The 57,671-nt window shown below is 37.3% G+C and carries 55 protein-coding genes (2 of these 55 running past the window's edge); 46 read left to right on the top strand and 9 right to left on the bottom strand.

Going from position 1 to position 57,671, the window contains the following annotated elements:
- The 10 genes from H3R25_RS05420 to H3R25_RS05375 all read left to right on the top strand — a co-directional run.
- Nucleotides 1-353: the 3' portion of a MerR family transcriptional regulator gene (locus tag H3R25_RS05420; RefSeq protein WP_198194514.1), read on the top strand. Its footprint begins 85 nt before the window's first position; the window shows 353 of its 438 coding nt (coding positions 86-438); its start codon lies off the left edge, out of view; its stop codon occupies nucleotides 351-353.
- Nucleotides 343-762: a cupin domain-containing protein gene (locus H3R25_RS05415; protein WP_198194513.1), complete on the top strand. Its 420-nt coding sequence runs from the start codon at nucleotides 343-345 to the stop codon at nucleotides 760-762. The genes H3R25_RS05420 and H3R25_RS05415 overlap by 11 nt, the downstream gene beginning before the upstream one ends.
- Entirely contained in the window at nucleotides 756-1,076 is a 321-nt protein-coding gene (locus H3R25_RS05410; protein ID WP_198183411.1) for a carboxymuconolactone decarboxylase family protein, read from the top strand. The genes H3R25_RS05415 and H3R25_RS05410 overlap by 7 nt, the downstream gene beginning before the upstream one ends.
- A 111-nt stretch (nucleotides 1,077-1,187) precedes the next feature.
- Nucleotides 1,188-2,156, top strand: coding sequence for an asparaginase (locus H3R25_RS05405; protein WP_187158313.1), 969 nt, complete (start codon nucleotides 1,188-1,190; stop codon nucleotides 2,154-2,156).
- 252 nt (nucleotides 2,157-2,408) lie between these two features.
- On the top strand, nucleotides 2,409-4,253 hold the full coding sequence (locus H3R25_RS05400) for an FAD-binding protein (RefSeq protein WP_232349831.1): 1,845 nt from the start codon (nucleotides 2,409-2,411) through the stop codon (nucleotides 4,251-4,253).
- A gap of 84 nt (nucleotides 4,254-4,337) precedes the next feature.
- Nucleotides 4,338-5,261, top strand: a complete 924-nt coding sequence (locus H3R25_RS05395) for a LysR family transcriptional regulator (RefSeq protein WP_232354565.1) — start codon at nucleotides 4,338-4,340, stop codon at nucleotides 5,259-5,261.
- Between the two features lie 205 nt (nucleotides 5,262-5,466).
- Nucleotides 5,467-6,951, top strand: a complete 1,485-nt coding sequence (locus H3R25_RS05390) for an FAD-dependent oxidoreductase (RefSeq protein ID WP_198194511.1) — start codon at nucleotides 5,467-5,469, stop codon at nucleotides 6,949-6,951.
- Between the two features lie 27 nt (nucleotides 6,952-6,978).
- Entirely contained in the window at nucleotides 6,979-8,196 is a 1,218-nt protein-coding gene (locus H3R25_RS05385; RefSeq protein WP_198194510.1) for a nitrate/nitrite transporter, read from the top strand.
- 39 nt (nucleotides 8,197-8,235) lie between these two features.
- Entirely contained in the window at nucleotides 8,236-10,101 is a 1,866-nt protein-coding gene (locus tag H3R25_RS05380; RefSeq protein WP_198194509.1) for an FAD-dependent oxidoreductase, read from the top strand.
- A 25-nt stretch (nucleotides 10,102-10,126) separates the two neighbouring features.
- Nucleotides 10,127-11,572, top strand: coding sequence for an FAD-dependent oxidoreductase (locus H3R25_RS05375; protein ID WP_198194508.1), 1,446 nt, complete (start codon nucleotides 10,127-10,129; stop codon nucleotides 11,570-11,572).
- A gap of 83 nt (nucleotides 11,573-11,655) precedes the next feature.
- On the opposite strand, the gene add is transcribed toward H3R25_RS05375, so the two are convergent.
- Both add and H3R25_RS05365 read right to left on the bottom strand, forming a co-directional pair.
- Nucleotides 11,656-12,678 carry an adenosine deaminase gene (gene add, locus H3R25_RS05370; protein ID WP_198194507.1) on the bottom strand — a complete coding sequence of 341 codons (1,023 nt, stop codon included), beginning with the start codon at nucleotides 12,676-12,678 and terminating at the stop codon, nucleotides 11,656-11,658.
- Nucleotides 12,679-12,871: 193 nt separating this feature from the next.
- A complete protein-coding gene (locus tag H3R25_RS05365) occupies nucleotides 12,872-14,227 on the bottom strand; it encodes a threonine/serine exporter ThrE family protein (protein WP_232354564.1) in 1,356 nt (451 codons plus the stop codon).
- A 168-nt stretch (nucleotides 14,228-14,395) separates the two neighbouring features.
- On the opposite strand from H3R25_RS05365, the gene H3R25_RS05360 reads away from it, so the two are divergent.
- The 17 genes from H3R25_RS05360 to H3R25_RS05280 all read left to right on the top strand — a co-directional run bounded on the left by H3R25_RS05360 (nucleotide 14,396) and on the right by H3R25_RS05280 (nucleotide 32,917).
- Nucleotides 14,396-14,848 (top strand): MarR family winged helix-turn-helix transcriptional regulator, encoded by a 453-nt coding sequence (locus H3R25_RS05360; RefSeq protein ID WP_122036093.1) that lies wholly within the window; start codon nucleotides 14,396-14,398, stop codon nucleotides 14,846-14,848.
- A 57-nt stretch (nucleotides 14,849-14,905) separates the two neighbouring features.
- Nucleotides 14,906-16,312 (top strand): MDR family MFS transporter, encoded by a 1,407-nt coding sequence (locus tag H3R25_RS05355; RefSeq protein ID WP_198194505.1) that lies wholly within the window; start codon nucleotides 14,906-14,908, stop codon nucleotides 16,310-16,312.
- A gap of 166 nt (nucleotides 16,313-16,478) precedes the next feature.
- Nucleotides 16,479-17,234: a DeoR/GlpR family DNA-binding transcription regulator gene (locus H3R25_RS05350; protein WP_198194504.1), complete on the top strand. Its 756-nt coding sequence runs from the start codon at nucleotides 16,479-16,481 to the stop codon at nucleotides 17,232-17,234.
- Complete coding sequence (pfkB, locus tag H3R25_RS05345; RefSeq protein WP_198183309.1) at nucleotides 17,234-18,148, top strand: 1-phosphofructokinase; 915 nt, start codon at nucleotides 17,234-17,236, stop codon at nucleotides 18,146-18,148. Before H3R25_RS05350 ends, pfkB begins: the two co-directional genes overlap by 1 nt.
- Before the next feature lie 16 nt (nucleotides 18,149-18,164).
- Nucleotides 18,165-20,135, top strand: a complete 1,971-nt coding sequence (locus H3R25_RS05340) for a fructose-specific PTS transporter subunit EIIC (protein ID WP_198194503.1) — start codon at nucleotides 18,165-18,167, stop codon at nucleotides 20,133-20,135.
- A gap of 272 nt (nucleotides 20,136-20,407) precedes the next feature.
- Nucleotides 20,408-22,108 (top strand): LytS/YhcK type 5TM receptor domain-containing protein, encoded by a 1,701-nt coding sequence (locus H3R25_RS05335; RefSeq protein WP_232354574.1) that lies wholly within the window; start codon nucleotides 20,408-20,410, stop codon nucleotides 22,106-22,108.
- Between the two features lie 15 nt (nucleotides 22,109-22,123).
- The gene (locus H3R25_RS05330) at nucleotides 22,124-22,861 is read left to right on the top strand and encodes a LytTR family transcriptional regulator DNA-binding domain-containing protein (protein ID WP_198187875.1); all 738 of its coding nucleotides are present in this window, start codon (nucleotides 22,124-22,126) and stop codon (nucleotides 22,859-22,861) included.
- Nucleotides 22,862-23,017: 156 nt separating this feature from the next.
- Nucleotides 23,018-23,467 (top strand): CidA/LrgA family protein, encoded by a 450-nt coding sequence (locus tag H3R25_RS05325; RefSeq protein WP_198188308.1) that lies wholly within the window; start codon nucleotides 23,018-23,020, stop codon nucleotides 23,465-23,467.
- On the top strand, nucleotides 23,464-24,189 hold the full coding sequence (locus H3R25_RS05320) for an LrgB family protein (protein ID WP_198187873.1): 726 nt from the start codon (nucleotides 23,464-23,466) through the stop codon (nucleotides 24,187-24,189). Before H3R25_RS05325 ends, H3R25_RS05320 begins: the two co-directional genes overlap by 4 nt.
- A 228-nt stretch (nucleotides 24,190-24,417) precedes the next feature.
- On the top strand, nucleotides 24,418-25,308 hold the full coding sequence (locus tag H3R25_RS05315) for a metal ABC transporter solute-binding protein, Zn/Mn family (protein WP_198194501.1): 891 nt from the start codon (nucleotides 24,418-24,420) through the stop codon (nucleotides 25,306-25,308).
- Between the two features lie 13 nt (nucleotides 25,309-25,321).
- Complete coding sequence (locus H3R25_RS05310) at nucleotides 25,322-26,470, top strand: SLAP domain-containing protein (protein WP_370567439.1); 1,149 nt, start codon at nucleotides 25,322-25,324, stop codon at nucleotides 26,468-26,470.
- 56 nt (nucleotides 26,471-26,526) lie between these two features.
- A complete protein-coding gene (locus H3R25_RS05305; protein WP_074425953.1) occupies nucleotides 26,527-27,147 on the top strand; it encodes a metal ABC transporter ATP-binding protein in 621 nt (206 codons plus the stop codon).
- The gene (locus H3R25_RS05300) at nucleotides 27,147-27,944 is read left to right on the top strand and encodes a metal ABC transporter permease (RefSeq protein ID WP_198194500.1); all 798 of its coding nucleotides are present in this window, start codon (nucleotides 27,147-27,149) and stop codon (nucleotides 27,942-27,944) included. The genes H3R25_RS05305 and H3R25_RS05300 overlap by 1 nt, the downstream gene beginning before the upstream one ends.
- Nucleotides 27,945-28,116: 172 nt before the next feature.
- Nucleotides 28,117-29,346 (top strand): lactate oxidase, encoded by a 1,230-nt coding sequence (locus H3R25_RS05295; RefSeq protein WP_187158328.1) that lies wholly within the window; start codon nucleotides 28,117-28,119, stop codon nucleotides 29,344-29,346.
- 175 nt (nucleotides 29,347-29,521) lie between these two features.
- Nucleotides 29,522-31,018 (top strand): ABC transporter substrate-binding protein/permease, encoded by a 1,497-nt coding sequence (locus H3R25_RS05290; RefSeq protein ID WP_122036071.1) that lies wholly within the window; start codon nucleotides 29,522-29,524, stop codon nucleotides 31,016-31,018.
- Entirely contained in the window at nucleotides 31,011-31,760 is a 750-nt protein-coding gene (locus tag H3R25_RS05285; protein ID WP_232354562.1) for an amino acid ABC transporter ATP-binding protein, read from the top strand. Before H3R25_RS05290 ends, H3R25_RS05285 begins: the two co-directional genes overlap by 8 nt.
- A gap of 14 nt (nucleotides 31,761-31,774) precedes the next feature.
- On the top strand, nucleotides 31,775-32,917 hold the full coding sequence (locus tag H3R25_RS05280; protein WP_198194499.1) for an ArgE/DapE family deacylase: 1,143 nt from the start codon (nucleotides 31,775-31,777) through the stop codon (nucleotides 32,915-32,917).
- A 42-nt stretch (nucleotides 32,918-32,959) separates the two neighbouring features.
- On the opposite strand, the gene pepF is transcribed toward H3R25_RS05280, so the two are convergent.
- Nucleotides 32,960-34,765 carry an oligoendopeptidase F gene (gene pepF, locus H3R25_RS05275; protein ID WP_198194498.1) on the bottom strand — a complete coding sequence of 602 codons (1,806 nt, stop codon included), beginning with the start codon at nucleotides 34,763-34,765 and terminating at the stop codon, nucleotides 32,960-32,962.
- A 144-nt stretch (nucleotides 34,766-34,909) separates the two neighbouring features.
- Between pepF and H3R25_RS05270 the strand changes: the two genes are divergently transcribed.
- The 11 genes from H3R25_RS05270 (at nucleotide 34,910) to H3R25_RS05220 (ending at nucleotide 44,395) form a co-directional block, all read left to right on the top strand.
- The gene (locus tag H3R25_RS05270) at nucleotides 34,910-36,118 is read left to right on the top strand and encodes an LCP family protein (protein ID WP_187158332.1); all 1,209 of its coding nucleotides are present in this window, start codon (nucleotides 34,910-34,912) and stop codon (nucleotides 36,116-36,118) included.
- A gap of 45 nt (nucleotides 36,119-36,163) precedes the next feature.
- On the top strand, nucleotides 36,164-36,523 hold the full coding sequence (locus tag H3R25_RS05265) for a hypothetical protein (protein WP_122036061.1): 360 nt from the start codon (nucleotides 36,164-36,166) through the stop codon (nucleotides 36,521-36,523).
- 419 nt (nucleotides 36,524-36,942) lie between these two features.
- Nucleotides 36,943-38,490 (top strand): ABC-F family ATP-binding cassette domain-containing protein, encoded by a 1,548-nt coding sequence (locus tag H3R25_RS05260; protein WP_198194497.1) that lies wholly within the window; start codon nucleotides 36,943-36,945, stop codon nucleotides 38,488-38,490.
- An 11-nt stretch (nucleotides 38,491-38,501) separates the two neighbouring features.
- Nucleotides 38,502-39,278: a threonine/serine exporter family protein gene (locus H3R25_RS05255; protein ID WP_198194496.1), complete on the top strand. Its 777-nt coding sequence runs from the start codon at nucleotides 38,502-38,504 to the stop codon at nucleotides 39,276-39,278.
- Nucleotides 39,279-39,280: 2 nt separating this feature from the next.
- Nucleotides 39,281-39,757: a threonine/serine exporter family protein gene (locus tag H3R25_RS05250; protein WP_198183295.1), complete on the top strand. Its 477-nt coding sequence runs from the start codon at nucleotides 39,281-39,283 to the stop codon at nucleotides 39,755-39,757.
- Nucleotides 39,758-40,119: 362 nt separating this feature from the next.
- On the top strand, nucleotides 40,120-40,818 hold the full coding sequence (locus H3R25_RS05245) for a GntR family transcriptional regulator (protein ID WP_198187851.1): 699 nt from the start codon (nucleotides 40,120-40,122) through the stop codon (nucleotides 40,816-40,818).
- Between the two features lie 19 nt (nucleotides 40,819-40,837).
- Entirely contained in the window at nucleotides 40,838-41,275 is a 438-nt protein-coding gene (locus tag H3R25_RS05240) for a PTS sugar transporter subunit IIA (RefSeq protein ID WP_122036054.1), read from the top strand.
- 17 nt (nucleotides 41,276-41,292) lie between these two features.
- On the top strand, nucleotides 41,293-41,763 hold the full coding sequence (locus H3R25_RS05235) for a PTS sugar transporter subunit IIB (protein WP_198194495.1): 471 nt from the start codon (nucleotides 41,293-41,295) through the stop codon (nucleotides 41,761-41,763).
- A gap of 22 nt (nucleotides 41,764-41,785) precedes the next feature.
- Complete coding sequence (locus H3R25_RS05230) at nucleotides 41,786-42,553, top strand: PTS sugar transporter subunit IIC (RefSeq protein ID WP_122036051.1); 768 nt, start codon at nucleotides 41,786-41,788, stop codon at nucleotides 42,551-42,553.
- The gene (locus H3R25_RS05225) at nucleotides 42,543-43,367 is read left to right on the top strand and encodes a PTS system mannose/fructose/sorbose family transporter subunit IID (protein ID WP_122036049.1); all 825 of its coding nucleotides are present in this window, start codon (nucleotides 42,543-42,545) and stop codon (nucleotides 43,365-43,367) included. Before H3R25_RS05230 ends, H3R25_RS05225 begins: the two co-directional genes overlap by 11 nt.
- A gap of 17 nt (nucleotides 43,368-43,384) precedes the next feature.
- Complete coding sequence (locus H3R25_RS05220; protein WP_122036047.1) at nucleotides 43,385-44,395, top strand: SIS domain-containing protein; 1,011 nt, start codon at nucleotides 43,385-43,387, stop codon at nucleotides 44,393-44,395.
- A 217-nt stretch (nucleotides 44,396-44,612) separates the two neighbouring features.
- On the opposite strand, the gene H3R25_RS05215 is transcribed toward H3R25_RS05220, so the two are convergent.
- A complete protein-coding gene (locus H3R25_RS05215; protein ID WP_232354561.1) occupies nucleotides 44,613-45,323 on the bottom strand; it encodes a C39 family peptidase in 711 nt (236 codons plus the stop codon).
- Between the two features lie 164 nt (nucleotides 45,324-45,487).
- Nucleotides 45,488-47,149 (bottom strand): multicopper oxidase family protein, encoded by a 1,662-nt coding sequence (locus H3R25_RS05210; RefSeq protein WP_109715866.1) that lies wholly within the window; start codon nucleotides 47,147-47,149, stop codon nucleotides 45,488-45,490.
- 362 nt (nucleotides 47,150-47,511) lie between these two features.
- Here H3R25_RS05210 and H3R25_RS05205 point away from each other — a divergent pair, with 362 nt between their 5' ends.
- Nucleotides 47,512-48,054 (top strand): hypothetical protein, encoded by a 543-nt coding sequence (locus tag H3R25_RS05205; RefSeq protein ID WP_198194494.1) that lies wholly within the window; start codon nucleotides 47,512-47,514, stop codon nucleotides 48,052-48,054.
- A 94-nt stretch (nucleotides 48,055-48,148) separates the two neighbouring features.
- The gene (locus tag H3R25_RS05200) at nucleotides 48,149-48,769 is read left to right on the top strand and encodes an LVIS_2131 family protein (protein WP_074425865.1); all 621 of its coding nucleotides are present in this window, start codon (nucleotides 48,149-48,151) and stop codon (nucleotides 48,767-48,769) included.
- A 140-nt stretch (nucleotides 48,770-48,909) separates the two neighbouring features.
- On the opposite strand, the gene H3R25_RS05195 is transcribed toward H3R25_RS05200, so the two are convergent.
- From H3R25_RS05195 to H3R25_RS05185, 3 genes are all read right to left on the bottom strand, one after another.
- Nucleotides 48,910-49,587, bottom strand: coding sequence for a Fic family protein (locus H3R25_RS05195; RefSeq protein ID WP_198194493.1), 678 nt, complete (start codon nucleotides 49,585-49,587; stop codon nucleotides 48,910-48,912).
- Nucleotides 49,584-50,003 (bottom strand): helix-turn-helix domain-containing protein, encoded by a 420-nt coding sequence (locus H3R25_RS05190; RefSeq protein ID WP_198194492.1) that lies wholly within the window; start codon nucleotides 50,001-50,003, stop codon nucleotides 49,584-49,586. The genes H3R25_RS05195 and H3R25_RS05190 overlap by 4 nt, the downstream gene beginning before the upstream one ends.
- A 150-nt stretch (nucleotides 50,004-50,153) precedes the next feature.
- Nucleotides 50,154-51,689, bottom strand: a complete 1,536-nt coding sequence (locus tag H3R25_RS05185; RefSeq protein ID WP_198187830.1) for an O-antigen ligase family protein — start codon at nucleotides 51,687-51,689, stop codon at nucleotides 50,154-50,156.
- A gap of 435 nt (nucleotides 51,690-52,124) precedes the next feature.
- On the opposite strand from H3R25_RS05185, the gene H3R25_RS05180 reads away from it, so the two are divergent.
- The 3 genes from H3R25_RS05180 (at nucleotide 52,125) to H3R25_RS05170 (ending at nucleotide 55,326) form a co-directional block, all read left to right on the top strand.
- Nucleotides 52,125-52,439, top strand: a complete 315-nt coding sequence (locus H3R25_RS05180; RefSeq protein WP_198194491.1) for a YxeA family protein — start codon at nucleotides 52,125-52,127, stop codon at nucleotides 52,437-52,439.
- Nucleotides 52,440-52,646: 207 nt separating this feature from the next.
- On the top strand, nucleotides 52,647-54,653 hold the full coding sequence (locus H3R25_RS05175; protein ID WP_198194490.1) for a hypothetical protein: 2,007 nt from the start codon (nucleotides 52,647-52,649) through the stop codon (nucleotides 54,651-54,653).
- A gap of 10 nt (nucleotides 54,654-54,663) precedes the next feature.
- The gene (locus H3R25_RS05170) at nucleotides 54,664-55,326 is read left to right on the top strand and encodes a putative bacteriocin export ABC transporter (RefSeq protein ID WP_198194489.1); all 663 of its coding nucleotides are present in this window, start codon (nucleotides 54,664-54,666) and stop codon (nucleotides 55,324-55,326) included.
- 114 nt (nucleotides 55,327-55,440) lie between these two features.
- Here H3R25_RS05170 and H3R25_RS05165 read toward each other — a convergent pair whose 3' ends face one another.
- Nucleotides 55,441-55,770 carry a DUF2187 domain-containing protein gene (locus tag H3R25_RS05165; protein WP_198194488.1) on the bottom strand — a complete coding sequence of 110 codons (330 nt, stop codon included), beginning with the start codon at nucleotides 55,768-55,770 and terminating at the stop codon, nucleotides 55,441-55,443.
- A 94-nt stretch (nucleotides 55,771-55,864) separates the two neighbouring features.
- On the opposite strand from H3R25_RS05165, the gene H3R25_RS05160 reads away from it, so the two are divergent.
- The 3 genes from H3R25_RS05160 to H3R25_RS05150 form a co-directional block, all read left to right on the top strand.
- Nucleotides 55,865-56,413 (top strand): guanylate kinase, encoded by a 549-nt coding sequence (locus H3R25_RS05160; RefSeq protein WP_187158344.1) that lies wholly within the window; start codon nucleotides 55,865-55,867, stop codon nucleotides 56,411-56,413.
- A 138-nt stretch (nucleotides 56,414-56,551) separates the two neighbouring features.
- Complete coding sequence (locus H3R25_RS05155; protein ID WP_198194487.1) at nucleotides 56,552-57,043, top strand: C40 family peptidase; 492 nt, start codon at nucleotides 56,552-56,554, stop codon at nucleotides 57,041-57,043.
- Between the two features lie 210 nt (nucleotides 57,044-57,253).
- On the top strand, nucleotides 57,254-57,671 hold the 5' portion of the coding sequence (locus tag H3R25_RS05150) for a C40 family peptidase (protein ID WP_122036018.1). It continues 320 nt past the right edge of the window; 418 of the gene's 738 nt are visible here — the first part of the coding sequence; its start codon is at nucleotides 57,254-57,256; its stop codon lies beyond the right edge, outside the window.

Raw genomic sequence — 57,671 nt, 5'->3', positions numbered from 1 at the left:
AAGAATTACTTGTTCCCAAAAGAGATAAAGCTGGGCAACGTTACTATACAGATGATGACCTCAGCTGGCTTGAGTTTGTTTTACATCTAAAAGGTACTGGAATGACAATTCCGCAATTAAAAGAGTACATCCTGCTGCGTGCCCAAGGGGATGCAACTATTCCACAGCGACTAGCTTTATTAAAAGAAGTTCAAACTAGTGCTGAGGAAAAATTGCTAGAGCTGAAGAGCAATATGAAAGTGCTTGGGCAAAAAATCGACTGGTACCAGGCAAAGCAAGATCATCGCATTGCCGATAATGAAACTTTTGCAGCTTATCTAAAACAGATTGGAGAGACCAAGAATGACAAATAATGAAGAAAGCGTCAAAAAAGGTTTGTTTTCTTTAGGCGAAAAGAATGAAGCATATCAAAAATATTTCATTGGTCAAAGTTACTTAGAGAATTTAGTTGCAGATCCTGCATTAAATGTTGGTGTTTCAAATGTTAGTTTTGAGCCGGGATGCCGTAACAATTGGCATAAGCACAACAATGGTTTCCAGATTTTAATTGCAACTGCGGGTGAGGGCTGGTATCAAGAAGAGAATAAGCCAGCACAGAAATTACATCCTGGGGATGTAGTGGTAGTTCACGATGGGGTCAAGCATTGGCACGGTGCTACTAAAGATAGTTGGTTTGCGCACCTTGCAATTACAGCGGGAACGCCAGAGTGGCTAGAACCCGTGACAGATGAATATTATCAAGGATTGGAGAACCAATTATGAAAAAGCAAACAGCAGGCCATGATAATTTAGGCAAATTTGCTCCTAAATTTGCAGAATTAAATGATGATGTTTTATTTGGTGAAGTTTGGTCTCGTGAAAAGCAGTTGCCAGCACGTGATCGCAGCCTGATTACTTGTGCTGCTTTGATGGCAAAAGGGGCATATCCACAATTAAAATCGCACATGGCTATTGCAAAAACTAATGGCGTGACTAAAGAAGAAATGGTGGAATTAATTACTCATCTAGCCTTTTATTGTGGCTGGCCCAATGCATGGACTGCCTTTGATTTGGCCAAAGAAGTCTACGGCGAATAATTAGAAAAAAGAGTCTCTAATTAGGGCGTAAAAATTCCGTTTTAATCATTTCAATCCTGGCCGTATAAATGTTAGAATTGGCTTAACCGCTTATAGCTAGGAGAGACGAATATGACAAAGAAAATTCTGATTTTGCATACTGGTGGGACTATTTCAATGTCTGAAGATGCAGATGGTAATATTAAACCGAATGACCAAAATCCACTTACTGCCATTCAGCTAGAGAATAAAGGCGAAGTTGAATTAGTAACGGAAGAAATTTTTAATGTACCGTCACCGCATATGACTCCCCAAAGAATGCTTGAACTTTCTTTACGAATTCGTCGTGCCGAAGCAGAAGGCTTTTTTGGTGCAGTTGTTACCCATGGTACCGATACGCTTGAAGAAACAGCAATCTTTTTAGACTTAACCATTTCAAGTAAAATGCCAGTTGTGGTAACTGGTGCAATGCGCTCGTCCAATGAAGTGGGCAGCGACGGTTTATATAACTTTAGAACTGCAATTACAGTTGCAAGTTCACCTGAATCAGTGGGTAAAGGTGTAGTAGTGGTAATGAACGATGAGATTCATTCAGCTCGCTATGTGACCAAAACCCACACCACCAATGTTGCAACCTTCCGGACACCAACTTTTGGTCCAATTGGAATTGTTTCTGAAGGGCATGTTAATTACGTTCAAACAATTAAGCCACAAGCGCATGAACCAATTGATCATGTTGTCTCAAATGTTTATTTGGTTAAAGCGTACGCTGGAATGGGCACTGAGCTACTTCACGCATTAAACAAGCCGGAAACTAACGGCATTGTGATTGAAGCTTTGGGTGCCGGAAACATGCCACCAGAGACTTTGCCTGAACTGCAATCTTTAATTGACCACAATATCCCGCTAGTTTTAGTATCACGCTGCTTTAATGGTATTGCTGAACCAGTTTACGACTACGAGGGCGGCGGCGTTAATCTTGCTAAAATGGGCATCATTTTCTGTCGTGGATTAACCGGACCAAAAGCTAGAATCAAACTGCTAGTTGGTCTTAGCGCCGGACTTAAGGGTGAGGAATTAAAGAAATATCTCAATAACTAACATTGAGTTTCGCTTAGATGAATATAAAAATATCTTGGTAAAAAGAAGGAAGGTAACTTCCTTCTTTTTTGCATAGTTATAAATTGAAAAATATAAATACAATTTATGACAAAATTTCTGATTTAAGCTCATTAAAAAGAGTCTATGTGATTTACGGAACAAATGACAAAAGTGCTTTTTGTTTAAATAATTAGGACAATTTTTAAAATTAATCATTCCAAAAGTAATATTAGTGATAAAATTAACTTATTAATGAAAGTGATTACAAAAAAGAAGAAGGATAGAATCATGATTTATCAAAAAGATACTAAATGGGATGCTAATTACGATGTTGTTGTACTAGGCTTTGGTGGTGCTGGTGCAACTGCTGCTCGTTTTGCAGCTGATAGTGGCTCAAAAGTACTGCTTGTTGATGCAGCACCAGAAGGTCATGAAGGAGGCAACACACGTTATTCAGCCCAATTAATCGGAACTGGTAATGATTTTGATGAGTTAAAGAAGTACTACAAGAACTTGACTGCACCAATGTCACTTGATGAAGAGATGATTGATACTTACGTTAAAGGGATGGTTAACACACCAAACTACGTCACAAAATATTTAGGTGTAAAGCCATGCAGTGCAAAGCAATACGCACCTGAACGTTTGCATCATGCCTACGAAGAATTTCCTGAATTTGAAGGATCAGAATCCTATGATTTCACAACTGTTCGCGAATCTTGGTTTGACGCAGCTTTATGGAAAATCCTAAGAGCAAAAGTAGTTGAACGTAAGGACAATATTGATGTTATGTACAGCACACCTGCTAAGGAATTGATTCAAGACCCTGAGACTCGTAAGATTGAAGGGGTTTTAATTGAACGCGAAGGTAAACTGCTTAAGGTTCAAGCTAAAAATGGTGTGGTAATGACAACCGGTGGTTTTGAAAATAACCAAACCATGGTTGAAGATTATCTTGGCGCCAAGAGATTAGCACCTTTGGGTACTCTTTATAACAAAGGTGACGGTATTAAGATGGCTGAACAAGTTGGTGCAGACTTCTGGCACATGCACAACTTTGAATCACTTGGCTTACTTCACGGAATGGCTTTTGCAGTACCAAAGGGTGAACGTGGTCGTTTGATGCTTGGTGCACAAAATATTGCTGTTGCTCATGGTAGTTCATTTGTTATTGGTGATGATGGTACAAGATACTTCGATGAAGCTGAAGAAAACCGTCATGGTCACATTAAGAATCACGGTCAATGGAAAGTGCCAATTAATCAGGAACACCCATACTTAATTTTTGATGAAGCTAAAAAGGCAGAATTGGATGCAGACCCAATTATTGGTAGTTATCCAGTATACAAGGAAAATGTAGTTAAGGCCGACTCTGTAGAAGAACTAGCAGATAAGATTAAGGTAGATCCTGCTATTTTGAAAGATTCATTGGAACGCTTCAACAAAGCTGCTCAAACTGGTGATGATCCTGAGTTCCGTCGTGATCCAAAGACTATGCGTGTGTTTGCTGATGGCCCAATTTATGCTATTCAAATGGAGCAGACAATGCTTAACACCCAAGGTGGTGCAAGAAGAAATGCTCAAGCTGAAATTTTGGATACTAAGGGTCAACCAATTCCACATCTATATTCAGCTGGTGAATTTGGTGGTATTTGTGCAAACCAATATCAAGGTGGTAACAACATTGCTGAGTGCTTGATTTGGGGTAAGATTGCTGGTGAAAATGCTGCTAAGGCTAAAGACGATGTTACTGTTGATGCAGCAACTGGTGCTTCTAGTCATGATGTTCACTTAACTTCTGACCTTAACCATGAAACTTTTGAAACCGGTAAAGATCAATATATTGGTAGAACAAACGGTGGTATGGGCGGCGAAATCGTCGTTCGTGTTACTGCGGACAAAGACAAGAACTTGAAGAAGATTGAAGTTCTAAAGCAAGCAGAATCCGAAGACTACGGCTTAAAGGCAGTCAAGACATTACCTGAAGAAATGGTTAAGCAAAATAAAGTTGATGTTGATGCAGTTTCTGGTGCTTCAAGCACAAGTCGCGGACTAAAAGATGCGGTTAATGACGCATTAAGTAAAATCGATAAATAATTCAAAAATGAAAAGGCCATTTGTTAGGATGGTCTTTTTCTGTACAATTACTTTAATACCAATCCAATAACTTATATTAATTGAATGGACAGGAAAATGAACTTTACTCAATTGCGCTGTTTTATTAAAGCAGTGGATAATTCAAGCTTTACAATTGCTGCAGAGCGACTCAATTTTTCTCAATCTGCGGTCTCAAAAAATATCAAGGATCTTGAGGACACAATTGGTGTGACATTAATTAATCGTGCACACCACCGTATTTCACTGACCAATGCCGGTAAGTACTTTTACCGTGTTGCACGCAATGTTGTTGATGACATGGATTATACGGTAGCGTATTTGCAAAATAAGAAAAATGATCCAGAAACGTTGCTACGAATTGGGGTTTGCGACACACCCTTAGAGCAAAAAATTTTACCAATTTTTTTGCGCAAGCTTCGTGAATCGGGCAGCAATATTAATGTCCAATTTGTCTTTGTTCTTAATAATTCGATTGGCGAATTATTAAACCATCACGTTGATATTTGTGCGATTGCGCGCGACGACGTTGATATTGTTGATGACGTTTTATTTGAGCCACTGATTACGGGAAAAGTGGTTATTGCATGCCCGCAAGATTCTGAACTTGCCCAAAAGAAGTTAGTTACAATGGCTGATTTAAAAGACAAAAATATTTTTCTGCTAGATCCTAACAGCTCATTGAATGTTCAAATGAACTTTCAAACTACCCTAATTAATAGTTTGGGAATGGAGCATATTAAATTTGTCCAAGACTTTCTCGCAATGGATATCTATGTGCGTGGGGGCTGGGGTTATGGTATTTTGCCTAATTTTATTGCTGATTCACAGTCTGAGGGCATTACTTATGTTCCGATTGATTATCACGATATTTCTCCTTATGGAATTGCGTATATGGACTCTTTTTCGAATAAATCAGTTTTGGAAGAAGTATTAAAGACACTGGAGAATGCAGTTAAAGAGTATTCACAAGTAAATATAAATAAGTAACTCACAAATATATAAATTTTAAATAGCACTTGTATTTAATCTTAAAACGTTGAAATATAAGTGCTTTTTTGATGACAACTAAATTCTAAAATAGTTGAGCATTCCATTTAGTAATCTTCAATTCTAAAGATGGTGCAGAGATTCACTTGATTAGCAGTATGATGAAAGCGGTTAGAAGAATTGCTTTAAAAGTGAGGGATAAAAAATGGACAATACTTATGACGTTATTATTGCAGGAGCAAGCAATGCCGGGGGAATGGCAGCATGTGCAGCAGCCGAAAAGGGTGCTAAAGTCCTGTTAATTGATAAACAAGGGAGTTCCCAATTTCTCTACCGCTCATTCTTTGCAGCACTAGATAGTAATGCACAAAGAAGAGCCGGCATTAAAGTTGATAAAGCTAAACTGATGAACTTCTTAACCTTGTTTTTCCAAGATAATGTTGATGAACGTTTGTTATGGACTTGGGCTAATCACACGGATGAAACAGCTAACTGGCTGGAAGATAACATTTTAAAGCCTAATGGTGGAATCTTAAGACCGCAATCTGACGCTCATTATGAAACGATTGTTAACACCGCGTTTAACACCGAATTGGCAATCGCAACCCCTGATAATGGTTGGGCTCATTATGGTGATTGGATGATTGATAAGATTAAAGAGCTCGGAGTAACGCTTAAATATAATACTAAGCTTGAAGAATTAGTAACGGATGGTAGTGGTGCTGTTACCGGCGTCATTACAAGTGATCGTTCTAGTGGTGAAAAAACTGAATACCATGCCAATAAAGGAGTCATTATCTGTACAGGTGGTTATGGTGGAAACGTCGAATTAATGAAAAAGTGGGATCCACTTGGCTACAAGAAAAATGTTTATTCAGATGGACCTCGTGATGATGGTTCAGGTATTCTTGCTGGTCTTAAAGTGGGAGCTGCTCGTGATGAAGAACCAGCTGAAATTATTTTTGATCGTGGTGCTGTACCAGTTGGCACTAATGCAGAAGAACACTATCAAATCGACTTTAAAGATCCAGGATACTTCTGGATGGGCGCCTATCCGTTACTGAAAGTAAACCTTAATGGTGAACGTTTTGGCAACGAAAGTGTTCCTTATCAATTTGATGTTAATGCAATGGCTAAGCAGCCTGGTTACTTGGAAGCACAAATTTGGTCAGAAGACACAATGGATCATTTGGCTCAATTTGATACCCAGGGCTGTTCACGTTTGGGTTGGCCTGGTATTTACAATACTGAGGAAAACAAAGAAGAAATTAAGCGCAGAATTGATGATGGCATGATTCAGAAAGCCGACACAATTGAGGAATTAGCTGAAAAACTGGAATTACCAAAAGAAAACTTGGTTGCAACTGTTAAACGCTATAACGAAATGTGTGAGCAAGGCGAAGATACAGACTTTGGTAAAGAAAAGTTCAGATTATTCCCAGTTGATAAGGCACCATATTACGGTGTCATTATGGGCGGTCGCCTTCTCGCAACACTTGATGGATTACGCATCAATACCAAGATGGAAGTTATCGATAAAAAAGGCAAACCAATTCCACATCTTTATGCAGCTGGTAATGCAAGTGGTGGTTTCTTCTGGGGTAGTTATCCTGACCGGGTTCCTGGCCTTACTTGCAGTCACGCTCAGACTTTCGGCAGACTAGCTGGTCAAAATGCAGCTGAAAATTAGTTTTTATCAAAAAGGAGTTAAAGTATCATGGAAGAAAAACAATTACCGAAGCTTTCGAGTTATCGGTGGGTAATTTTGGCAATTGCTGCTTTGCTTGATGCAACAAGCAGTTACATTCAATTTCAAATTTCTGCTTTAGCCGTTCAAATTATGCCAGCTTTGCATATTTCACCAGCACAACTGCAGAGTTTAGTAATGGCACCAATGTTAATTGCGGTTTTCTTGAGTATTCCTGCAGGATCACTTGCAGATAAATTTGGTGCAAAAAAGATTGTTTCGATTGGATTAGTTATTTCAGTAATAGGCGCATATGGCCGTTTAATTGCGACCAACTTCGTTACATTAATGATTATGTTGCTATTATTTGGTGTTTACATGGCACTGTTAAACGCGAACACTTTAAAGATTTTCGGTACTTGGTTCAAACAAGATACTAATACTGCTATGGGTGTTTTCTTTGCCTCAGCCAGTGTTGGTATCATGCTTTCCCAAGCTACCAGCTCAATGTTCCCAAGCGTTCAAATAGCATATACTTTTTCATCTACTGTTTTATTAGTTTTAGCAGTTTGTTGGATGATTTTTGTAAAAGATACTCCAGAAGGAGAAGAAATTCCTCAACCACAAGTGGAAGATGGAAAGGCTGAGTCTTCACTCGAATTCTTTAAAGCTGCTGCTCACAGTAAGAAAACTTGGTATGTTGCTTTGGCTGTTGGCTTCGGAATGGGTTCTAGTGAGGCCTTTTCAAGCATTATGCCACAGGCTTTTGCCGCTAGAGGTATGAGTCCTGCTCAAGCTGGTGCAGTTGCGGCTGTAGCTACAATCGGTAGCTTATGTGGTTCATTATTTGGACCTGCAATTATTAATAAAGCTAAAAAGGCAAAACCATTAATGATTCTTATTACAATCTTAGGAGGTTTATTAATGGCAGTTACTTGGTACATTCCTTTAGGAATGCCACTAACAATTGCTTTGATACTCGGTGGTGTGTTTGGTGCCATGACCGGACCTATCATGCAAGCAATGCCTATCACATTCCCTGAAATTGGACCTAAAAATGCTGGTAGTGCCGGCGGTTTAGTAGGTACTGTTTCATTACTTCTTTCATATGGAGTTCCGGTTATTATTTCAGCAATTGCCGGTGCAAATTATGCGTTAACTTTTATTATTCAAGGTGTTGTTTTCATGATTCAAGTAATCGTGCTAGCAATTTTACCGGATCCAAATGCTGCTCGTGAGCACGAATAGATTACATTAAAGGTTATGGCTTAGAAAGGAATAATTCTTATGACAAAGGAAATTACAAAGATACCTGGTAAATATACAGGTTCGGGTCAAGGCAAAGAGAGCGAAATTAACCTTGAGGTTGAAGTTGGCTCTGACAAAATAGTTAATGTAAAACCATTAGATAAATATGCACCTGATAGCTTGGCAGATAATGCCTTTAAGAAAATGGCGCAAAAAATTGTTGACCATCAATCAGTTGATGTTGACGTTGTTTCAGGCGCTTCTGAAACTTCACGTGGAATTATCGAAGGTGTAAAAGAAGCTTTAGGCAAAGCACAAGTTGATTTTGCTGCTTTAAAAGAGAATAGCTCGCATTCTAACGCATCTGGTAAAAAAACAGTGGATGTTGATGTAGCAGTTGTTGGAGCAGGCGGTGCTGGTGTTGCTGCAGCTCTTGCTGCACGTCAACATGGTGCAAGTGTGGCTTTAATTGAAAAGACGATTTCACCTCTTGGTGCAAGTACTTTTGCTGGTGGTATGTTTGCTGGTGATAGTCAACAACAGAAAGAAAAGAATGCGGTTGTGTCTAAGAAGTGGCTCTATGACGAATACATGGACGCTTCTCAAGGTTATATGAACTCAATTTTAGTTCGTCGCATTATTGATGAATCTGGTAAGACAGTTGATTGGTTAAACGAAAATGGCGCAATCATGAAGTTAGTAGATGCCGGAACGGGCGGTAGCTATGACCATATCGGCATGCCTGCTACATTGCATGGTTACCAAGAGGGCGGTACAAAAGCTGTCACTAAATTAATCGAAAAGTTTAAGTCTTTAGGCGGCCAAATGTACTTTGGTTTTGCCGGTCAGAGACTATTGCAAGACGAGAATGGCAATGTTACTGGTGTTGTCGCACAAGGCGATGATCAAGTTTTACATGTTAATGCTAAGAAGGTAATCATTGCTACTGGTGGCTTTGGTGGTAATACAAAAATGCGTAAGGAGTACTTGGGCGATGTAAGTACACAAGGCCAGGTTTTACAAAATACTGGTGATGGCTTAAACATGGCATGGGATGCCGGAACTGCCCACCATATTAATGGTTCTACGCATTACTTCTGGCAAACTTTTAGTGATGAAGATATTGGTGAAATGGCTAAAATTGTTGGTCCTAATTGGATGCCAATCAATGCTTTAGCTGATTTCCCTAACTTACGTGTTAACAATCGTGGCCAACGTTATGCCAGTGAAACTCATGCACTCGACTTTGCAGTTCACGGAGCTGAATTGTCAGAGCAACCACAACAAACCGAATTCGTTGTTTTGGATCAAGCAATGCTTGATAAGATCAAAGAAGGCGGAACAGTAGCAATCGAAGATCACTATGGCAAATGGAAAGATCACCGTGAATTCTATATGGAATTCAATTTCCCTACTGACACTGACGAAGCAATCAAGCGTGAGCATGAAAAAGTTGATTTTACGACACTTTTGGATAAATTGTCTTCAACCAATGTGGTCTTTATTGGAAAGACTATTAAAGAATTGGCCAAAAGAATGGGAGTTAACGAAAAAAACTTGCAAGATGCAGTAGATCAGTATAATAACGCTAAAAAGAAGGGCGAGGATGATCTGTTCTTCTCTGATACTAAGCGCATGATTCCAGTAGAACAAGGTCCATTTTATGCCGTTAAATTTATTGCCCGTAACTTAGGTACACTCGGTGGTGCAACAATTGACGAAAAAATGCATGCACTTGCTCCAGATGGTGAACCCGTACCGAACTTGTATGTTGCTGGTGCTGATGCGTCTGGAATGTATGGTAAAGCTTACGTAGATTTCGAAGGCGGCACCTTGGGATTTGCTTACATTTCTGGCCGACTGGCAGGAATTGATGCTGCTGAGACAGCAAAAGCTGGTAAGTAATTATTAGCCAAAAAGGAGAATAGTGATGGCTGAAGAAAAATATGATGTAATAATTGCTGGTGCTGGACTGGCAGGCTTTGCAGCAGCTGCTGAAGCGGGTGAACAAGGCTTAAAAACGCTGTTAGTTGAAAAAGGCAAGACAACCGGTGGTACTGGTAACTATGTTGAAGGTGTTTTTGCTGCCGATTCGGCTTTGCAACAAAAGGACAACTCTGTACTTGATAAAGAAGAACTTTTAAAAGAAGAGTTAACCTATTCGCACTACAAGGCTGACGGCAAAATGTGGCAAAAGTACATTGATCAAGCTGGTACTAATGTTTCCTGGCTTGAAGACCATGGTGCCAAAATTGCGATGGTTGCCGGACTTGGTGATGGCGCTAAAACATGGCATTTGTTTGAGGGCAAAGGTCATGATGCAATTCATAATGGTTTAGAGCCATATGCCAAAGAAAACGGTGTCGAAATCAAGACATTAACTAGAGTTACTGATCTTCAAAAAACTAAGAGTGGTTCCTTTGAAGTGACTTTGACTAATGTTGAAGATAATACCGATACTGTTGTTAAAGCTAAAAATGTTGTGTTAGCAACTGGTGGCTACTTGAACAATTTAGGGTTAATGGAACAAACACCACATCAAAACCCTGATAATGTTATTCCAGTAAATTCAGGCAAGAGCACAGGTGATGGCTTGAAATTGGCTTGGCAACTTGGTGCTAAGCAATTCTTTACAGGGATGTCAATGATGTTTGGTGGCCAGCTAAAAGATCGCACAGTTCCATCATTTAAGTTATGGGGCACAGCAATTTGGAGCTCAGTTTGTGATCAACCACAAATGTGGGTTAATGAATTAGGTGAACGTTTTGTTGATGAAAGTGCTGCAGTAGTTAACTGGGCTAACGAAGGTAACGCAATGAACCGTCAAGAGCGTGTCTTCTGCGTCTTCAGCCAAAAAATTCTGGACGATTTTACCGATAAGTCCTATCCAAGGTCAATGAAGCCATTTGTACCAGAAGATCGCTATCCAACCTTGCGTGATGATATAGAGCAGGCTGAAAAAGATGGTCGTGAGTACTTACACAAAGCTAATACACTTGAAGAACTAGCTGAAGAAATCGATACGCCAAATCTGGTTTCATATGTAAAACATTACAATGAAATGGCAGCAAACGGTGAAGACACGGATTTCCATAAACCTGCTAAATATCTATTACCTGTTGATGGCAATGGTCCATTTTATGCAATTGAATTAGGTGTTGGAGCCTACACAACTGGTGACGGCTTAAGAGTTAACACAGATAATGAAGTTCTAGATACTAAAGGCAGACCAATTGAAGGACTATATGCAATTGGTAGTGATGGTTCCGCAGTTCTCTATGGCGATACATACGGTGTTAACGTTCCAGGAACACATGCTGGATACTGTATTTTCTCTGGTAGAAATGCAGTTAAAGCAATTGCAGATAAGGCGTAAACATAAGTTAGTTTTAATTCTATATTCTCTCCAAAAAAAACAACTTCCAAAAAATGGAAGTTGTTTTTTATTGGTTCTGATTTTTATTTACTAAACTTAGCAACATAGGAATCAATTTCTGCTAAGTAGAGTTCTTTTTGCTTTTGGCTAATCCAAGAAGATTCAAAAGAGTTTTTGGCTAATTGAACAACTTGTTCTTGCGATAATTGATACTTTTGTGCAAGTGCATAATAATTATCACTGATGTAGCCTTTGAAGTAGGCAGGATCGTCCGAATTAATTGATATTTTAACTCCTGCTTTTAAAAGAGAAATTATTTCTTCGCCCTTCATTTCTGGAGAAACAAAACCATTTGATAGAGGGCATGAGGTCAAACCAATTTGCCTTTTAGCGACTAATTCGACTAAATCAGGATCTTCAACAATGTTTGTTCCGTGGTCAAGACGCTCAACTTCCATAATTTCTAGTGCTTGTCGAATGTGCTCAATGGAATCTTTTTGGTCAATATCACAGTGAGTAGTCAAGTGAAGTCCTGCTGCAGCAGCATCTTCAAATTGACGTGCAAATTTTAGTGGTGGATTATTATGTTCATCTGAGTCAAGCCCAACCCCGATAATCTTACCGCGATATTTCAAACCTTCTTGCAAGGCAAGGCGTGCAGATTCTTTAGAAAAATCACGTAAAAAGCACATGATTAAGTGAGCATCAACGTTTAACGCACGGGCGTCAATCGTTGCTTGATATAAGCCATTGATAACCGTCTCAAAAGGAATACCACGGCTGGTATGAGCTTGAGGATCGAAAAATATTTCAACGTGGCGAACGTTGTTAGCCGCGGCCTTGGTCAAATATGCCCAAGCTAAGTCATAAAAATCTTCTTCGGTTTGTAAAACATTCATAGCTGGATAGTAAACAGCTAAAAACGATGCTAAATCATGGTAATCATATGTTTTTTGGACGTCTTCAATAGTTTCTTGTCCAATATCAACATTGTTGCGTTTAGCCAGCTTTAACTTTAGTTCTGGTTCTAGTGTACCTTCAATATGCAAGTGCAATTCTGCCTTAGGCAAACCGCGAGTAAATTCTGGCGTCACAGTTGAACTCATTTTATTCCTCCTGAAAATAATGTTCACTTTATATATAATGTATTTAAATTTTAACATAAAAATGAGCTCATAAATATAATTTATCCGAACTATTTTGTTGATTTATTTTTATAAAGTACGCTTTTGATTAAAAAGAAGAAAAGAAAAAACCAGCTCTTATCAGCTGGTTTTACAAAATTTCAGGTTTTAAATACTAATCCGCATGACGCCATTTTGGATCAGTTAGGATTCGGGCAGTTAATAATCCAATTGGCAAAGCATTAATAATCATTAGAGCATTCATGATCCAATATGCTCCGATATTAATATTAGTTACACCAAAGTTGAAAACTGCTCGATACATGTAGAGCCCTGGAACCATGATAACAATTGCCGGAACGGTAATGGCGATTCGCGGGAACCCAACTTTATCACGGACGAAGCTAGCGATTAAGCCGGCAATCAGTGCACCAATAAAGGCTGCTAAGGCAGCTGGTAAATGATTAAACTCAACTAAATTTAGACGTAAAGTGTTAGAAAATGCGCCGATAATTGCTGCAACTGCTGCCATCGACGGCTTGGCATTAAACATGATTGAGAAGCCATAAACACCGCAGAAGCTAGCGATTAGTCTAAAAATGGTTAGTGCAAGTGGATTAAGTTGCAATTCAGGAATAGAGCCAGGCTTTAAACTTAAGGCTGTTGCCATGCCCCAACCTACCATAGTTGCAATCAAAATAGTCAAAATGGCGTAGGCTAATCGCTCAAGCCCAGACCGCATGTCTAGTTTTGACATATCAAGTCCTGAAGTAATAAATGGAAAACCGGGAATAACATAGAGCATAGCCCCGATATAGCCATAAGCATGGCTGTAACTCCAGCCGAAGCATAACTGTCCCAGTTTAAAACATAGGAAGTAAACAGCACACGAAACTGCAACTCCAGCTGCAATTTTAGCAACTAAAGTTATTTTCTTTTTTCCCATGTATTCACGTAAGTAATTACCAATAACTGCACCAAAGAAAGTACAAATCATTTCTGGCAGTCCGCCGCCGAGTAGAAAAATAAAACTAGCACAAGCGATGCCTGCACTTAAAGCAGAAATAGCAATAGGGTAGGTTTGCGTATGACGTTCAATTTGATTAAGTTCATGATGAACGCCCCCAATTGTCCAATATTCGTTTTCTGTTTCAAAGCGGCGTACGAAATCTTCTAATTTATTGAGTTTGTTCATGTTGACGCCAGTAGAAGGCAAAGATAGGGTTTGGGAATATGACTTGTTATCAACGTCAAAGCAGGTGTAGCTAATAGTCAGCAGTCCAATGTCGGCAGAACAGGTGATGTCCAGTGCCCGTGAGATCGTGTTCATTGAATCGCGCACGCGCCATGCTCCTGTTCCACATTCCAGTAGCATCAGTCCAATTCGTCCAACTAGCGAACCCTTTTCCACTAGCGTTGTATCCTTTATTAAAGTATCATCTGGACTTTTAAAGAATTCTTTCCAGTGAATTCTCATATGATGATGGCCAGATATATGATGCTCTTCTTGACTTGTGCTATTTTCGTCCATTACTAAATGCATAACCTTTCTAAATGCTAAATTACAATGTTTTCATTGTAGCACAAATGAAAATATGAAAATTATTCTGAAATCACTTACAGTGATACGTAAAATTCCTATCTTCAATTGCAAAAATAATTTTGTGTAGTATACTACACAAATGAAGTGAGGGAAATCATGAACGTATATTTAAACCGAATTGGTCCTAAAATCAAAGCTGCGAATACATTAATTGAAAAACAACTAAATAATCAGTTTGGAGAAATGTTCAAGGACTATTCTTTAACTGGTGCACAGATATCGTTAATGGTTTTTCTGTATGATGCCAAAGATAGAACGGTGACACAAAAAGAGATAGCAGATATGTTTGTGCTAAGTCATCCAACAATCAGAGGAATTGTGCGACGCTTGGAAGAGAATGGTTTGATTTATACAACCCGCCTTGAAACTGACCAACGTCAAATAGTTTTGCAATTATCTGACAAGGGCTTTGCTCTTGTTGATAAGAACATTAACAAAATTCATGCAATTCTTGATAACACTAATGAACAAATCACACAAGGTTCATCAGCCGTTGAAGTTGAGCAGTTTGAAGCTTTTCTCGATCAAATAATTGAAGGTTTTAAGTAAAGTCATGCTTTATTTCTATTAAATGTAGCTTGCTACATATTGTAAAAGGGAGAAAAAATGGAAAAAGAAGTGAAAGAAATTTCTGGTAAAAAAAGAGCGCTGATGATGGCTGTACTGCTGTTCGGTGCCTTTGTTTCATTATTGGCTGAAACTTTTTTAAATAATGCATTACCGTCAATCATGAAGTCGTTTAACGTGGGACAGGCAACAGCTCAATGGTTAACCACGGCATATTTATTGGTAGTTGGGTTAATGATTCCGATTTCGGCTTGGATTTTTGAGTCATTTAGTCTCAAAAACAATTTTTTAACTATGATGGCAATCTTTTTTGCTGGCTCGTTAGTTTGTCTGTTTGCGCCAAATTTTGAAACTTTGCTATTAGGGCGCATTATTGAAGCCATTGCCGCGGGAGGACTGATGCCATTTATTCAAAATGTCATTTTAATTCTGTTTCCACCAGAAAAGCGTGGAATGGCAATGGGAATCACTGGATTGGTAATTGGTTTTGGACCGGCCGTTGGACCAACCATTTCAGGCTTGATTTTGAAATACGCAGAATGGCAAATGCTATTTATAATTTTAAGCTTTGCCAGTGCTTTAGTATGTGTACTTGCCTTTTTTACAATTCAAAATATCACTGTTGCTCATTTAAGCTCAGTCGATGTGGTTTCTTTTCTGGAATCAATTGTAGGATTTGGGTTGATCTTGTATGCACTGTCAGAAATAGGTAATACTGGTAAAATCACCGTAACTTTAACTTTGATTTTTATTATTGGTATTGTAATTATTTGGCTATTTTGTCGTCGCCAGTTGAAGATGTCTAAACCTTTATTAGATATCAGAGTCTTGAAAAATTCAGGCTTTGATCTGTGTACATTGCTTAGCACAATTAGTAACATTTCAATGGTAGGAATAGAGCTGGTTTTGCCATTGTATTTACAAACAACGCGTGCGGAAACTGCATTAACTTCTGGCTTAGTAATGATGCCTGGAGCCTTAATAATGATTATCTGCAATCCGATTTCAGGTACTTTATATGATAAATTTGGCATTAAAAAACTGTCTTTGTTTGGCTTTGGGATGTTGCTGTTAGGTACTCTACCAATGCTGATTTTCAACACTAAAACAAGTCTAGTTTTAATTAGTTTATGCTATGCGCTAAGAATGATTGGTATTTCTTTTACCATGATGACTACTTTTACTGCTGGAATTAATCAAGTGGATACAAATATGACAGCTCATGCGAATGCTGTTTCATCAACCATTAGACAAATAGGTGGTTCACTTGGGACTGCTTTGGCGATGCTAGTTATAACATTAGGAGCAACTAGCAGCGGTGTAAGCGAAGCAATAAGGTTGGATAATGGCTATCGCTTAGGCTTTATCATGATGTTAATTTTTGCAATTATTGGGTTTGTTTGCTCATTTATTTTGCCGTCTGCGCAAAAAGAATTACGTAAATAGTGAAAAGAAAGCTGTGATGCTAATAGCGTACAGCTTTTTTTGTTGTCTTTAAGGTTAGGAGTTAAGAATAGGCTGCTTGTTTTTGCATAAAAGTGAATGATTTTGAGTAAAAATGATTGATTTTGAATGGAAACGCGCATAAAATACTCTTCGGAGGTGAGGGAAGATGCTAACACAGGAACGTCAAAAGCTGATTGAAAACTATGTTAATCAACATGAACTATGTCGTGTTTGCGACTTGTCCAAACTGACGGCAACGTCAGAGTCGACGATTCGGCGAGACCTAATTCGAATGGAAGAAAAAGGTTTAGTTCGAAGAGTTCATGGTGGTGCACAGTCGGTTAAGAAACTTGCTCATGATGTTTCGCAGCATATTCGCTTCACAATGAATCACGATGATAAGGTTCGAATTGCACGCTATGCGGTTGAGCATTACGTGCATGAAAATGATTATCTTTTTATCGATGCAGGTACAACTGCTTATGAAATGGTCCCATTTCTTGCTAATGTAGCAGGTATAACCATTGTCACTAATGGAATTGAAACAGCACTAAGTGCTGTTGGGCACGGCATTAACACCATGCTTTTGGGTGGCAAGATTAAAGAAGATACTCATGCTGTGATTGGGCAATTTGCGATTGAACAATTGCAGAGCATGAACTTTGCTGCCAGCTTTATTGGAACTAATGGAATTGATCACAATGGTAATCTGACAACACCAGATCCAGAGGAAGCAGCCATTAAGAAGCAAGCAATTGCCTGTGCAGATCATACTTACGTTTTGACGGATGAAACTAAAATTGGTGAACGTAACTTCGCTGTTTTTGGTAACGTCAAACATCTCACCGTGATTACAAATAAACTTGAGGTACAAAGCAAAAAGATTTTACCTGCAAAGGTTAATTTGAAGGAGGCCAAATAATGATATATACGGTAACCGTTAATCCTGCTTTGGATTATGTTATTCAATTAGACAAAGTGGATAGCGGTAATGTTAACCGTAGCAATAATTGCTCATTTCTTGCTGGGGGTAAGGGAATCAACGTTTCTCAAATTCTAAATCAGCTTGAAATTGACAATACTGCTTGGGGCTTTGTCGGTGGTTTTACTGGTAAAGAATTGGTGCGTCAACTAAATCAACGCCGCATTGTTAATGACTTTGTGACTATTTCAGACGATACACGCGTCAATGTGAAGGTTCATGCACAAGACGAAACCGAGATTAATGCTGCGGGACCAAATATTACAGATCAAGAAATTACTGCTTTCAAGTCACGAATGGGTGATTTACAAAAGGGTGATATTGTGGTCTTAAGTGGATCACTTGCACCAAGTTTGCCAGTAGACTTCTACAAAGAATTATTGCCAGAAATTAAGGAAGCTGGTGCCGAGTTTGTCATTGATACAACTGGGCAGGCACTACTTGACACACTGAGCTACAAGCCATTAGTAATCAAGCCTAACCATCACGAACTTGCTGAGCTGTTCAACACTACCTTTGATTCAGATCAAGATATGCTTGAATGTGCACGTAAGCTACTCGATATGGGAGCGCAAAACGTGATGGTTTCAATGGCTGGCAAAGGCGGTTATTTGATTACCAAAGATCATTTCTATCACGCTAAAGGAGCCGTGGGTACTGCTGTTAATTCAGTCGGTGCTGGTGACTCAATGATTGCTGGTTTTGTTGGAACTTATGTTAAGACCAAAGATCCAGCTGAAAGCTTCCGTATCGGAATGGCATGTGGTGCAGCTACCGCCTTTACCAAGGATATTGCTGTGATGAGTCAGATTGAAGCTGTTTTACCACAGATTAATGTAGAGCAACTATCGTAATTAAGGAGAAGAACTAATGAAAATTAAAGATATTTTAGCTCCTGAATCGATGATTATGTCGCTTAATGCGACTAATAAAGAAGATGCTATTAAGGAAATGGCCGACTTAGAGGTCGAAACCGGCATCGTCAACGATGAAGATGAATTCATCAAATCGATTTGGGCACGGGAGAATGAATCAACAACCGGTATTGGTGACGGAATTGCAATGCCTCACGCGCGCAACAAGTCTATCAATAAGGCACGTGTACTTTTTGCTAAGAGTGCACAGGGAATTGACTACAACTCACTTGATGGTCAACCAGTTAACCTCTTCTTTATGATCACTGCTCCTGATGGTGCAGACAATACTCACCTTGAGGCTTTGGCAAAACTTTCAGGTTTACTAATCAATCCTGATTTAGTTGCTGCACTTAAGGAAGCAAAGAATCCAGAAGAAGTTATTAACTTATTCGAAGAAGCTGAACAAAAGAGCGATGCAGATAAGAAGGCAGAAAAAGAACAAGCTGCTAGTCCTGCCTCTTCAACTGGTGAAGAAAAGCCATTAATTGTTGGTGTTACTGCATGTATCAACGGTATTGCTCATACTTACATGGCTCAAGAAGCTATTATTAAAGCTGGTAAAGCACGTGGTGCCGATGTCCGCATTGAAACTAATGGTTCTGAAGGTGTTAAGGATAAACTGACAGCTGACGAAATTAGTCGTGCTAAAGGTGTCATTATTGCTTCAGACAAGAAAGTGGACATGCCACGTTTTGATGGCAAGCCATTAATCAGCCGTCCAGTTGTCGATGGTATTAACAAGCCAGATGAATTAGTTGAAACAATTTTAGATTCAAAAGCTAGTGTTTACCACTCAGACGGTCAAGCAAGTTCTGAAGCAAGTGATGATTCAAAGAAGGGCTTCTGGGGCTCAATTTACCAAAACCTAATGAACGGTGTTTCGCACATGTTACCATTCGTTATCGGTGGTGGTATCTTAATGGCCATTTCCTTCATCGTTGAAAACTTTGCCGGTGGACCAAAATCACCTGCTTTCATTTTCTTAAACAATGCTGGTAACATGGCCTTTGCCTTCATGGTGCCAATCCTATCAGGTTATATTGCTGAATCAATTGGTGACCTGCCTGCCTTAATGCCAGGTTTTGTTGGTGGTTTCATGGCTACCGTTTATAGTGGAGCATACGGCGGTGCTTATGTTGCTAATGTTGTAACTAATGCTAAATCACCAGCCGGTTTCTTAGGTGGGCTTGCTTCCGGATTTATTGCTGGTTACTTAGTAGTTGGCTTAAAGAAGCTGTTTGCTAAATTGCCAAAATCACTTGAGGGAATGAAGCCAATGCTCATTTACCCAATTTTGAGTTTGCTGCTGATTGCCTTAATTATGTACTACATTATTAACCCAATCTTCAGTGCAGTTAACTTTGCAATTACTAACTTCTTAAACCAAATGGGTACAGGTAACTTAGTAGTCTTAACAACTATTTTGGCTGCGATGATGTCAATTGATATGGGTGGACCTTTCAACAAGGCTGCTTACGTATTTGCATCAGGTGCCTTTGCTAACGACCCTCATTCAACTGTTGCCGCTGTAATGATGGCTGCCGTAATGGTTGGTGGGATGGTTCCACCATTTGCTACTGCAATCGGTACTACCTTCTTCAAGAACAAGTACACTTTGGATGAGCGCCGTGCAGGTTTAACCAACTGGATTTTAGGTTTCTCATTCATTACCGAAGGAGCTATTCCATTCGCTGCTGCAGATGCAGGTCATGTTATTCCTTCATGTATTATTGGTTCTGCTGTCGGTGGCGCTCTAGTTGGCCTATGGCGGATTGGTGTTCCCGCACCTCACGGTGGTCTATGGGTATCACCACTTGCTAACCATATTGTGCTTTACTTTGTAGCTACTATTATCGGTTCAATTGTTGCTGGTGTAATTTTAGGATTATGGAAGAAGCCAGTTGACAAGCAAGAACAAAAATAATTAATTTAGATAAATAATTTTAAAATACGTCACCTAGGGGTGGCGTATTTTTGTATAAAAAACTAACTACATAATTTGTAATTAGTAAACAAGTTAATTGGCGGATTTTATCAATTAGGCATTGAATTTGAGCTTTTGGAGACGATTTCTGTGTAGTTTAGCAATAATATGGGATACTAAAATGGTAAAAAGGGAATTTTGTGCACTAGTATCGAATGGAGATTATTGTGTTTAATCTATTTATTCTATTAGCTGAACGCTTAGGAATCATTATGATTCTGGCTTTCTTGCTCGTTAATATGCGCTTTTTCAGAAATCTCATTGAAAAGAGAACACTGAAATCGCAAATTTGGTTGTTTGTGATTTTTTCCTTGTTTGTTGTAGTTGCTAATCTAACGGGAGTGGAAATTTCAAGCTCAAAGGAAATTGTTACCCCATTAATTATCACGGGCTTGCCACAGACGGATTCAATTGCTAATACACGTATTTTAGTAATCACAACGGCGAGTCTTACGGCTGGACCTTATGTTGGGATGCTTGTTGGTTTAGTTGGTGGCTTGCACAGGGTAATCTTTGGGGGTTTTTCTGATTATTTCTATATTTTTAGTTCAGTACTAATTGGCTATTTAATTGGTGTCTTAGGGGACCGAGTTAAGAAAAATAATTTATACCCGTCAACCTTTTGGGTAGCTGTTTTGTCGCTTTTGGCAGAGCTAATTCAAATGATTTTTATTTTTGCTTTTCACGGCTTTGGTTTAATCAAATTGATTTTTGTTCCAATGATCTTACTTAATACGGTAGGTTCATGCTTGTTTATTGAAATTTTGAAGACTTACTTATCAAATGAGCGTCAACTGCGAGCCGTTCAAACCAAAGATGTCTTGGAGCTTGCAAATAAAACCTTACCGTACTTTCGGCATGGTCTTGATTCAGATTCGGCCGAACATGTTTGTAAAATTATCAAAAAATACACCAAGTTTGATGCAGTTGGTCTAACCGATCGTGTTAATGTTTTAGCCCATGTGGGAGCAGGACAGGATCATCATATTGCAGGTGAAGCTGTAATTACCGATTTATCAAAAACAGTGATTGCTACTGGAAAAGAAAAAGTTGCACATAATAAGAGTGAAATTGGCTGTCCTCATCAAGCTTGTCCGTTAACTTCAGCGATTGTTTGTCCGCTTCAAGTCAACAATAAAACGGTCGGGACTTTAAAGCTTTATTTCTGTGAAGAAAGAGAAATGACTGTGGTCGAGGAAAATCTAGTTCAGGGACTCGCGATGATTTTTTCGGGGCAGCTTGCCATTGGCATTACCGAACAACAAACCAGTTTACTGAATGAAGCCGAAATTCGTGCGCTTCAAGTACAAATTAATCCCCACTTTTTCTTTAATGCGATTAATACAATTATTGCGTTAATGCGAGTTGATGTTAATAAAGCCCATGATGCATTAATGGAGTTAAGTACCTTTTTCAGGTCCAGCTTAAAAAATGGGCAGGCAAAAGAAATTACCCTTGAACAAGAAAAGCAGCACGTTGATGCATATACGGGAATTGAAAGTCTGCGTTTTCCTGACAAATTTACTGTTAATTATCAAATTAGTGTTCCTGAAAATACCATGTTGCCCTCATTTTGTTTGCAGATTTTTGTGGAAAATGCAATTAGACACGCTTTTAAGGGAAGAAAGACTGGCAATACGATTGTAGTAAGCTTAGCTGCGAGTGGGGATAACTTAGAAATTGCAGTTAGTGATAACGGTATAGGAATTGATTCTAAGATACTAAAGCAACTTGGAAAAGAACAAATTAATGAAACTAAGGGTAGTGGTCTAGCTCTTTATAATTTAAACCAGCGCCTTATTGGTTTATATGGTACTAGCAGTGAGTTGAAAATCAGTACGGGAGCAAACGGCACAACTTTTAAGACAGAAATTCCGTTAAAATATAGTAAGCTGTCAGTTAATCAAAGCTAAAGGAGAGGTCTTAAAATGAATATTTTAGTAGTTGATGATGAACCGCTCGCACGCGCAGAATTATCATATCTGATTAAAGAAAGTTCAAGTCTGCAAGGACAAGAATTCAAGCTGTTTGAAGCAGAAGACATCAAAAATGCACAGAAAATTTTACTAAAGAATCGGATTGATTTACTATTTTTAGATATTTCCTTGAATGAAGAAAATGGCTTTGAACTAGCTAATGAATTGACGCAATTATCATATTCACCGATGATTATTTTTGCAACTGCTTATGATGAATATGCTGTTAAAGCTTTTGATGTTGGTGCGATTGACTACATTTTGAAGCCGTTTGAACAAAAAAGAGTCGATCAAGCATTGCATAAGGCAGTTAATATTTTGAAGACTGAAAAGCCGTTACCAAAAGAGAAAGATAATTCTGATCGAGAAGTTTTAAGCATCGAACTTGATGATCGTAATATTGTCATTAAGAAAATGTCTGTTGTCAGTGCACAAATCGATAACGGTGTTTTGACCATCTCAACTAACAAAGATAAATATGAAACGCGGAAAACACTATCTTGGATTAAGGGTAAACTAACTTCTTCCTGTTTCATGCAAGTTCACCGCAACGCAATTGTAAATGTGGAAGACATCAAAGAAGTCCAGCCATGGTTCAACCACACTTTATTACTGATAATGAGTAACGGTGAAAAAATCCAGGTCGGCCGTTCATACCGTAAGGGATTAAATGAAAAACTAGGTATGTAGTTTAGCGGAATAGATTTTTAAAAGGACTTGTGAAATTGTCTGAGTGCAGTTCACGGGTCTTTTTTTGCAGTTCACAGTTAAATCGCTTACAAGTGCATAGGAATAGTCTAATCTTAATACTGAAAGCAAACGAGATGTAATAAGAAGGGAAATGTCATTATGAAAAAAGAAGAAAGTCAGAAGCAGAAATCGGCTCCAATATTGGTACAAATGTTGATTTATGCAACGATTTTATTTGTTTCACAGATTATTTCTGATTTGATGCCGAAGTCATTTCCGGTACCAACACCAGTAATTGGCTTGGTTTTACTTTATGTATTACTGACTACTCACGTCATTAAACTTGAGTGGGTCGATTCCTTTGGTAGTGCGCTAATTTCATTAATTAGTTTTATGTTTGTGCCATCCGGGATTTCACTTGCTGCCAATTTGAAAATTATGAGGGAGCAGGGTGTACAACTACTAATTGTCATAGTTGCTTCAACAATCATTTTATTGGTTGTAACTGCATATACTACGAAATTCTTTAGTTGGATTGTAAATAAAGTGAATAGTAGTCAACTTGATGTTGATAAGAGTGAAAAGGTAAGAGGTGCAAAACAATGAGATATCTTACTACTCCACTATTTGGTGTGTTTTTATCATTAATTGTCTTTCTAATCGGTCAATGGCTATTCAAAAAGTCTAAGGGCTTTTTCCTCTTCCAGCCTTTACTTGTTAGCATGATTTTGGGCATAGCAATCCTTATTGTTTTAGCTAAATGCCTTGGCACAACGACAGCTGCTGTTTATACCAAAGCATATAAGCAGGGCGGTGACATTATCTTTTGGTTTATTACACCAGCTACAATTGCTTTCGCTGTTCCATTGTATAAACGTAATGACGTAATTAAGAAGAATTGGTTAGTGATTATTTTAGGATTATTTGTTGGAACGTTTATTTCAATGATTTTAATTACTCTTGTAGCCAAAGCAGTAGGGCTTAATAATGTTGGCGTTAAATCAATGCTTAGTCAGTCTGCTACAACAGCTGTTGCGATGCCACTTACCGCCTCAATCGGTGGCAATGCATCTGTAACTGCAATGGCATGTATTATTAATGCAGTGGTAATTTATGCTCTCGGTAAGCAGCTGGTTAAGTGGTTTAACCTAAATAGTGATCCGCTCGGTACTGGTCTTGGCTTAGGAGCTGCTGGTCATACGATTGGTTCAGCTTTTGCTCTAGAACTTGGTTCAGTTCAAGGAGCAATGGCAGCTGTTGCAGTTGTAGCAACTGCAGTAGTTGATAACCTGTTGGTTCCAATCTTTTCTCATTTGATTGGGTTATAGTTTCTAGATTAATTATATATTTTACATTTACTTACACAGTAAAACGTGTGACTTTGGTCGCACGTTTTTTGTTTACCAGCAACTATTAGAGCTAATTTTGGTTATTATTTGTAAGTAACTTCAATTGCTGTATAATGGTTATTAATAGTAAGTGAAAATACAAATCTACGACTTACTATGTGATAACGGGGTAAAAGCCGATTATTAATTGAAAGGTTTTTTAACAAGATGAAATTTGAAAAATTGAAGAAATTTTTTGCTGTAACTGTTTTATTTGGCGTGTTAGCAATCACCCTAGGTGCATGTTCGCAAAAGCCACAGAAGAGTAGCAGCAAAATTTCGATTATGACAACAACTAACGTTTATGCAGATATTGCGCAAAACGTTGTTGGAAGATATGGTAAGGCAGAAGCCCTCATTAAAAATCCTAGTGCCGATCCGCATGATTTTGAGCCAACTACTAATGATGCCAAGGCTCTATCAAGTGCTGATATTGTAATAGAAAATGGGCTAGGCTACGATAGCTGGATGGATAAACTTGCGTCTTCTGTAGAAAAAGAACCAGTTAAAGTTGGTGAGGACCTAATGGGACGCAAAAAAGGTGATAACCCGCATATCTGGTTTGATTTGAACATGCCAAAAGAGTATGTTAATTACTTAATCAAGCGTCTAAGCAAAAAGGATCCGAAACATGCTGATTACTACCGTGAAAATGGATTGAAGTATTTAGCTAAGATTGACCGAATTAAAAAAGATGCTGCAAAAATAGATCATCAGGTTGATAAGCCAGTTTATGTTAGTGAACCTGTTTTTGATTATGCCTTATCTTCTGTTAATATTAAGGTAGCAAACCAGGACTTTGAAAAAGCAATTCAAAATAATACAGATCCTAGTGCTGCGACCGTTCAAGAAATGACGCATGGAATTGAGAAGCGCAAGATAGCCTTCTTTGTTGATAATGAGCAGACTTCGAGTACGACGGTTAATAATTTTATTAAATTGGCAAAAAAGAATAAAATACCAGTTTTAAAGGTTAGAGAAACGATTCCGACTAAGATGACTTACCTTGATTGGATGACTGAAAGTTATCAAAAGTTGGCTGATGTAGCCAAGAAATAGTTATTGAGAGGGAATAAAAATGAGGAAAATAATTGCTGCTATGGCTGTGGCCGCAGGAATGGCGGCTCCGCTTACGGCGGTCGCAACGGCAAATGATTCTGCGATCGTTCAGGCAAGCTCGATTAATGATATGGCTAAACAAAATAGCTATGGTGGTATAACTTACCTTGATCAAATGCTTCAGCAGCAAGGCATAAAATATAATGATTTTTATGCCAGCAATCCTTTGAATTATCGCTACGGTAAGCCCGAAGGTGTGGTTGTCCACGAAACTGCTACACCAGGAGCTTCTGCATATAACGAAGCAATTTATTTTAACCGTGAGTGGATGAATATCTATTCTTATGTTCATGCATTTGTGGATAAAACTGGTGTAATCCAGATGACTTCACCAGATCATGGTGTTTGGGGTGCTGGCCCAGTTGCCAACAGCCGTTTTTTCCAAGTTGAACTGTGTGAAGATAATAATTTAGCTGACTTTGCCAAAAGCATCAACAATGATGCAATTTATATTGCTCAAATTATGCGCCAGTATAATCTTGCTCCTGTTAATGCTGTTCATACTGGTAAAGGAACCGTTTGGTCACACGCAGCAGTTTCTAAATTCTTAGGCGGGACAGATCATGGCGACCCAGATGGCTATTTTGCTAAATGGGGCTATTCAATGGATGATTTCTTCGACCTGATTAAATATTATTATGACAACGGGGCAACGGGTTCTACGACACCGACACCAACTCCGTCAAAACCTATTACACCGTCAAAACCATCAACGCCTAAACCGACGCAACAACCAAAGCCGATTGATACTAAGTTATTGATGCACAATGCTTTAGTTTATGATGGTAATGGTGAAAAAACTAAGCAACCTACTAAGAAGGCTGGAATAAAGTTAAGCGTTTATGGTACCAAAACTATTAAAGGCAAAAAGTATTTCCAAATTGGGACAGATCAATATGTTGTCGCAACCAATATTGAAGGAAGCTTGCAGCTTTTAACGCATAATGCCTATATTTATGATGGTAATGGCGAACGTGTTGGTACTGGTAAATTCAAACGTGGCAGTTATGTTAGAACATACGGTGGCCGAGTAAAGATATACGGTCGTAAGTATTATATTATTGATGAAGATCAATACATTAAAGTGGGAAATTTTAAGTAAAAGATATTATTAAGGAGAGAAAATTGTCTGACATTTTAGAAGTAAAAAATCTCTCAATGAGATTTGATAAAAAGACTGTTTTTTCGGACCTCAATTTTAATTTAAAAAAAGGTTCAACAACAGCTCTTTTAGGACCAAACGGTACAGGCAAAACAACCTTAATTAGTATTTTAATGAAAATGCTAGCACCAACAACAGGCTCTTTTAAGTTTGCAGATGGTGTCAGGCTAGGTTATGTACCGCAGTTTCGTAATATTGATGCGGAATATCCTCTATCAATTGAGGCTTTTGTTGGTTTAAATGCGCCAACTTTTAAAAAACGTGAGGTTAAAGAAGCCATCAAGAATCAGTTACAAGAAACTAATTTATATGAAATTAGGCATACAAGGATGGGCGAAGCTTCTGGTGGACAGAAGCAACGCGCTTATTTAGCACAGGCACTACTTGATCACCCGAACGTAATCATCCTTGATGAAGCAACGGCAAGTCTGGATCCTATGGCTAAAGACGAACTGATGAAGCTAATTAGACATCTAAATGAAAAACATAATATCACTGTTTTATTTGTTACCCATGATGTTGCATTAGCACAAAAATATATGCAGAACTATTTATATTTAATTAATGGGCACATTGAACAAGGTGAAATGGCTCAATTTAAGGAGGCGTATGAATAATGTTTGCTTTTGATTTTATGCGTAATGCCTTCTTGGCCAGTACCTTTATTGCAATAACGTGTGGTACCGTTGGCGTTTATGTAGTTGCCCGTAATTTTAGCTTTTTGGCGCACACATTATCTGAGATTGGTTTCGCAGGTGCAGCTTTTGCTGTGTGGCTTGGGATTGGACCACTTTGGGGGATGCTACTGTTTACACTACTTGGTTCAATTAGTGTTGGCGAATTATCACTTCACAGTGATCAAAAAGAATCATCTATTAGTGCAATTTCGGCACTTTTTACAGGACTAGGAGTGCTATTCTTAGCAATTTCTGGTGCAAACAGTAACTATGCAACTAATATTTTATTTGGAAGTATTGTTGGTGTTGACAAGCAGGGGGTTATCCAGCTGGTAGTCTTGTCAGTAATTGTTTTACTGATGATTTTTAGTATTCAGAGGTCGCTCAACTTTGATTCATTCGACCATATTGGAGCAGTAGCTCACGGAGTAAAAACTGGTTTAGTCAGCGTGATTTTCTTAATTGCACTGGCAATGTCTGTTTCGATTGGTGCGCAAATTGTTGGCTCATTGCTAGTTTTCATTTTGCTCACTTTACCCCCCGCAACAGCCAATTATATTGGTAAAACAATTGGCTCAATGATTGCATGGTCTGTTTTCTTTGCTTTAATTGGGGTTTGGCTAGGATTGTATCTTGGCTTTATTACTAATTTACCTGTAACCTTCTTTATTGCAGTGATCGAAGTAGTAATCTATCTTGTTACGTACTTCACCTATTTAATTAAGCGTAGCCTATAAGGAAAATAACAAAGAGGAGTCTATAATTATAGATTCCTCTTTTTGCTTGTGAAAAAGTGAACGCCAAAAAGGTTGATGCTTTAACATTTTTTTGCAAATGTCACTAACTTTTGTAAGTGTTTGCATGTATAATAGGGGTATGACATTTTAAAGTTAAAAAGGAGTATTTATAATGACATCATATTATAATGGATTTCCCCAAAGCGATCGGGATGAAGCAATCGACATGATTAACCTTGATGAACTTGAAGAACGTGCGAAGGAAGTAATGCCAGAAGGTGCATACTACTATATCGCTTCAGGTTCAGAAAATGAATGGACATGGCGTAATAATATTGCTGCATTTAACCATTTCCAAATTGTGCCACGAGCATTAACAAATATGGATAATCCACAGCTTGATACTGAATTCATGGGGATGAAACTCAAGACACCTGTCATGATTTCACCAATTGCATGTCATGGTATTTCTCATAAGGATGCAGAAGTTGCTACTCAAAAAGGTGCAGCAGCAGCCGGTGCACTCTTTTCATCAAGTACATATGCTAATAAGAGTGTTGAAGATATTGCAGCAGCAGCTCCAGATGCACCACGCTTTTTCCAACTTTACCTAAGTAAAGATTGGGACTTTAATGAAATGGTCTTTGAAGCAATCAAAAAAGCTGGATACAAGGGTATTTTCTTGACGGTTGATGCACTTGTTTCTGGTTATCGCGAAGCTAACCTTAGGACTAACTTTGCCTATCCTGTACCACTAGATTTCTTCACTCGTTACCAAGGTGGTAAAGGTGAAGGTCAAACGGTTGCACAAATGTACGCTTCATCTGCACAAAAGATTGGTCCAGAGGATGTTAAACGAATTAAGGAAATGTCCGGCTTACCAGTCTTTGTCAAAGGTGTAGTTTGTGCTGAAGATGCATATTTAGCAATGGGTGCTGGCGCTGATGGTATTTATGTCACTAACCACGGTGGACGTGAAGTTGATTGTGGTCCAGCTACCATCGATATGTTGCCAGAAATTGCTAAGGCAGTTAACCATCGTGTACCTATTATCTTTGACTCAGGCGTCCGTCGTGGTTCACATGTTTTTAAGGCTTTAGCACTTGGTGCAGACCTTGTTGGTGTTGGTCGACCATACCTTTACGGTTTAGCTCTTGGTGGTGCTAAAGGTGTGCAATCAGTAATTGAACAACTTAATAAGGAATTATTGATTGATATGCAATTGACTGGTTGCAAGACAATTGAAGATGTTAAGCACGCTAAAATTACGCACATCAACTACGCAGCTGATAACTTGAAGTCAAACACAGATCCTTCAAGAATCAAGCCATACCCTGTAACTGCAGAAAACCAAATGAAAGAAAGTGCAGCTGATGCAGTTTCAGGTGCTTCACACCATTAATAATTAAATAAGATTATCAAAGAGCTTTGTCTATATTGGGTAAATCGATATGCGACAAGGCTTTTTTTTGCGATAAAATATGATAAATGAGAAAATAACTCAAATATATCGTTGTATTCTAATTTTCATATTATTATAATTGCAATAACTATACTAACCTCGGAGGGCAGGAATAATGAAAAAAGCGTGGAAATGGCTTGAAGCGCTTTTGGTAGCAATGATGATGTTGGCGTTAGTGCCACAAACTGTCAATGCTGCCGAAAGTACGCAAGCCCCAAAAGTAACGGATAATTATTTGAAAAAGGTCAAGGAAAAGGGCGAGTTAGTTATGGGAACTAGCCCTGATTTTCCTCCTTATGAATTTGTCCAAAATGTGAATGGCAAATCCAAAGTAATGGGTATGGATATCGAAGTTGGCCGCAAAATTGCCCGAGACATGGGGGTTAAGCTAGTCATTAAAACGATGGACTTTGATTCATTATTGGTTGCACTTGAGACGGGTAAGATTGATATGGTCATTTCTGGAATGACCGCAACACCCAAGCGGGCGCAAAGTGTTGACTTTAGTCAAACTTACTATAAAAGTGGGCAAGATCTAATCATTAGAAAGTCCGACAAAGGTAAATTCCATGATTATCGGTCCTTTAGTGGCAAAGCGATTGGTGCACAAACTGGTAGTATGCAAGCCACACTGCTTAAGGAACAAGCCAAAAAGTCTAAAATCAAAACAATGGATAAGACCAATGATCTTATTTTAGGCCTGAAAACTAACAAGTTTGATGCAGTTCTAGTTGATACTGCATCTGCTGCTGCTTTTGCGAAAAATACTGATGGCATAACATCGATACCTTCTGGACTTAAAATACCTTCTCAAGGTAATGCTGTAGCTTTTCATAAAGGTGCTAAAAGTTTAGTTAAATCTGCTAATAAATCAATCGATGAAATTAAAAAGAAGAAATTAGTAACTAAAGTATATTTACCTAATGTAGGCAAATATATTGCTAAAGGCAAAACTAAAAAAGAGGTTAAGGCCTCTAACTCGATGTGGGCCTACAAGGACTTCTTTATTGCTGGTGTTGGCTATACGCTATTTATCTCGGCAATTTCAGTTTTCTTCGGCTTTCTTTTAGGAGCAATCCTAGCCTTAATGCGCTTAAGTCACAATAAAATTGCGCACTCAATTGCTACAGCATATATTGAATTCATTCGTGGCACACCATTAATGGTGCAATTATTATTCATTTACTTTGGCTTAGGCTTAGTTATTAATATACCTGCACTTTTATCAGGAATTATTGCGGTCTCACTGAACTCGGCGGCCTACGTTGCTGAAGTAATTCGGTCGGGAATTAGCTCAATTTCTGTTGGCCAAACCGAAGCTTCTCGCTCATTGGGACTGTCTAAGACTGCTACAATGCGCTATGTCATCATGCCGCAAGCAATGAAGAATATTTGGCCAGCACTTGGTAATGAATTTGTTTCCCTAATTAAGGAAAGTTCCATTGTATCGGTTATCGGTGTGAAGGATCTGATTTACCAATCAAGAATTGTCCAAGCCGATACTTACCGTGGAGTCATGCCATTAGTAATCACTATGATTTTGTACTTCATCATAACCTTTGGCTTGTCTAGCTTAATGAAAGTTTTTGAAAGGAAAATGAATCATGACTAAAAATGCGCCAGTGCTGAAAGTTGAACACTTGAAGAAAACTTTTGGCAAAAATGAAGTTTTAAAAGACATTAATGCAGAAGTTAAAGATGGCCAGGTTATTTGTTTAGTCGGACCATCAGGAGCTGGTAAGAGTACTTTTTTGCGCTGCCTTAACTTATTGGATCAACCAACTGCAGGCAAAGTGCTGTTTGAAGATAAAGAATTAACTGCTTTAAGCGAAAAACAGCTTGATACTTTGCGTGAAAAAATGGGCATGGTGTTCCAACAATTCAACTTATTTCCACATATGAACATTATTGAAAATATTAAGCTGGCACCAATGAAAGTTAAAAACGCTAGTGATGAAGAAGCAACTGCTAAAGCTGTTGAACTTTTAAAACAAGTTGGGCTAGAAGAGAAGGCAGAAGCTTTTCCGGCTAATTTATCAGGTGGACAACAACAACGTGTAGCGATTGCGCGTGCATTAGCAATGGATCCGGAAGTAATGCTTTTTGATGAACCAACCTCAGCACTAGATCCTGAAATGGTCGGTGAAGTACTTAAGGTTATGCAGGACTTGGCTCAAAAAGGAATGACAATGGTTGTTGTTACCCATGAAATGGGTTTTGCCAAAAACGTTGCCGATGAAGTGTGGTTTATGGCAGATGGTTATATTCAAGAAAAAGCAGCACCACAAGAGTTCTTTGAGCAGCCAAAGACTGAACGTGCACAGGACTTTTTAGCTAAGGTACTTGAAGCATAAGAGGGGATAAAGCTGTGGAAAAAGAACGAGCACTTAAAATTTTGACCGATTTAATTGCAATTGATTCGGCTAATGATCATGAAAGCTTAGTTGCAGATTACCTAACAGATCTTTTTAAAGGGTATGACGTGGAAATAGAACGTGTATCTTATGCTCCAGGACGTGATAACCTGGTTATTACAATGGGAAGCCACGGCCCTTTGCTTGGCTTTTCAGGACACGAAGACGTTGTTTCCGCAGGAGAATTAGAGAACTGGCAGTATCCGCCTTTTGAAGCGACTGTTCAAGATGGCAAAATCTATGGCCGTGGAACTAGCGACATGAAATCAGGCCTAGCTGCCATGGTTGTAGCCATGCTCGATTTATTAGATAGTGGAAAAGAACTACCAGGTCGAATTAGGTTGTTAGCTTCCGTTGGCGAAGAGACCGGTGAATATGGTGCAGCCCAGCTAGCAAAAGAAGGCTATGCAAACGACTTAGATGGATTAATAGTCGGTGAACCATCCAATTTTGACGTCCGCGTTACGCACAAAGGTGTGATTGACTATTATGTTACTTCTAAAGGTCTTTGTGTTCATTCTTCTACACCTGAAAAGGGCCACAATGCAATTATGCCATTGTTCACTTTTGCCCAGCGTGTACAGGAACTAATGGATCGTCATGACCAAAAAGATCCAGTCTTAGGTTCGCTTACCCATGTCATTAGTCAGATTCAAGGTGGTAGTCAAATTAACTCGGTCCCTGATAGTGCATGGCTTTCAGGAAATATTCGGACAACGCCACTTTATTCTAATGATCAAATTTATCAGGAATTAGAAGGTTTAATTGCTGAACTCAATAAACAGGGTGCGGAATTAACAATTCGCTATAGTTTCCCTGAAGTTCCACTCCCAAGTCAGGCAGGGACAAAGCTTGCTAAATTGGCTCAGGAAGTTGTTCAAAATGATTTTAATCGCTCCTGTGATTTCACTGCAGGAACTGGCGCAACAGATTCATCAGAATATATTCAGGCTGGCGCTTTTCCAATCATTATTCTGGGACCATCTGATGGTCTAACAGCACATCAGCCGAATGAATTTGTTAAAGTTGATGACTATCTTGTGGGATGTCAGCTTTACCAAGCAATTGCACAGAGTTTTTGGCAAGAATATGCTTAAGCACGCAAAAACCACTTCAAAATATGAAGTGGTTTTTATTTTTTATTTAAAATCATTTTTGATGATGTCTTTGAATTCGGCTAGGCGCTTTTTAAAGGTTTCAAAGGCTTCTTCCAAATAATCTGGTTTAGTCATATCAACTCCGGCTTTTTTCATGATTTCGACTGGGTAATCACTTGAACCTGATTTTAAGAAGTTAATATAAGCTTCTCTTTGCTCTGATGTGCCGTGCACAACATTATTGGCTAGTGCAGTTGCTGCTGCAAAGCCAGTTGCATATTGGTAAACGTAGAAATTGTAATAGAAGTGTGGGATTCTTGCCCATTCTTTAGCAATTTCACTTCCTGGTTCAACCGCATAGCCATAGTAACGCTGATTTAAGTCACCGTAGAAGTCGTCAAGCGTGCCTGCAGTTAATGGCTCACCTTTAGCGTCTAGGTCATGAATATACTGCTCAAATTCAGCAAATTGAGTTTGTCTAAATAGTGTTCCCTTAAACGAATCAAGGTAGTAGTTAAGCACGAAAGCACGTGTTTTTGGATCAGTAATATGATCTAAAAAGTACTCGGTTAAAATATTTTCGTTGGTAGTTGATGCAATTTCAGCCACAAAAATAGGATAATCGCCATAAACATAAGGTTGAGTTTGACGTGTGTACATACTGTGGACAGAGTGGCCAGTTTCATGAACAAGGGTGTAAAGTGAATCGATATTATTTTCCCAGTTCAAAAGCTCATAAGCATCTGTATCATAAGAGCCACCAGAATAAGCACCGGTAACCTTATTTTGCGATTCAACGACGTCAATTACACGGTTATTAAAAATATAATCAACTTGCTTTAAGTAATCTTCTCCTAATGGAACTAGGGCTTTTTTAGCCTCTGCTTTTGCCTGCTCAAAAGTATATGACAATGACGGTGTTCCAGTTAGTGGAACATACAAGTCCCACATTTGCAGATCATCAAGTCCAAGAATTTGTTTGCGCAAAGCAACGTAGTCATGAAGTAAATCAAGGTGACTGTCAACTTCACTAATCAAAGTATCATAGACAACAGTAGGTACGTGATTTTCTGCTAAAGCTGAGCTGCGTGCAGAGTCATAATTATGAACTCGAGCCAAGTAATTATGCTGTTTAACAACTCCTGAAAGAGTTGAAGCAAGTGAATTTTCAAATTGACCATAGGTAGCATACATTACATCAAAGGCATTTTTACGCACCTCACGTTTTTGCGATTGAATGAGGTTGGAATAAAGTCCGTCTGACAGCTGAACCATTTCGCCATCATCTGTTTCAACGTAACCATATTCCATATCTGAATTTGTCAAAACGTTGAAGGTGTTTTCTGAAGTGCCAAGGGCATCCCCAGCATCAGCAATTATTTTTTCTTCCTGTGCCGAAAGAGTATGCGGCTTTTGTTGCATAATTTGTTCAAGCATATGAGCGTAATTGTTTAGCTTGGGCTCATCTTCCATAAACTGTTTTAACTCTGCTTGCGAGAGCTCTAAAATTGAAGGATTCATAAAGGAAGTTGCTGCTTCAAATTGGCTTGCTAAGGTTTGGGCTTGTGCTACATAGCCAAGATAGTGTGAGTCGCTTGAGTCAACGTCACTGGACATTGTTGCATAAACATAGACTTTTTCTAAACGGCGACCAACTTCTAAAATTTTGGTTAAGTCATCGTACAGATGATGACCATCCTTAGTAAAATCTTTCTTAAGTTTATTTAAGTCTTGCACTTCTTTTTTGATAAGAGTATATTCTTGTTCCCAGTCATTATCTGAACTAAATACTCTTGTTAAGTCCCATTTAAGTTCTTCTGGGACTTCTGTTCTTTTAGGTATAGCCATAAAAATCTCCTTACATGTGTTAATAATAGTTATGCCAAATAATAAAAAATAAGATATTATTAATTATATTTGGTAATATTCTAATTCAACTTTGAAAGTGATACAAATAAACTTGGATAATTATGAAGGGAATTGAATAAAGGTATGGAACCAAGTTCAAAACGTAGAGAAGATTATCGTAAACATCGATCTTCTCTAAATCTTCACCGCAATCATGTTTTTGCTTCACCAGCACAAAAAATGACGGGTAATGTAATTGCTCGAATTTGCGGTATTGTGGCTGTTTTATGCTTAAGCTGTGGCCTCGCTTGGGCAGCTCATATGTACTTTACTTTACATAGTGCCATCGATGGTCAAGACGGTAACACCGCTACCTCTGCTCGAATCGCTAATCGGCAACCTATTTCAGTTCTAATTCTTGGAGTTGATCAAGGGCTTGAAGGACGTCATGATAAAGGTAATTCTGATACAATTATTTTAGCAACGGCTAATCCAGGAAAAAATAAGGCAACAATGACCTCGATTCCGCGAGATACGTTAGCCAACATTTTGGGCGATCCAGGGGACAAATATAATATGTTTAGGGTTAACTCAGCTTACGGTATCGGTGGCAGTAAAGCGTCAATGAGTACCGTATCTGCGTTGTTAAATGTACCGATTAACTATTATGTTGAAGTCAACATGAAGGCCTTAAAGAGTCTAGTTGATGCTGTTGGTGGTGTCGACGTTAATGTTCCATTTAAGTTCTCTTATGACTGGTGTGATTTCCATAAAGGAAAGCAGCATTTGAATGGACGTCATGCTGTGGCTTATGTCCGCATGCGTCATGATGATCCTAGAGGAGACTACGGCCGCCAAATGAGGCAACGACAAGTAATTAATGCTGTCGTACACAAGGCTGTTTCTGTTGATTCAATTGCTAACTACCGCAAGTTAGTTAAGATTTTTAATAAATATGTCCGAACTAACTTAACCTTCAATGACATGCTGGCTTTGGCGTTAACTTACCGCGGCTGTTCGCAAAATATTAGTAGTGGGTACATTCAAGGTCACGATGCATGGATTAATGGTTCTTCAATCCAGGTTGCATCGACTGAAGAATTACAAAAAGCTTCAAACAAAATGCGTGCCAATTTAGGATTAGAGCAACAAGTTTTGGATAATGATGAAACTAAGCTCAATAAGTTGAATGAGCAAAACAATCACATTAATTGGAAGGATCCTAATCCGTTTACTAATTATCAAATTTATCATTCTGTTGTTACTAATGAAAGCACTGATAGTACCAATAATACTAATGGCTCTTCTGATACTGGGAATGGCACAGGCAGTGATAATTCTACTGGGCAGTAAGTCTTTTGAAGTAAGTTATTTAAGTGGAACTAAGAGGAGAACGAAATGCAAAAGAAGGCACTTTTCCCCATTATTTATGGTGTATTGTCTGCACTAATTGGCTTTATTGCAGCATTCTTTATTTGTCTGCGATCATTCCATTTGACGCTCCCTGTCTCTGTCATGGTTGCTGGGATTTTCGCATTATTCTTCTTTGCTCTTTCATGGTTTCGTGGGCATGCTTCCTATGAAATTAAGCGGATTGCACGTGAATTTCATTTGTCAGATGAAGATTTGGCGAAAATAACAGGGATGAAAGCAAGTGATTTTCCTATCTATAATGATAAATTGCAGTTAATCTTGCCCAAACGCTACTGGCCTAAAGTTCTAGATGCTCTGCAAAAGTATGAACAGGAACAAAAATAAAAAGATGTCTGACGAAAAGTCAGACATCTTTTATTTATGACCACCTTTAAGACACAAAATTTTACCAATCAAATGCATTCTTTCTTTGTGCCGACTGCAACGGTGCTTTGGATAGTCTTGACTTGAATTAAGCAATAATAGATAATTATGAAACAGTACGCAGACTATTAATAAGACAAAAGAATTTTGACTTAAGACTAATTTTGGCTTATATGCAGCTAATAGTCTAAAACAGACAGCTGTTATTAGGGATGATTAAAAATCCTAGCAATTACAACTAAAGAAAAGCACTTGGAATAAGATGAAAATAAAAGGGTGGGCAAGACGTCCGCCTTTTTATTTCGGATGTAATTAATTAAAACTGCAAGCAAAAAAGATTACTTTACTATATAATTTGATTAACCCAAAGGAGATGCACAATGAGCTTACTAACAGTTAAAGATTTAGGTCAGGGCTTTGAAGATAAGACTTTGTATCAGGATGGCAATTTTGTGCTCAATAAAGAAGACCACATGGGAGTCACCGGCCAAAACGGAGTTGGCAAATCAACTTTAATTAAAATTTTGACTGGTGAAATTCTTCCTGATGAGGGTCAGATTAAATGGCAAAATCGTGTGACAGTTGGCTATTTAGACCAATATGCCAAATTAGCACCTGGTGTGACCATTCGACAGTTTTTACGTACAGCTTTTGAAAAGCTATACCAAAAAGAGGAAGAACTAAATAAGCTGTATGAGGAATATGCGGAAGACGGTAACGATGAGGTATTGGAAAAAGCAGGAAAGATTCAAACATACTTAGAAGAAAATAACTTTTACGGAATTGATACCGAAATCGAACGTGTTGCTTCTGGCTTAGGGCTAGCAGAATTAGGCTATGAACATGATGTTAGTCAGCTTTCAGGTGGTCAGAGATCGAAAATTATTTTAGCCAAGTTGCTACTGCAAAATCCTGATGTTCTTCTTTTGGATGAGCCAACTAACTACCTTGACGTGTCACACATCGATTGGTTAGTCGATTACTTAAACGAATTTGCCGGAGCATTTATTGTTGTCAGTCACGATTATGATTTTCTTGGTCGAATTGCCAACTGCATTATTGATATCGACCTCGGCACAATTACTCGTTACACGGGTACGCTGAAACAGGCAATGCGTCAAAAAGAGGCTAATCGGGAAACTTACCTAAAGGCCTATACTAACCAGCAACGAAAAATCGCTAAGACTGAAGCCTATATTCGAAAAAATAAAGCAGGTACCCGTTCAAAGAGTGCCAAATCACGTGAACGTCAACTGGCTAAAATGGACGTATTGAATCCGCCTAAGGGTAATCGCAAACCACATTTTGAATTTCCTTATGTAGCGACTGCTGCCAACTTGCTGTTACAAACCCAAGACTTAGTTATTGGTTATGATGAGGCAATCGTAAAGGAGCCATTTAATTTTTCAGTTGGTGGTAATGAAAAAATTGCAATTACTGGTTTTAATGGGATCGGTAAGTCGACTTTATTAAAAACGTTACTAAGTCAAATAGAGCCAATCTCTGGTTCATTTAAACTGTCAGAAACGGCAAAGGTTGCATATTTTAAGCAGGATTTAGCTTGGCCAAATAAGAATATGACACCGCTACAATACTTGCAGGAGATTTTTGAACGAATCAAGCCAAAAGAATTGCGTGGGGCCCTAGCTAGACTAGGTGTAACTGCGCAACAGGCAATGAGTCCACTGAAAAAGCTATCCGGTGGGGAACAGGAAAAGGTTAAATTGGCAAAAATGCAGTTTGAACCGGCTAACCTGCTATTTTTAGATGAGCCAACCAACCACTTGGACCGTGATTCAAAAGATGCACTTAGGGATGCAATCGTGAAGTTCCCAGGTGCAGTAATTATCGTTAGTCATGAGCGTGATTTTTTCCAAGGTAATTGGATTGATAAGACGATTGACATTGAGACAATGAATAATAATTAGAGGAAAAAATTATGTCTAGCAAGCAAGATAGCTCTTTTTACCATGATTTACTAGATACATGCTTAACAGTTGGCGAGCTAATGATTGAAGGCGGTAGTGAGATGTATCGTGTTGAGGATACAATGGTGCGAATCGCAAAAACCGCCGGCGAACCTGATCCACGTGTCTTTATCGTGCCAACAGGAATTTTTATGAGCTTGGATCGAGGGAACTATTGCCAAAGCATTTTGGTTCATGAGCGGAATATCAACTTGGAACTAGTTGACCGCATTAATTCATTATCACGTGATTTTGCTGCACATAAAATCACTTTGCCACAAGTAAAAGAGCAGGTTTATAAAATTGCCAATGGTGATTTTCCAGTTTTTCCTTTATGGGTACAAGTAATTGGTGCTGCTGTTTTAAGTGCGACATTAATGGTAATGTTTATTGAAAACTACGATTGGCTTGATTTCCCCGCTGCTGCAGTTGTTGGTGCAATTGGTTTTGTTTCAGCATATTACTTTAAACGATTTACAAAGGTTAAATATTTAGCTGAATTAGTCGCGGCGATGATTATGACGACAGTTGCAGTTGGAATAGTTCACCTTTTTCCGGCAATGATTATTGACAATATTTTAACGGGAGCACTGATGCCACTAGTGCCAGGGTTGGCCTTGACAAACGCGCTACGTGATTTGTTTAAGGGCGACCTGTTATCCGGAATGGTTAAAATTTGTGAAGCCTTGCTTACCGCCTTTGCACTTGGTGGTGGAGTAGGTATTATATTGAAATTTTTGGGAGCTTAAAAATGCCATTTTGGTTAGAGTTAATTATTAATATCTTATTTGCCTACCTTGCTTCTGTTGGCTTTGCACTGACCATTAATGTTCCGCATCGAGTATTGAACTTAGCAGGAGTGAGTGGAGTAGTCAGTTGGATTATTTATTGGTTAGCAATGAGAGCATCAATGGGGAGATTGATTTCAAACCTTTTAGGATCATTTGCAATTGGAATTTTGGCAATTGTTTTTGCTAGAAGAAAAAAGTGTCCCGCTTCTGTATTTTATATTCCAGCAATCGTTCCATTAGTTCCAGGTGTGCCAGCCTATCAAGCCGTTAGGGAATTAACAGCTGGAAATATTAATGGTGCGAGTGACTCAGCCTTAAGAGTGATTATTGTTACAGGCTCAATCGCACTAGGGATGTTACTGTCTAATATGTTTGTCGAGATTTTTTTCAGAGCAAAAAAATTTTACAAAGAGAAGAAAAATTCGTATAATAGTTAATACGAGTCGACAAAACGCGAGATGCGTATTTGGATGAGGACACCAGCCTTAATTGGCAGACACGGGAAGTGTTGGTGCTTGACCAACCTGATGTGAACAGAAGTAGTCACCTATTTTTTAATGGGCCTCGATTTAAAAAGAGCAGATTCTTAATTGAATCTGCTCTTTTTGTTTTATCAAAAATTTATTTAAAACCAGTTAAAGGCTAAGTTATTGAGAATCATTTAAATAATATTAAAATAGTTAATGTAATACTATTTTAAAACTAATTATGCTAATAGGCTTAAAAATGTACTTGACAGCATTTATTTAAGCGCTTACTATTAACTTGATTAGTCGAGTAATCATGTTAGGAGAACAGGATGGAATTATCCCGAGAGAAAAGTCATAGTAACATTCGTACACAAATTTTGTCAGATATTCAAAATGACATCTTAGTTAATAGGAAAATTGGTGAAAAGCTTCCGTCGGAAAGTGAATATGCCAAGCACTATCAAGTTGCTAGATCAACAATTCAGAAAGTTTTAAAAGATCTAACTAGTATGCAGTTAATCGAAAGGGTTCAGGGTAAAGGTACTTTTGTAAAAAGTAACAAGCCGGTAATTAATATCATTAATTACAAAGGATTCTCGGATTATGCATATGAGATGGGTAGTGAACCAATTACTAAAGAAATCAAAAAAGAAGTTATTAATGATGGTAAAGAATTATATTTGCAGAGACTGAGGGGAATTAGCATTAGTGAAAAGAAATATTGGCTAACGCTTGATGAAACTATTATTAGTCTCGAAAAATATCCAGGATTAGAGTCATATGATTTTGAGAAAAATTCTTTGTATGAGGTTTTACGGAAAAAATATCAGTCTAATCCAACTACCGCTCAGCTTACTTCCAGTGCTGTTCTATCTACTAGTGAAGAAGCAAATTTGCTAGAAGTGGATAAGAATATTCCTCTTTTAAAAATAAAAGGTGAAATTCTTGACGAGAAAGGGGGTCTTTTAGAGAAAGTGACAGTTATATATGGTCCTAATGCTAACTTTGAGTTAATAGTTGGCATTTAATAATTATTTTGGAGGGAGCATGTCGAAAAAAATAGAAATTGTTTTGATTGGTCATGGGAAGATAGGCTCTGGTGTTTTAAGTTCACTGAAATTAATTTATGGTGATGCACAAAATGTGACCAGCATAGATACATACGTGGAAAAAGACTTCAATTTAGTCGATACAGCTCATAATTTAATAGAAAAAAACAAAAGTAATGAACTTATTGTTGTTACAGATTTATTTGGTGGAAGCGTAAATAATGAATTTTTAAAATATACCAATGGTAGCAACGTTTATTTGATAACAGGAATGAACTTAGCATTGGTTTTAGACTTAGTAAGCAAAGTCGATATGCGTCAAAATGAATCTGTTGAGGAAATTGTGAAGAGTGTTGTTTCAGATGTAAAGGATTCAATTAAATACTGTGATGATAATCTTATAAACTCAAGTATTCAAAAAGATGATGATTTCTAAAAGAAAGGATAATTAAAATGATAAAAATGATGAGAGTAGATCATCGCTTATTGCATGGTCAAGTTGCCTTTTCTTGGACTTCAGCTTTGTCTGCAGATTGCATTTTAATTGCTGATGATGAAACAGCATCGAATGAATTAAAAAAATCAGCCATGAAATTGGCAAAACCTAATGGAGTTAAATTGGTTATCAAGAATGTTGATGAAGCAATTAAATCTTTAAAAAAGGGAGTGACTGATAAATACAAACTCTTTATTGTTGTTGGAAGTATTGAAAGTGCCAAAAAGATCATTGATGGCTATCCTGAAATTAAAACGCTTAATTTAGGTGGCACACTTCCAGGACCAAACAAGAGTAACATTTCAAAGACTATCGCTATTACATCTAGTGAAAGGGATATGCTACGTGATCTTTTGAATGAAGGCGTTGATATAAATATTCAAATGGTTCCTAGTGATTCAAAGGTCAATGTGAAAAATATTATCTAAAGTTTAATGGAGGTTAATTATTATGTTTTTAAAGGCTTTTCTTTTAGCCTTAGTTGCCTTCGTCGGTAAGCTTGATCTTGCTACTGGAACAAACCAGTTTCAGCGTCCTATAATTTTGGGACCACTTGTTGGTTTAATTATGGGAAATGTTTCAATGGGAGTGACGATTGGAGCTACCCTTGAACTTGCGTTTTTAGGTTCTTACTCAGTCGGCGCCTATATTCCACCAGATGTTATTGTTGGTGGAGTATTGGGAACAGCATTTGCAATTCAGACTGGTAAAGGTCCATCTGTAGCATTTGCTATGGCTTTTCCAATTGCATTACTTGCTCTGATTTTTGACAATATTATGTTTGCCTTAATTAGACCAATGATGGGTAAATTAGCTGATAAGTATGCTAAAGAAGGTAATGCTCATGCTGTTAATACAATACATATGGCTGCAGGATTCTTGATGTGTCTAATGCTAGCTATCATTGTATTTTTTGGATATTTAGCTGGTGGAAATAGAATTCAAATTCTAATCAACGCTATACCAAAGGCAATTATAGATGGATTAACAATTGCGACTGGCTTACTTCCAGGTATTGGTTTTGCAATGCTGGCACAAATGATTATGAATAAAGAAGTTGTACCATTTTTCTTCTTGGGCTTCTTGCTTTCTGCATACTTTAAATTACCAGTCATTGGAATTGCATTGCTTGGACTAATCTTTGTTGTAGTAATGGTTAGATTCCTTAATAAGAATACTAGTGTAGCTGCTGAAGGAGGTGAGGACGATGACTTCTGATAAAAGAATGCTAGACAAAAAAGATTTACGAAAAATGTTTTGGCGATCATTGCCAATGGAATTTTCTTGGCACTATGAACGGCAAATGCATATGGGATTTGAGTTTATGATTTCTTCTGGCTTGAAGAAGATTTATAAAGGACAGTCCGAAAAATATAAGGATGCACTTGAAAGAAATTTAGAGTTCTTCAATTGTACGGCACACATAACTCCCTTCATTGGTGGTGTCACGTTAGCAATGGAAGAAGAGAATGCTAAAAGTGAAGATTTTGATACTTCTTCAATTAGTGCCGTTAAAGCAGCCCTAATGGGTCCACTTAGTGGTTTAGGTGACTCTATAATTTTGGGCACATTAAGAGTTTTGGCTGTAGGTATAGGTGCATCACTTGCAATAAAAGGCAACATTTTAGGTCCTATCTTATTTTTCCTTATTTTTAATATTCCAACATTTATATTGCGCTACTATACGTCAATTAAAGGCTATGAATTAGGTGCATCATATATTGATAGAATTCAAAAATCGGGCGAAATGAAACTATTCATGCTTGCAGCCGGTATTTTAGGTGTCATGGTAATCGGTGGCATGATTAACAACTTAGTTGTTGTAAGTACGACTTTAAAAATTGGTACTGGTGCAGGAGCAACAAAAATTCAGGATGTACTAGATGGGATATTACCAGGAATGTTGCCTTTAGCTTTTACAGGAGTTTACTATTATCTACTAAAGAAAAAAGTTAATGTCATTTGGTTAATTATTGGAACTGCCATCTTTGGAATAATTTGTGCGCAGTTTGGTATCTTGAAGGTTAATTAAGAATATAGGAGATAAACATGTTAAAGTTTGACGAGACAGAATATAGAAAAGATCTTACTGCTCAAGTAAATGCTATGGCTGAGGGGAAAAAAATAGCCGACGAAATTACAAAGCAAGGATTTGATAACATTTTCTTTGTTGGTGTGGGTGGAACATACTCAATGATGATGAATTTTGTAACTTTGGCTAAGCAATATACGAATATACCCATCTACTTGGAACAAGCTGGGGAATTGGTTTTAACAGACAATCCACATTTGACCGACAAATCAATTGTTATTACAGCTTCAAAATCAGGTGATACTGTTGAAATTGTCAATGTTGAAAAGTGGCTAAAGAAAAAGAATGTTCGCATTGCAGCAATGGTAATGAGCAAGGATTCACCTGTAGGAAAACTTTGTGATTGGAGAATACCTCTACAAGTATTTAAAGGAGTAGAATTTGAATACTTAAGTATATATGGCGTCTTTTATGGTTTATTAGCAGATCATGGTGATTTTGATTTTGATAGATTTTATGATCAAGTTAAAGCAAATATGGTCGAGGGAATTATTAAAGTCCAAAAAGATTACGATGACACTGCTGAAGAAATCGCTGCTAAATATTACAATACTGATTATCAGTTATGGATTGGCGGCGGAGAGCTCTGGGGAGAAGTTTATCTTTATACAATGTGTATCCTTGAAGAAATGCAGTGGATGAAGACAAAGGCTGTTGAATCTTCTGAATTTTTCCATGGAACTTTGGAACTAGTAGAAAAAGATACTCCAGTATTTTTAGTTAAAGGTGTAGGAAAGTATCGTCCTCTAGATGATCGTGTTGAAGCATTTCTAAAGAAAGAAAATAATAACTATACTATTTTTGATATTAAGGATCATATGATTGATGGCTTTGATAAAGAATTTGAGCCAGTTATTTCACCAATTATTTCAACTATTATGTTAAATGGTAGAATTGCAAAACACTTAGAAGCTCATTCAGGACATGACTTAGATATGCGTAGATACTACCGTCAATTTAAATATTAATTGTAATAAAAAAATGATTAAGCAAAGGCTCAATCATCTCTAATATAAAATAAACAAGGAGCTGTTCTATTGACTTTGGTCGGCTGATAGGGCAGCTCCTTTTGTTTTTATACTTACACTATGCTAGATCATTATTTTTAGTTTAGCAACATTTTTAGTAACTTTGCTTATCAAAAATATCAAAAAACGCAATCCCACGTAAACTGGGACTGCGTTTTTAGTTAATGTAGATAGCTTGTTTACCTTGCTGAATATAACTACTTTCCAAGTTCTTCCATGAGACTACCTTGTTTTTATGTCCAAACGGGTCGTTTACTAGCACTGTGCCGTTTTTCTTATTGAAACCTGTAATTACACATGCATGTGAAGAAGGAGTTACATGGACCTTTCCTTGAGCAGTGTCCCAAATCTGCATGTCGTTGACACGGTTAAACTTGATTGTGGTGATAATCAAAACAGGATGGCCTTCAGAAACACGTTTCAGGACCTGAATAAAGTCGTGGCCGGTATAGTTTTGTACTCGATTAGTGTATTTACGTGCAACCTGTTCAAGGGGCTCGTTGTAAACGCACCAGCCAGCGTTGGCTTGGCTCATATATCCGACAAAGCCAACATGAGGATTACCACGGTATTGACCGTTATCTGTGTATGAAGCAACGTGTTTGATATTTTCTGATAAATCCAGCTTATTGACCTTGAAGCCATAATATTGCAATAGCATGGATAGTGAAGTAACTTCACAACCGTTTGGCAGGTCAGGGTACTGATTTTCTAGTGGTACATCAAGTTTTTGTTCTGACTTCAAGGTTAACCAATCGTAGCGGTCTTGAAATGCTCTTGAGTTAAGAACTGCGAAGATCAGTCCTAAAAAAATTACACCCAGAAGTAGATACATAATTTTTCGGGTAAGTGTTCTTTTCTTTCTCATAGGGCTATTTAACCACATGGTAAAGAAGAAAAGCAAAGGAATTTGCTAAATTTCATAACAAGTTCATGCTATTTAGGGAAATTTTAACTACTATATTTTTGAGAAAAGAAAAACCACTCAATTGCTTGAGTGGTTTTAATTGATTTATGCAAAACTAAAATTAATTAGTGATGACTTGCACCTGAAGTAGCGTCTTCGTGGCTAGGTTCTTCATGACTAACTGGAGCTTCTTCGTGATGCTCTTCATGGTGGCTGTGGCTAGCACCTGAAAGTGCGTCTAATGAGTGGTCAACACCCTTAACAGCCATACCTTCAGTATCCATACCTGGGCAGTAAACTTCATCCATAGGAATACCCTTTTCTTCTGAGAAGGCCTTAGTTAAAGTTTCCATGTCCATCAATTCGTATGTCTTATCTGGATCCTTTGGATCAACAATTTGAATTTGAGCCATCATACCTGCATCTTCGTGTTCGATGATGTGGCAGTGGTACATGAAGACACCAGTGTTTTGGAAGTAAACCTTCAAACGAACAGTTTCTTGTGGGGCAACTTCAACAGTGTCCTTGTAAACGCCCTTTTCGTTTGGATATGGTTCTTCACCGTTACGTGAAACGACTAAGAAGTGAGCACCGTGAATATGGAATGGGTGTAACATACCGTTAACCTTGTCGTTAGTGTTAGTAACGTCCCAGTATTCTGCGTTCATTAAGTCTTGCTTCAAGTCGATACGTTGCATAGCAAACTTCTTACCGTTGATCATGTTGTGGTTATCCATAGTAACATGAGGAACTGGTGAGTTAGGGTTAACAACTGGATCATATGGCTTGAATAAAGTGTCAGGAATTACGCTGTCATCTTTTTCGTAGTTATGAATTCTAAATTCAACTAACTTGAAGTCGTCAGTGTAAAGGTTAACAACGTCGCCTTCTTTGTAGTTGCTGAAGTCAACAACTACTTGTTGACGTTCACCAGGTCCGATTAATACCTTAGTCATCTTAACTGGATGCTCCAAGAATGAATCGTCACCACCGATTTGAGTCATTACCAAATCGTCACTAAAGTGTAAACGCCATTCACGACGGTTAGAACCACCTAAGAAGATTAAACGAACTTTTTGAGTTGTAACATCAACGTAAGGACGAACAACACCGTTGATAATTGGAGTATCACCAAAGATACCCATTGCGTTGTAGTCTGCCTTGTAGTCGAATTGGTTATCTTCATGGAAGATTCTATCTTGCAAGATAATTGGGAATTCGTCTTTACCATAAGTCTTAGGAATTGGTAATTGTGCTTCATTAGCATCAGTAACAACAACACCCATTGCAAGTCCCATCCAAACTTGTGAAGCAGTTGATGGACATGGGTGAGCGTGAAGCCAAGTAAGTGCGGCTGGTTGGTTAACAACGAAGTCGATTTGCTTTTCTTCGCCTGGGTATACAGGTGAGTGACATGCACCATCGTTACCAGGACCGGAAACTTCCATACCGTGCCAGTGGTAAGTAGTTAATTCTGGTAAGCTGTTTTTCAAGGTTACATGTACATGTTGACCCTTAGTTAAAACCATTGTTTTACCAAGAACTGGGAAATTATAGCCCCAAGTATGAGTCTTCTTACCTGGCAAAAATTGGAATTCACCTTCTTGAGATTCAATGGTGTACCAAACATCATTGTTTTCTTGCTTATCAGGCTCTAATACTGGAGGAACGATTAAAGGCTGAGCCTCTACTCCTTCTGGAATATGAAGTTCTTTGTAGCCCATACCATGATTTTTGTCAAAATCATCTGAGTTATAGAAATAATCTGTGTAAACTTTTTCTGACATATTTGTCTACCTTTCAGTTAAAAAATTTAGCTAAAAATTTTAGTTACAACTTAAATTTTATTCTTTGTGAAAACGCTTGTAAAGTACGGAAAGTGATGTTTTTTAAGCTTTAAAAATATAAAAACGCTTTTTTTGTTTTTAGACCATCAGAGTGTTATTTAATCATTTTCACAAACAGCTTGAGCGCAAGTGATTGTAAAGAAAAATGAACAAAAAACTGAACAAAAGTTCACTTTCTTCAAGCGATTGTTCTTTAAAAAATTTTTTTAAAGAGAGAAAAATAAATTGTTTTTAATGCTGAATTTGAGTATCGTAATAGAAGACTGATAACAAATTGATTAACTTAAAAGGGAATTTTTATTTTGAAGATTAACTTAACAGACTTAGCAGAAAGAATTGAAGAACAAAACTACCTGCAAGATTTAGAAACCGTTAAATACGCTGACATTAGTAAGTCCAAAGCCAAACTTAAGGAATTAGCGACGAAAATGGTTAAGGAGACAGCTGCTGCAATTAAGCACAATTCTTTAAGCCATGTTGCCCTTGAAGTAACAGGACAAAGACCAGTCACTTTCATTTTAGAAAATAATATTATTAACTTGCCATATAGCAATTACAAAAAGGTCAGTAACTTTTTTGAAGAAGGCAAAGACTACCCAATCTATGTTTACTTTGAAACACAGTCAGAATTTTTGAATGCATCGAACTTTCGGATTGATCAATTGGCTACTGAAGATGAAATTATGCAATCCGAAGATGAAGTCACTGCAAAGCTAGTGGAAGCAATCGAAGAAAAAATCACGCAAGTAAGAGAATATGCTAAGCCTGAGCCAGCACCTGCTAAAAAGCCTGCCGCTAAGAAAGCTGCTACGAAAAAGAAAACTACAAAAGCCAAGAAAAAATAGCCCGATTATTTATGAACAGGAGATAGTTTAGGCTTTTTTCACTATTCAAAATCAAGTTTTTACAATATAATGAAAGCAATTACAGGAGGGTGTTATGTTTAGTTGGAATTTGCTCGGCGTCTTATTGTGGGTCTTTGTCATTTTATATTTTATCTTTGTCATTCAGAACATTCGCAGACGGCGAATTACAATGATTATCAAGGAGCACCGCAAATTTAGCTGGACTAATTTTTTAATTGATCTAGTTGAAGTGGTGATTTTTTTAGTGGCACTTATTTGGTTATTTGATCGCACAATGCTTGATAATCCAGACCTTGAGGATACGAGCAAAATCACGTCAACAGTAACCTATGAACCGCTGGTGATGAACACAGGTGAAGGTAATTCTTCCTATGTAACGATTAATTCGAAGAAGAAAAAGATTGGCACCCAAACGTATACTTATTTCCGTAATGGTAGAAAAGCGCAAGTTTCAAGCGATTTTGCAACGGTAGCATATGGTAAAAATCCAATCGATCTTAATGCTACTAGGATTCCTTATGACAAAAAGCAACTAGAAAAAATGGATCGAAAATATCAGCGTGCGTATGTGGCTGTTTACTCTGCCAATTATAAAAAAGTTTGGCAAAATGGCATTGGCATGCACGCTGGACATAATGCTATTAGATATTATCTAATCAGGATTCCAGACGCGTCATTTATCAAAGAAAAGTAAAATTAATTTCAATAATAAAAAGGGTCCTGAAAGTTGTTTAGCTTTCAGGACTCTTTTCGTTAGGTAATAGCTTTAAGGATATTATTAAGTTATAAAAAGCCTTACCAAGAATTAGGGCATATAATAAATTTCCAACCTCACTAAAGGTCAGGATTATCATCGCAATCGATTTCTTGCTGTCCAGAGTTTTTGGGGAGTCTAGATTGGTTAATTTGCTTCTGCGCATTCTTTTGCTGTGAGGCCAGTAACTGAAGTGTTCTATTACGGCTTGGAGTATTTTCAACTTTAATTAATTTTGCAATCTTGTCAATATTGGCCTCACTTTGCGCTTGAATCATTTCTTCGTTTTTTCTTGGATAATCAATCATTTGACCATGATTAGCTGCATATGTGGAAAGGAAAATTTTGCAGCTACGACCATTGCCTTCTCTAAAGGGATGCATAAAGTTAATTGCGTCTAATAGTTCAGCATAGTCTTTAGCAGATAAGGGCGTTGTTTTGGGATGCTTACGTAACATACTATTGATGTCTTTTTCGGCGAAATCAAATCTGGTGAAGTCAAAAAACTGATAGCCATTTTTACTAAAATTACCTGGGCGATATTTACCAGCCCAATCGTATAGTTCGCCAAATAAGAATTGGTGAATTTTTTTAAGGTCATTGATATCTTTTATCTGCGGCTTTTTTTGTAATAGGAATAAAGCATTTCGAGCAGATAATTCATTCTCTTTTTTCTCTAATTCTGCTGCATCATGAATATGGAGCTTGTTTTTTAATACACCATTTGAATACAGAGTTTTACTAATCCAATCACTCACTGTTCTTGCTCCCAAACTTCTTCAAAACGTTTAGCTACTTGAGGATCGGGATTGATTGCTTCATCTAGCAGTTCCTGAATATCTGATTTTGTTGGATTCCATCCTTCTAGGTGGTTAACTTCGACAACAGTTCTAATTTGCTGATAAGTCTCTTTATCAGCAATAAAAACTCCCTGAATAGTTTGCGTCTCATCATTTATATCTAAAATATATGGTTGCGCTTCTAATACGTTTAACAAATCTCCTGGTCTTTCTCCTAAGCCAATTGCAAAAGCATTAAGCACACGGATTGACCAGGTTTCAATTGGCTTGACGATTGCATTCCTTAAGGTACTAAGTGGAACTTTACTAATCTCAGAAACTTTCGTCACACTCATATTTTTACTTTCAAGTAGTTTAACAATTGTTGCACTCATTATTGGACCTCCAGTGTTTTGCACCTATTTTACCATATTTAAACACTTTTATGACGATATATGGTATAGAGCGCGACACAGTATATTTCTAATTAATTAAAAAAACCTAACAGAAGTTAGGTTTAGTTATTATATCTATCACGAGTCTTTTCAATCCTGATTTAAATTGATAGTCGTATTAGTTTTCATTTTTCGCACCTGTAGTAATAAGTTTCCTTCAATGAATGCGAAGATAAAGCTGGCTGTTAGGAAGTCCATTACATTGCCTGAATAAAAAGCTGCAAGCAAGATAAAACTACTTGAGACAATTAATGAACTAACCAGATATGTTCGGGCTGATTGATACCTGAGCCAGCGATAAGCAGCATAAAGTAGTATTGCCAGATAAGGTCCGACAAAGATTAACATGCCAATCCAGCCTAGAGAATAAATCTGAGCCGCAAAGTCACGCTCTAAGTTAAAAATGTTGTTTTCACGGACATAGGAGATACCTAGGAATTTGTCTAGCTTATTGTCATTAGTCTTAACAACTTGATTTAGCATAGCCTTTTCAAGATGGCGATTTTCCATACGCGTTTGACCGGGCTCGTTAATAATTTTTAACCAAAACTCAGGATCATACTGGTAAGGATAGCTCTTTAAAACAAATTTAGGATTGAGTGCATAGGCTTGGTAGTTTTCCTTAATAAAACTTCGTAAAAAGTCTTCTCGCTTTTGACCAGTAGGATATTTTTTAAGGCCAGCATTCAATTCACGTGTTTCGTCGGATAAATCATGGTCAGATTGCTTTGCCAAATATATTTCGTAATTATAGCGTTGAATTGCTGGACCAAAAGGTAAGATTGCAATCGATCCTGCTCCAATTAGTAGACTAACTAAAACAGCAAGCATATTTTTTTTCGTATTCTTAAGGATGTAGCGGTGGAATAGGTAGAGCAGAAGCCCAACTAGAATTCCACCAATTAAGCCGATTGCGGCAACCTTAGTTCCGATTTCAATCATTGCTAAAGCCTGAACAACGTTCAATGTGATTGTGATCCAGTTGAAATCAGTAAATAGGTAATAAATAAGTAAAGGTAACAGCATAAACAAAACAGCTGAAATCATGTTGGTGAAATTAAAGAAACCTTTCGAAGCCATATGCGAATAGCCGATATTTGGATTGAAAAACCACTCGAAAATATTAGCGCTGATTACGCCTGTTTCATAAGATTTCAGTGAAATTACGAACAAGTTTGATAGGACAATTGTGCCTGAAAAAAGTCCAGAAACGCCCTCGATTACTTGCTGTAACTGTTTTGTGCCAAAATTAAGTTCTTTGGTTAAATAAATAATGACGAGTGGCAGACACATGCGAATCAAATAGAATAGCTCACCACTAGTGGAGTAACCGTAGTTAGTGGGATTAACACTGGTAAATGTCCGTACGTGCACTAAATGCAGAACGCTATAAATAATTAATAAAATTAGATAGGCGATTAACCATTTTTGTGTACTCAACTTCTGCCACGACTCTTTTTGGCTAAAAAATAGACAAAATAAAACAGCTACGGTAATGAGTCGAATAATGGTCGGCAATGTAAAAGGTAAAATAGTAGCAAGGCTGCCATGGTAAAACCAGTACAAGTCAAGAAACGGTTGAACAAGGATAAACCAGAATAAAATGTTTTTTGCTTTTTCTTTCACTGTTTTTCTCCCAAAATGTTAAGTAATATGTAAGCCTAATTTTAGGCAAAAATGACCGAAAAAAAAAGAGTTTAAAAATTTAGCTGAGCTAAAATTAAGAGGATTTTTATATCTTATCCACTAGATTAGCCTTTATAGTAAAAAGTTGAATAATTTTAAAGAATGTAGAATCATTTTGGCTTGTACATCTTTTTAATTATCTGCAATTGCAATAACAAATTACTTTCAATGAATGAGAAGCTTAACATATAAATATGGTTAAGCTTTTCTAAATTTAAACTAAACTAATAATGAAGTAAGTACAATTGTTTATAATTATCATTATAAGTCAGAAAAAGTCATACTATGTCAGAATTCGGGAGTGCTTTTCAGTCATAATGGAAGCTGATAATTGTAGTAGTAATTCAAAATAAGTACATTAAAAAGGAAGAATATATGAAAAAACTATTTTATTCTATTATTGGTATTATCGCACTCGCAATTGCAGCCTTGATGGTTATACCTAATCAGTATACGGATTACTTTAACCCTCACATTAAGATGGAAACCGATTATGCAAAGGTACCGAAGAATACACAAAAATATTACAATGTTCAGGCCGTTGACCGTAATGGCAGAAAACTCCCTTATAAGATAATGTATGTTGGCGGTTATGATCCGTCACAGGAGTATATTGCAATTCATCATAAGAGACAGTATGTAAAACTAATTGAATATATCCCTAAAAATAAAATGCCAAAAAATGACTAACTGGAAAAATGTCCAAACAAAAAGGTCTCATTGCGATATGAGACCTTTTTAATAGCAATTATACACATAGTATTTAAACTCTCCTAAATTTAAATTAAGTTAATGCTGATGTTTCTATAACTATAGTACAATTAACTAAATTGTGATTTTAAGCAAAAAGTACGGGTATCAATAGACTGTGTTTTTTGTATATTAGAAAGATAAAACATGTTACGGAAATTAAAAATTATACTTTTTTCACTAACCACAGTCATTGCAATTGGCTTATTTGCTGAGAGTATTCACACTTATGATGATGAAACACTGCCAAACAATCAAACTTGTATAAATGTTTATGCCGCCAAGCCTGTAAAAAATAGTGCCCCTATAAATCAAAAAGTTACTAAGAAGGCATTTTTTGATAAGCTTCGGGAAATAGCTGACGATAAAAATGTTTCTTTGATTAAATTACGGATTAATAAGACTAACGGACGTACAAGCAAACTAGTATATAATCTTGGCTCCAAAAATGAAACTTATGCAATTTATAAAAATGCAGCAATAAAAAAGCTGACAAATAATGAATTTCAATTAGAAGATATATACGGCTTATATTTTACCAATGCTAAAGGTGAGGCTTTAAATCGAATAGTTTCATTCCTACGTAAAGACCTGAAAGTAGAGGTCAGAAGCACTGCCCCCACTCCCAGTATTTTATTAAGCTCAACTCTTAGTGGCTTTCCGCAAGGTACAGCAACTATTTTTATTAGTGTTATTAGTATCATATTTATTATTATGATACTGGAAAAAGTATACCGCTTTAAAGCTTATGCCATAATGAAGATCCATGGCTTGAGTAATTGGCAAATAATCAAGTCTGATTTCAAAGATGAAATGCTATGGTTTTTGTTGGCACTGGGTGCTATTACTATGATAGTGATTGCAAGGAGTTTATATGTGTTTACATTTGCAGGCTTGCGAATGTTCTTACCGTATTTACTTATATTTTTGACGATTTTCTTACTAGTTTTTTTATGTTTAGACACGCTATCATATTCAGTTTTAGTATTAATAAAACCATATCAAGTGATTAAAGGAATAGGAAATTCACGCCCATTTTTATTAATTGGTTATGCGTTAAAGATACTATTGCTTGGGATAGTAGCACTTAATACTATATCTCTACATAATAGTCATCAGTCTTATGTAAGAGACACAAAAATAATTCAAGAAATCCATTCCAAGAATAATCGTTATTCACTTGGGCTTGTGTGGCAACTGTCAGACAAACAAGTAGATAGACGAGTAGCAAGACTGGTACATAAGCTGGTCGTGCAAACACCGAACGTAATAGTTGCGCAAAATTCACAGGAATTTCTTCCACCTAGGCGCTCTATTCATCCTGACAATGGCAATGTAATTATTGCAAACGATAATTTCATTAAGAACAGTGAACTTAAGTCTCAACGATTCAAGTTTGACAATAAGAAAGTTCTTTTACTAGTTCCGCGCAATCGCTTAGATCAGACCAAACACGCTAAAAAGCAGTTGATAAGCTATCTTAAATTCAGGAACTCTCTCCCTAATTATTATCAAAAAAAATCAAATCATTTACCGTCCATTCAAGTTGTACCCATTGACAGCGGACAAAAAATATTTAATTACACAGTTGGATACGATGATATTACGATGGCAATCTCGATAGACCCAATAATCGTAGTTGCAAACAATAAGCTACTATCAGATGATTTTTATTTGGCTTCCGTTAGTCAATCAAAAACGGTATTTTCTGATCTCAAGTTACTTAAAAAAATGATCAAGAAGTTGGGATTAAGGCCGTATTTTTGGGGCATTACCAGTCAAAGGGCGTTAACAGATAATTATCAGCGAAATGCTAATCGCCATTTACTGATGCTAACAATTACAATGATTTTATCTATTCTCCAGCTGAGCTTTGTTATTATGTTTGTTAGCTCAACTTTTCTACAAAGCCAGAGGCATAAGATGGCAATTTATCGAGCATTTGGTAAATCAAGTGCTAAATTATTGGTAGAATTTTTGGTTTTCAATCTGGGCTTTGACTTATTGACAATTAGCTTTATTTTAATAAAGCATAGTTACTTGAGCTTGATACCATTTGGTTTCGGCTACATTTTACTGGAAGCAGTTATTATTTTATTAACATACTATAGAGCCCAGCAAAATATATTAATCACACTTAATCATGGAAATTAGGAGCTGTAATTTGATTAAAATAAGGAATCTTACAAAAAAATTTAAAGAAAAAACCATTTTTGAAGATGTTAGCTGTACCTTAGAAACGGGGAAAAACTATGCTATTGTGGGCAAAAGTGGGGCTGGGAAAACCACTTTTCTAAATATTTTGAGTGGCTTAGAAAAAGCTACCTCAGGTAAAGTGGAATTTAATGACTTGAATATTAACTCAAAAAATAGGAAAAAACTATATCGTGATTACTTTGGATTCGTTTTTCAAAATTTTGCTTTAATTGATACTGAGACAGTTAAACAAAATTTGCGACTTGGACTAACTAATTCAAAGCTGTCTAAAACGGAAAAAGATAATAAAATGCGGGCAGCTTTGGTCCAAGTTGGACTTGGAAAAATGCAATTACAGCAAAAAATATACACTTTAAGTGGTGGTGAACAGCAAAGAGTGGCACTGGCGCGGATAATATTAAAAGAGCCTAAGGTGATTTTCGCAGATGAGCCAACTGGTTCGCTAGATGTTGAAAATAGTCAACTAGTACTAAAAATCTTGTTAACTAACTTTGATTCAGATGCAACAGTCGTGATAGCAACACATGATCCAACGGTTTGGCAACAGTGTGACTATGTAATTGAAATTGAGAATCAAAAAATAAAAATAAATAAACGTAAAACTAATTGAATATATCCCTAAAAATAAAATGCCAAAAATAACTAACTGGAAAAATATCCAAACAAAAAGGTCTCATTATGATATGAGACCTTTTTAATTGAACTTAAAAAATGTTTTCTAAAATTACTTTTCAGCTTTTTTGTCATTAGCCTTTTGTTCATCTTCTGTTTCATCTGCTACTTTGGCAATTTTTTCTACCTTAATATCACTTGTAGCCTTAGCTTGAATTTCCTTAATTTTGCGTTTAGGTGCAGCTTTGAGGTTCTTGAAGTTAACCACAATCTTTTGGTTAAGGTCGCTGACTGCAGTATCGTCAACTTCGTCATAGTCGATAATTGTCAACAGGGCAGAATTTTCGTAAATTTTTTCTACTTTGCCTAAAAACGGTTTGGTAAGTTCTTCTTCGGATTTTGCACTAAGAATGTCATCTATTTTTACATCTGATTTTTTCATGATGAGTTTTACTTCCTCTCTTACCCATGTTTATTTATAATAGAAAGATATTATTATAAAAAGCAATTGTTTTCAAGTAAAGGAAGCCTGGATTTTGCGAAAATTAATTTTGATTGCCGGTCCGAGTGGCGCAGGTAAAACGACAATTTCGGATTATTTAACCAAGGAATTTGCTATTCCGCGTGTTGTAACACATACCACGAGACCAATGCGTAAGGGAGAAAGTCCAGATAAGTCTTATTATTTTGAAAGTGAAAGTAGCTTCAAAAAACTTCACTTTTTTGAGCATGTTAAATATGGATCATATCAGTATGGCTCAAGTAAAGAAGCACTTGACGCTGCTTGGAAAAATCATCAAATAGTTTCCCTGATAGTTGATATCAAAGGTGCTGCTTCCTATATTAATGCGCTAAAAGAGCAAGTCTATTTTTTGTATATTACGACAAGCACTAAAGAAGAGCTACGCAAGCGTCTATTGGAACGCGGTGATACTCCAGAAAAAATCAATGAACGTCTCAGTGGTAGTGAACTAAATGCCTTGCCAGAAGAATTAAAGGCAGATGCACACATTTTGATAAATGATGATTGGGCACAAACGCAGCAAAAATTGCGTGAAATTGTTACAAACTGCCAAGATTCATAGTAAAAATTACATAAATATCGTCTTTCCTCTAAATTTCTAAATGTTTTGTAGCTCGTTTGACATGAACGTGTAACATTCGATGAGTAGTATATAGATTGTTGAGAACGAAATAGATTTGATATAGGAAAGAGATTAATTTTGGAACACAGACATAGACAGAGTTTAGTTAAATTAGTTGCTTTAGTAGCTTTATTTTTCACAGGTATTGTCACTGTCGGTAAGGTATCTGCAGCAACAGCAACTGAAGTTGAAGCAAGTACTGTTACACAAAAGCGTAATTCGGTTGCCAAACTTGCAAAGAAACAAGTTGGTAAGGGTTATGTATATGGTGCAACTGGTCCCTATGCCTTTGATTGTTCTGGATTAGTTCAATATGTTTATAAAAGTTCTGGTGCAGCCGTTTTACCAAGAACAACTTATTCACAAGTTGCTTTGGGTAAAAAGGTTTCAATGAATAAATTAAAGAAGGGCGACTTGCTTTTCTGGGGTTCAGCTTCTTCACCGTATCACGTTGGAATTTATGTTGGTGATAATCAATACGTTCACGCTGCAACACCTGATCAAGGAGTAATAAAGCAATCAATTAGTGCTTACTTCTATCCTTCAGCTGCAAAGCGCGTTATTGAATAGTCAATTTCTACTCAAATAAATCTTTCTTAACTAACAATTGATAAAAACTCAAGCCTCGCAAACTAATCTTTGGGAGGTTTTTTACGTTTCGGTATCATTTTTGTAATGGTTCTGTAACATGACTGAAGTAGAATTAAAGCTGTGATATTAAAATAATAATAATTAACTAATTAAAATAAAATATTGATAAAAATATGGGGGCAATTTGATTTGAAAGTTAAGAGCAATTTAGTAAAATTTACTACGGCTGCAGCTCTAACCATTACTGGGTTAGGAGCAGTAAATGCCGTTAATTCAAATTCCACCACTAATCATGTACAAGCTGCAACGACTAAAGTAAAAATTAACTATGTTCCAGGTTATGGCATTAACATTTGGGATGATTACAATAATCCAAGTTTTACTGGTGAACGTGTTCAACACGGTGAAACAGTAGATGTCTTAAGTACTGCAATTGATGCTAAAGGTAAAACTTGGTATCAAATTGGCGAAGGAAAATGGATTCAAGCTCGTTACACTGTTGATGCTAATAAAAAGACTAAGCAGCAGGCTGAGCCAGATATTGCAAACAGTGTGATTTCATCTTCAAAGCAAGCAAATAAAGTTGTTAACGCTGCAAATGCAGTTG

The sequence above is a fragment of the Lactobacillus sp. M0390 genome (assembly GCF_016102085.1).
GTDB classification, from domain to species: domain Bacteria; phylum Bacillota; class Bacilli; order Lactobacillales; family Lactobacillaceae; genus Lactobacillus; species Lactobacillus apis.
This window is presented reverse-complemented; position numbering and strand designations above follow the sequence as displayed.

What these genes read in the sequence shown, in the direction of transcription:
- H3R25_RS05335 (WP_232354574.1), top strand. Translation starts at nt 20,408, where the DNA reads ATGATTCTGGCTTTCTTGCTCGTTAATATGCGCTTTTTCAGAAATCTC.
- H3R25_RS05360 (WP_122036093.1), top strand. Translation starts at nt 14,396, where the DNA reads ATGAACGTATATTTAAACCGAATTGGTCCTAAAATCAAAGCTGCGAAT.
- H3R25_RS05270 (WP_187158332.1), top strand. Translation starts at nt 34,910, where the DNA reads ATGGAACCAAGTTCAAAACGTAGAGAAGATTATCGTAAACATCGATCT.
- H3R25_RS05285 (WP_232354562.1), top strand. Translation starts at nt 31,011, where the DNA reads ATGACTAAAAATGCGCCAGTGCTGAAAGTTGAACACTTGAAGAAAACT.
- H3R25_RS05320 (WP_198187873.1), top strand. Translation starts at nt 23,464, where the DNA reads ATGAGATATCTTACTACTCCACTATTTGGTGTGTTTTTATCATTAATT.
- H3R25_RS05255 (WP_198194496.1), top strand. Translation starts at nt 38,502, where the DNA reads ATGTCTAGCAAGCAAGATAGCTCTTTTTACCATGATTTACTAGATACA.
- H3R25_RS05380 (WP_198194509.1), top strand. Translation starts at nt 8,236, where the DNA reads ATGACAAAGGAAATTACAAAGATACCTGGTAAATATACAGGTTCGGGT.
- H3R25_RS05290 (WP_122036071.1), top strand. Translation starts at nt 29,522, where the DNA reads ATGAAAAAAGCGTGGAAATGGCTTGAAGCGCTTTTGGTAGCAATGATG.
- H3R25_RS05300 (WP_198194500.1), top strand. Translation starts at nt 27,147, where the DNA reads ATGTTTGCTTTTGATTTTATGCGTAATGCCTTCTTGGCCAGTACCTTT.
- H3R25_RS05415 (WP_198194513.1), top strand. Translation starts at nt 343, where the DNA reads ATGACAAATAATGAAGAAAGCGTCAAAAAAGGTTTGTTTTCTTTAGGC.
- H3R25_RS05315 (WP_198194501.1), top strand. Translation starts at nt 24,418, where the DNA reads ATGAAATTTGAAAAATTGAAGAAATTTTTTGCTGTAACTGTTTTATTT.
- H3R25_RS05175 (WP_198194490.1), top strand. Translation starts at nt 52,647, where the DNA reads ATGTTACGGAAATTAAAAATTATACTTTTTTCACTAACCACAGTCATT.
- H3R25_RS05385 (WP_198194510.1), top strand. Translation starts at nt 6,979, where the DNA reads ATGGAAGAAAAACAATTACCGAAGCTTTCGAGTTATCGGTGGGTAATT.
- H3R25_RS05355 (WP_198194505.1), top strand. Translation starts at nt 14,906, where the DNA reads ATGGAAAAAGAAGTGAAAGAAATTTCTGGTAAAAAAAGAGCGCTGATG.
- H3R25_RS05330 (WP_198187875.1), top strand. Translation starts at nt 22,124, where the DNA reads ATGAATATTTTAGTAGTTGATGATGAACCGCTCGCACGCGCAGAATTA.
- H3R25_RS05220 (WP_122036047.1), top strand. Translation starts at nt 43,385, where the DNA reads ATGTTAAAGTTTGACGAGACAGAATATAGAAAAGATCTTACTGCTCAA.
- H3R25_RS05350 (WP_198194504.1), top strand. Translation starts at nt 16,479, where the DNA reads ATGCTAACACAGGAACGTCAAAAGCTGATTGAAAACTATGTTAATCAA.
- pfkB (WP_198183309.1), top strand. Translation starts at nt 17,234, where the DNA reads ATGATATATACGGTAACCGTTAATCCTGCTTTGGATTATGTTATTCAA.
- H3R25_RS05165 (WP_198194488.1), bottom strand. Translation starts at nt 55,770, where the DNA reads ATGAAAAAATCAGATGTAAAAATAGATGACATTCTTAGTGCAAAATCC.
- H3R25_RS05240 (WP_122036054.1), top strand. Translation starts at nt 40,838, where the DNA reads ATGTCGAAAAAAATAGAAATTGTTTTGATTGGTCATGGGAAGATAGGC.
- H3R25_RS05265 (WP_122036061.1), top strand. Translation starts at nt 36,164, where the DNA reads ATGCAAAAGAAGGCACTTTTCCCCATTATTTATGGTGTATTGTCTGCA.
- H3R25_RS05190 (WP_198194492.1), bottom strand. Translation starts at nt 50,003, where the DNA reads ATGAGTGCAACAATTGTTAAACTACTTGAAAGTAAAAATATGAGTGTG.
- H3R25_RS05340 (WP_198194503.1), top strand. Translation starts at nt 18,165, where the DNA reads ATGAAAATTAAAGATATTTTAGCTCCTGAATCGATGATTATGTCGCTT.
- H3R25_RS05260 (WP_198194497.1), top strand. Translation starts at nt 36,943, where the DNA reads ATGAGCTTACTAACAGTTAAAGATTTAGGTCAGGGCTTTGAAGATAAG.
- H3R25_RS05375 (WP_198194508.1), top strand. Translation starts at nt 10,127, where the DNA reads ATGGCTGAAGAAAAATATGATGTAATAATTGCTGGTGCTGGACTGGCA.
- H3R25_RS05200 (WP_074425865.1), top strand. Translation starts at nt 48,149, where the DNA reads ATGTTTAGTTGGAATTTGCTCGGCGTCTTATTGTGGGTCTTTGTCATT.
- H3R25_RS05305 (WP_074425953.1), top strand. Translation starts at nt 26,527, where the DNA reads ATGAGATTTGATAAAAAGACTGTTTTTTCGGACCTCAATTTTAATTTA.
- H3R25_RS05245 (WP_198187851.1), top strand. Translation starts at nt 40,120, where the DNA reads ATGGAATTATCCCGAGAGAAAAGTCATAGTAACATTCGTACACAAATT.
- H3R25_RS05405 (WP_187158313.1), top strand. Translation starts at nt 1,188, where the DNA reads ATGACAAAGAAAATTCTGATTTTGCATACTGGTGGGACTATTTCAATG.
- H3R25_RS05210 (WP_109715866.1), bottom strand. Translation starts at nt 47,149, where the DNA reads ATGTCAGAAAAAGTTTACACAGATTATTTCTATAACTCAGATGATTTT.
- H3R25_RS05235 (WP_198194495.1), top strand. Translation starts at nt 41,293, where the DNA reads ATGATAAAAATGATGAGAGTAGATCATCGCTTATTGCATGGTCAAGTT.
- H3R25_RS05295 (WP_187158328.1), top strand. Translation starts at nt 28,117, where the DNA reads ATGACATCATATTATAATGGATTTCCCCAAAGCGATCGGGATGAAGCA.
- H3R25_RS05390 (WP_198194511.1), top strand. Translation starts at nt 5,467, where the DNA reads ATGGACAATACTTATGACGTTATTATTGCAGGAGCAAGCAATGCCGGG.
- H3R25_RS05250 (WP_198183295.1), top strand. Translation starts at nt 39,281, where the DNA reads ATGCCATTTTGGTTAGAGTTAATTATTAATATCTTATTTGCCTACCTT.
- pepF (WP_198194498.1), bottom strand. Translation starts at nt 34,765, where the DNA reads ATGGCTATACCTAAAAGAACAGAAGTCCCAGAAGAACTTAAATGGGAC.
- H3R25_RS05180 (WP_198194491.1), top strand. Translation starts at nt 52,125, where the DNA reads ATGAAAAAACTATTTTATTCTATTATTGGTATTATCGCACTCGCAATT.
- H3R25_RS05395 (WP_232354565.1), top strand. Translation starts at nt 4,338, where the DNA reads ATGGACAGGAAAATGAACTTTACTCAATTGCGCTGTTTTATTAAAGCA.
- H3R25_RS05365 (WP_232354564.1), bottom strand. Translation starts at nt 14,227, where the DNA reads ATGGACGAAAATAGCACAAGTCAAGAAGAGCATCATATATCTGGCCAT.
- H3R25_RS05400 (WP_232349831.1), top strand. Translation starts at nt 2,409, where the DNA reads ATGAAAGTGATTACAAAAAAGAAGAAGGATAGAATCATGATTTATCAA.
- H3R25_RS05215 (WP_232354561.1), bottom strand. Translation starts at nt 45,323, where the DNA reads ATGAGAAAGAAAAGAACACTTACCCGAAAAATTATGTATCTACTTCTG.
- H3R25_RS05230 (WP_122036051.1), top strand. Translation starts at nt 41,786, where the DNA reads ATGTTTTTAAAGGCTTTTCTTTTAGCCTTAGTTGCCTTCGTCGGTAAG.
- add (WP_198194507.1), bottom strand. Translation starts at nt 12,678, where the DNA reads ATGAGTTCAACTGTGACGCCAGAATTTACTCGCGGTTTGCCTAAGGCA.
- H3R25_RS05225 (WP_122036049.1), top strand. Translation starts at nt 42,543, where the DNA reads ATGACTTCTGATAAAAGAATGCTAGACAAAAAAGATTTACGAAAAATG.